Annotated in this window: 56 protein-coding genes and 1 pseudogene (1 of these 57 cut by a window edge); 26 read left to right on the top strand and 31 right to left on the bottom strand. The window is 54.4% G+C overall.

What is annotated here, in order from left to right; all coding sequences use genetic code 11:
* The 3 genes in view from ACLCGK_RS00285 to ACLCGK_RS00275 are tightly spaced (at most 57 nt apart) and all read right to left on the bottom strand, a layout consistent with a single transcriptional unit that may run on beyond the window.
* Positions 1–664, bottom strand: partial view of a hypothetical protein gene (locus ACLCGK_RS00285; protein WP_410950789.1) — the 5' portion only. The gene continues 407 nt to the left of window position 1, outside the view; 664 of the gene's 1071 nt are visible here — the first part of the coding sequence; it begins with the start codon at positions 662–664; its stop codon lies off the left edge, out of view.
* A 57-nt stretch (positions 665–721) separates the two neighbouring features.
* Positions 722–1417, bottom strand: coding sequence for a hypothetical protein (locus ACLCGK_RS00280; RefSeq protein ID WP_410950788.1), 696 nt, complete (start codon positions 1415–1417; stop codon positions 722–724).
* On the bottom strand, positions 1417–2478 hold the full coding sequence (locus tag ACLCGK_RS00275; RefSeq protein ID WP_410950787.1) for a hypothetical protein: 1062 nt from the start codon (positions 2476–2478) through the stop codon (positions 1417–1419). Before ACLCGK_RS00275 ends, ACLCGK_RS00280 begins: the two co-directional genes overlap by 1 nt.
* 286 nt (positions 2479–2764) lie before the next feature.
* Here ACLCGK_RS00275 and ACLCGK_RS00270 point away from each other — a divergent pair, with 286 nt between their 5' ends.
* From ACLCGK_RS00270 to ACLCGK_RS00255, 4 genes are all read left to right on the top strand, one after another.
* The gene (locus ACLCGK_RS00270; RefSeq protein WP_156675912.1) at positions 2765–3310 is read left to right on the top strand and encodes a hypothetical protein; all 546 of its coding nucleotides are present in this window, start codon (positions 2765–2767) and stop codon (positions 3308–3310) included.
* A 92-nt stretch (positions 3311–3402) separates the two neighbouring features.
* Positions 3403–3807, top strand: a complete 405-nt coding sequence (locus ACLCGK_RS00265; protein ID WP_056798547.1) for a hypothetical protein — start codon at positions 3403–3405, stop codon at positions 3805–3807.
* A 67-nt stretch (positions 3808–3874) separates the two neighbouring features.
* Positions 3875–4588, top strand: coding sequence for a hypothetical protein (locus ACLCGK_RS00260; RefSeq protein WP_410950786.1), 714 nt, complete (start codon positions 3875–3877; stop codon positions 4586–4588).
* Between the two features lie 327 nt (positions 4589–4915).
* The gene (locus ACLCGK_RS00255) at positions 4916–5266 is read left to right on the top strand and encodes a hypothetical protein (RefSeq protein ID WP_410950785.1); all 351 of its coding nucleotides are present in this window, start codon (positions 4916–4918) and stop codon (positions 5264–5266) included.
* Positions 5267–5314: 48 nt separating this feature from the next.
* Here the strand turns inward: ACLCGK_RS00255 and ACLCGK_RS00250 are convergent, their stop codons facing one another.
* Positions 5315–6505 (bottom strand): hypothetical protein, encoded by a 1191-nt coding sequence (locus ACLCGK_RS00250; protein ID WP_410950784.1) that lies wholly within the window; start codon positions 6503–6505, stop codon positions 5315–5317.
* Between the two features lie 127 nt (positions 6506–6632).
* On the opposite strand from ACLCGK_RS00250, the gene ACLCGK_RS00245 reads away from it, so the two are divergent.
* Entirely contained in the window at positions 6633–8768 is a 2136-nt protein-coding gene (locus ACLCGK_RS00245) for a LysM peptidoglycan-binding domain-containing protein (RefSeq protein WP_410950783.1), read from the top strand.
* Positions 8769–8792: 24 nt separating this feature from the next.
* Here the strand turns inward: ACLCGK_RS00245 and ACLCGK_RS00240 are convergent, their stop codons facing one another.
* From ACLCGK_RS00240 to ACLCGK_RS00225, 4 genes are all read right to left on the bottom strand, one after another.
* Positions 8793–9575, bottom strand: coding sequence for a hypothetical protein (locus ACLCGK_RS00240; protein ID WP_410950782.1), 783 nt, complete (start codon positions 9573–9575; stop codon positions 8793–8795).
* 410 nt (positions 9576–9985) lie between these two features.
* Positions 9986–11608, bottom strand: coding sequence for a hypothetical protein (locus tag ACLCGK_RS00235; RefSeq protein ID WP_410950781.1), 1623 nt, complete (start codon positions 11606–11608; stop codon positions 9986–9988).
* Between the two features lie 60 nt (positions 11609–11668).
* Positions 11669–13315 carry a hypothetical protein gene (locus ACLCGK_RS00230; RefSeq protein ID WP_410950780.1) on the bottom strand — a complete coding sequence of 549 codons (1647 nt, stop codon included), beginning with the start codon at positions 13313–13315 and terminating at the stop codon, positions 11669–11671.
* A gap of 23 nt (positions 13316–13338) precedes the next feature.
* On the bottom strand, positions 13339–14865 hold the full coding sequence (locus ACLCGK_RS00225) for a hypothetical protein (protein WP_410950779.1): 1527 nt from the start codon (positions 14863–14865) through the stop codon (positions 13339–13341).
* A gap of 119 nt (positions 14866–14984) precedes the next feature.
* On the opposite strand from ACLCGK_RS00225, the gene ACLCGK_RS00220 reads away from it, so the two are divergent.
* Positions 14985–16337 (top strand): HD domain-containing protein, encoded by a 1353-nt coding sequence (locus ACLCGK_RS00220; protein ID WP_410950778.1) that lies wholly within the window; start codon positions 14985–14987, stop codon positions 16335–16337.
* Between the two features lie 58 nt (positions 16338–16395).
* Positions 16396–16761: a hypothetical protein gene (locus ACLCGK_RS00215; protein WP_410950777.1), complete on the top strand. Its 366-nt coding sequence runs from the start codon at positions 16396–16398 to the stop codon at positions 16759–16761.
* A gap of 11 nt (positions 16762–16772) precedes the next feature.
* On the opposite strand, the gene ACLCGK_RS00210 is transcribed toward ACLCGK_RS00215, so the two are convergent.
* From ACLCGK_RS00210 to yidD, 6 genes are all read right to left on the bottom strand, one after another.
* Complete coding sequence (locus ACLCGK_RS00210) at positions 16773–17132, bottom strand: hypothetical protein (RefSeq protein ID WP_410950776.1); 360 nt, start codon at positions 17130–17132, stop codon at positions 16773–16775.
* A gap of 34 nt (positions 17133–17166) precedes the next feature.
* A complete protein-coding gene (gene mutM / locus ACLCGK_RS00205) occupies positions 17167–17970 on the bottom strand; it encodes a bifunctional DNA-formamidopyrimidine glycosylase/DNA-(apurinic or apyrimidinic site) lyase (RefSeq protein WP_410950775.1) in 804 nt (267 codons plus the stop codon).
* A 63-nt stretch (positions 17971–18033) separates the two neighbouring features.
* Positions 18034–18732, bottom strand: coding sequence for a glyoxalase superfamily protein (locus ACLCGK_RS00200; protein WP_410950774.1), 699 nt, complete (start codon positions 18730–18732; stop codon positions 18034–18036).
* Positions 18733–19020: 288 nt separating this feature from the next.
* Positions 19021–19518 (bottom strand): hypothetical protein, encoded by a 498-nt coding sequence (locus ACLCGK_RS00195; protein ID WP_056798507.1) that lies wholly within the window; start codon positions 19516–19518, stop codon positions 19021–19023.
* A gap of 16 nt (positions 19519–19534) precedes the next feature.
* Positions 19535–20023 carry a hypothetical protein gene (locus ACLCGK_RS00190; protein WP_410950773.1) on the bottom strand — a complete coding sequence of 163 codons (489 nt, stop codon included), beginning with the start codon at positions 20021–20023 and terminating at the stop codon, positions 19535–19537.
* Positions 20020–20451: a membrane protein insertion efficiency factor YidD gene (yidD, locus tag ACLCGK_RS00185; RefSeq protein WP_410950772.1), complete on the bottom strand. Its 432-nt coding sequence runs from the start codon at positions 20449–20451 to the stop codon at positions 20020–20022. Before yidD ends, ACLCGK_RS00190 begins: the two co-directional genes overlap by 4 nt.
* Positions 20452–20581: 130 nt before the next feature.
* On the opposite strand from yidD, the gene ACLCGK_RS00180 reads away from it, so the two are divergent.
* Positions 20582–20857, top strand: a complete 276-nt coding sequence (locus tag ACLCGK_RS00180) for a type II toxin-antitoxin system RelB/DinJ family antitoxin (RefSeq protein ID WP_410950771.1) — start codon at positions 20582–20584, stop codon at positions 20855–20857.
* A 25-nt stretch (positions 20858–20882) separates the two neighbouring features.
* Here ACLCGK_RS00180 and ACLCGK_RS00175 read toward each other — a convergent pair whose 3' ends face one another.
* Positions 20883–21500, bottom strand: a complete 618-nt coding sequence (locus ACLCGK_RS00175) for a hypothetical protein (protein ID WP_410950770.1) — start codon at positions 21498–21500, stop codon at positions 20883–20885.
* A gap of 119 nt (positions 21501–21619) precedes the next feature.
* On the opposite strand from ACLCGK_RS00175, the gene ACLCGK_RS00170 reads away from it, so the two are divergent.
* Positions 21620–22273: an Arc family DNA-binding protein gene (locus tag ACLCGK_RS00170; protein ID WP_410950769.1), complete on the top strand. Its 654-nt coding sequence runs from the start codon at positions 21620–21622 to the stop codon at positions 22271–22273.
* A 102-nt stretch (positions 22274–22375) separates the two neighbouring features.
* Here ACLCGK_RS00170 and tuf read toward each other — a convergent pair whose 3' ends face one another.
* From tuf to recA, 4 genes and pseudogenes are all read right to left on the bottom strand, one after another.
* The gene (tuf, locus tag ACLCGK_RS00165; RefSeq protein ID WP_056798492.1) at positions 22376–23566 is read right to left on the bottom strand and encodes an elongation factor Tu; all 1191 of its coding nucleotides are present in this window, start codon (positions 23564–23566) and stop codon (positions 22376–22378) included.
* A gap of 179 nt (positions 23567–23745) precedes the next feature.
* Positions 23746–24291, bottom strand: a complete 546-nt coding sequence (locus ACLCGK_RS00160) for a CbrC family protein (protein ID WP_410950768.1) — start codon at positions 24289–24291, stop codon at positions 23746–23748.
* A gap of 146 nt (positions 24292–24437) precedes the next feature.
* Positions 24438–25901, bottom strand: a complete 1464-nt coding sequence (locus ACLCGK_RS00155; RefSeq protein ID WP_410950767.1) for a hypothetical protein — start codon at positions 25899–25901, stop codon at positions 24438–24440.
* Positions 25902–26448: 547 nt separating this feature from the next.
* Positions 26449–27456, bottom strand: a pseudogene (gene recA / locus ACLCGK_RS00150) (recombinase RecA); the annotation flags it as partial.
* Positions 27457–27669: 213 nt separating this feature from the next.
* On the opposite strand from recA, the gene ACLCGK_RS00145 reads away from it, so the two are divergent.
* Positions 27670–28470, top strand: a complete 801-nt coding sequence (locus ACLCGK_RS00145; RefSeq protein WP_410950766.1) for a sigma-70 family RNA polymerase sigma factor — start codon at positions 27670–27672, stop codon at positions 28468–28470.
* A gap of 288 nt (positions 28471–28758) precedes the next feature.
* Here ACLCGK_RS00145 and ACLCGK_RS00140 read toward each other — a convergent pair whose 3' ends face one another.
* Positions 28759–29043, bottom strand: coding sequence for a hypothetical protein (locus ACLCGK_RS00140; protein WP_410950765.1), 285 nt, complete (start codon positions 29041–29043; stop codon positions 28759–28761).
* A gap of 183 nt (positions 29044–29226) precedes the next feature.
* Between ACLCGK_RS00140 and ACLCGK_RS00135 the strand changes: the two genes are divergently transcribed.
* The 4 genes from ACLCGK_RS00135 (at position 29227) to ACLCGK_RS00120 (ending at position 31316) form a co-directional block, all read left to right on the top strand.
* Positions 29227–29700, top strand: a complete 474-nt coding sequence (locus ACLCGK_RS00135; RefSeq protein ID WP_410950764.1) for a hypothetical protein — start codon at positions 29227–29229, stop codon at positions 29698–29700.
* Positions 29701–29834: 134 nt separating this feature from the next.
* The gene (locus ACLCGK_RS00130; RefSeq protein ID WP_410950763.1) at positions 29835–30248 is read left to right on the top strand and encodes a hypothetical protein; all 414 of its coding nucleotides are present in this window, start codon (positions 29835–29837) and stop codon (positions 30246–30248) included.
* 53 nt (positions 30249–30301) lie between these two features.
* Positions 30302–30742 carry a hypothetical protein gene (locus ACLCGK_RS00125; protein WP_410950762.1) on the top strand — a complete coding sequence of 147 codons (441 nt, stop codon included), beginning with the start codon at positions 30302–30304 and terminating at the stop codon, positions 30740–30742.
* Positions 30743–30749: 7 nt separating this feature from the next.
* Positions 30750–31316: a hypothetical protein gene (locus ACLCGK_RS00120; protein WP_410950761.1), complete on the top strand. Its 567-nt coding sequence runs from the start codon at positions 30750–30752 to the stop codon at positions 31314–31316.
* Positions 31317–31375: 59 nt separating this feature from the next.
* Here ACLCGK_RS00120 and ACLCGK_RS00115 read toward each other — a convergent pair whose 3' ends face one another.
* On the bottom strand, positions 31376–31885 hold the full coding sequence (locus tag ACLCGK_RS00115) for a hypothetical protein (protein ID WP_410950760.1): 510 nt from the start codon (positions 31883–31885) through the stop codon (positions 31376–31378).
* A 210-nt stretch (positions 31886–32095) separates the two neighbouring features.
* Between ACLCGK_RS00115 and ACLCGK_RS00110 the strand changes: the two genes are divergently transcribed.
* Both ACLCGK_RS00110 and ACLCGK_RS00105 read left to right on the top strand, forming a co-directional pair.
* Positions 32096–32482, top strand: a complete 387-nt coding sequence (locus tag ACLCGK_RS00110) for a hypothetical protein (RefSeq protein ID WP_410950759.1) — start codon at positions 32096–32098, stop codon at positions 32480–32482.
* Positions 32483–32577: 95 nt separating this feature from the next.
* The gene (locus ACLCGK_RS00105; protein WP_410950758.1) at positions 32578–33396 is read left to right on the top strand and encodes a hypothetical protein; all 819 of its coding nucleotides are present in this window, start codon (positions 32578–32580) and stop codon (positions 33394–33396) included.
* Between the two features lie 122 nt (positions 33397–33518).
* Here ACLCGK_RS00105 and ACLCGK_RS00100 read toward each other — a convergent pair whose 3' ends face one another.
* The 4 genes from ACLCGK_RS00100 to ACLCGK_RS00085 form a co-directional block, all read right to left on the bottom strand.
* Entirely contained in the window at positions 33519–34643 is a 1125-nt protein-coding gene (locus tag ACLCGK_RS00100) for a hypothetical protein (protein WP_410950757.1), read from the bottom strand.
* A gap of 49 nt (positions 34644–34692) precedes the next feature.
* Positions 34693–35829 carry a hypothetical protein gene (locus ACLCGK_RS00095; RefSeq protein ID WP_410950756.1) on the bottom strand — a complete coding sequence of 379 codons (1137 nt, stop codon included), beginning with the start codon at positions 35827–35829 and terminating at the stop codon, positions 34693–34695.
* A gap of 120 nt (positions 35830–35949) precedes the next feature.
* Positions 35950–36441 carry a DUF2269 family protein gene (locus tag ACLCGK_RS00090; protein WP_410950755.1) on the bottom strand — a complete coding sequence of 164 codons (492 nt, stop codon included), beginning with the start codon at positions 36439–36441 and terminating at the stop codon, positions 35950–35952.
* 1 nt (position 36442) lies between these two features.
* A complete protein-coding gene (locus ACLCGK_RS00085) occupies positions 36443–37543 on the bottom strand; it encodes a saccharopine dehydrogenase (protein ID WP_410951274.1) in 1101 nt (366 codons plus the stop codon).
* Between the two features lie 531 nt (positions 37544–38074).
* Here ACLCGK_RS00085 and ACLCGK_RS00080 point away from each other — a divergent pair.
* Positions 38075–39286 carry a hypothetical protein gene (locus ACLCGK_RS00080; protein ID WP_410950754.1) on the top strand — a complete coding sequence of 404 codons (1212 nt, stop codon included), beginning with the start codon at positions 38075–38077 and terminating at the stop codon, positions 39284–39286.
* Positions 39287–39360: 74 nt separating this feature from the next.
* On the opposite strand, the gene ACLCGK_RS00075 is transcribed toward ACLCGK_RS00080, so the two are convergent.
* Positions 39361–41700: a TOTE conflict system archaeo-eukaryotic primase domain-containing protein gene (locus ACLCGK_RS00075; RefSeq protein WP_410950753.1), complete on the bottom strand. Its 2340-nt coding sequence runs from the start codon at positions 41698–41700 to the stop codon at positions 39361–39363.
* Between the two features lie 97 nt (positions 41701–41797).
* Positions 41798–42337, bottom strand: a complete 540-nt coding sequence (locus tag ACLCGK_RS00070) for a hypothetical protein (protein ID WP_410950752.1) — start codon at positions 42335–42337, stop codon at positions 41798–41800.
* Between the two features lie 362 nt (positions 42338–42699).
* Here ACLCGK_RS00070 and ACLCGK_RS00065 point away from each other — a divergent pair, with 362 nt between their 5' ends.
* On the top strand, positions 42700–42960 hold the full coding sequence (locus tag ACLCGK_RS00065) for a hypothetical protein (protein WP_410950751.1): 261 nt from the start codon (positions 42700–42702) through the stop codon (positions 42958–42960).
* 186 nt (positions 42961–43146) lie between these two features.
* On the opposite strand, the gene ACLCGK_RS00060 is transcribed toward ACLCGK_RS00065, so the two are convergent.
* Together ACLCGK_RS00060 and ACLCGK_RS00055 are read right to left on the bottom strand one after the other, a co-directional pair.
* Complete coding sequence (locus ACLCGK_RS00060; protein ID WP_410950750.1) at positions 43147–44118, bottom strand: hypothetical protein; 972 nt, start codon at positions 44116–44118, stop codon at positions 43147–43149.
* A 172-nt stretch (positions 44119–44290) separates the two neighbouring features.
* Positions 44291–45184, bottom strand: a complete 894-nt coding sequence (locus tag ACLCGK_RS00055) for a hypothetical protein (RefSeq protein ID WP_410950749.1) — start codon at positions 45182–45184, stop codon at positions 44291–44293.
* 612 nt (positions 45185–45796) lie between these two features.
* Between ACLCGK_RS00055 and ACLCGK_RS00050 the strand changes: the two genes are divergently transcribed.
* Positions 45797–46285 (top strand): hypothetical protein, encoded by a 489-nt coding sequence (locus ACLCGK_RS00050; protein WP_410950748.1) that lies wholly within the window; start codon positions 45797–45799, stop codon positions 46283–46285.
* A gap of 882 nt (positions 46286–47167) precedes the next feature.
* On the opposite strand, the gene ACLCGK_RS00045 is transcribed toward ACLCGK_RS00050, so the two are convergent.
* On the bottom strand, positions 47168–48004 hold the full coding sequence (locus ACLCGK_RS00045) for a hypothetical protein (RefSeq protein WP_410950747.1): 837 nt from the start codon (positions 48002–48004) through the stop codon (positions 47168–47170).
* 292 nt (positions 48005–48296) lie between these two features.
* Between ACLCGK_RS00045 and ACLCGK_RS00040 the strand changes: the two genes are divergently transcribed.
* The 3 genes from ACLCGK_RS00040 to ACLCGK_RS00030 all read left to right on the top strand — a co-directional run bounded on the left by ACLCGK_RS00040 (position 48297) and on the right by ACLCGK_RS00030 (position 49697).
* Positions 48297–48722 (top strand): hypothetical protein, encoded by a 426-nt coding sequence (locus tag ACLCGK_RS00040; RefSeq protein ID WP_410950746.1) that lies wholly within the window; start codon positions 48297–48299, stop codon positions 48720–48722.
* 98 nt (positions 48723–48820) lie between these two features.
* Positions 48821–49006: a hypothetical protein gene (locus ACLCGK_RS00035; RefSeq protein ID WP_156675906.1), complete on the top strand. Its 186-nt coding sequence runs from the start codon at positions 48821–48823 to the stop codon at positions 49004–49006.
* Positions 48981–49697: a zeta toxin family protein gene (locus ACLCGK_RS00030; protein ID WP_410950745.1), complete on the top strand. Its 717-nt coding sequence runs from the start codon at positions 48981–48983 to the stop codon at positions 49695–49697. The genes ACLCGK_RS00035 and ACLCGK_RS00030 overlap by 26 nt, the downstream gene beginning before the upstream one ends.
* Positions 49698–49805: 108 nt before the next feature.
* Here the strand turns inward: ACLCGK_RS00030 and ACLCGK_RS00025 are convergent, their stop codons facing one another.
* Positions 49806–50249, bottom strand: a complete 444-nt coding sequence (locus ACLCGK_RS00025; RefSeq protein WP_410950744.1) for a hypothetical protein — start codon at positions 50247–50249, stop codon at positions 49806–49808.
* 751 nt (positions 50250–51000) lie between these two features.
* On the opposite strand from ACLCGK_RS00025, the gene ACLCGK_RS00020 reads away from it, so the two are divergent.
* The 4 genes from ACLCGK_RS00020 (at position 51001) to gmtX (ending at position 56304) form a co-directional block, all read left to right on the top strand.
* A complete protein-coding gene (locus tag ACLCGK_RS00020; RefSeq protein ID WP_410950743.1) occupies positions 51001–51450 on the top strand; it encodes a hypothetical protein in 450 nt (149 codons plus the stop codon).
* Between the two features lie 180 nt (positions 51451–51630).
* Positions 51631–53082: a gamma-mobile-trio recombinase GmtY gene (gmtY, locus tag ACLCGK_RS00015; protein ID WP_410950742.1), complete on the top strand. Its 1452-nt coding sequence runs from the start codon at positions 51631–51633 to the stop codon at positions 53080–53082.
* Positions 53079–55670, top strand: a complete 2592-nt coding sequence (locus ACLCGK_RS00010; protein ID WP_410950741.1) for a VPA1269 family protein — start codon at positions 53079–53081, stop codon at positions 55668–55670. The genes gmtY and ACLCGK_RS00010 overlap by 4 nt, the downstream gene beginning before the upstream one ends.
* Positions 55645–56304, top strand: a complete 660-nt coding sequence (gene gmtX, locus ACLCGK_RS00005; protein ID WP_410950740.1) for a gamma-mobile-trio protein GmtX — start codon at positions 55645–55647, stop codon at positions 56302–56304. The genes ACLCGK_RS00010 and gmtX overlap by 26 nt, the downstream gene beginning before the upstream one ends.
* Positions 56305–56434: the final 130 nt, after the last annotated feature.

Here is a 56434-nt window from a genome sequence, read left to right as displayed (position 1 = left end):
TGCGTGTTTCCGCGCAACTCGACGCGCCAAGCCTGCCAGCAGACAGATTGTGCGGGGCAAAAAGTTCACGAGGCAGGGTCTGGATCTTGAGTTGGCGGTTATCAACATCGCTCAGAAAACCTTTCAACGCCAATTCCAAGCGTGCATTCAATTCAGGCAGGTAAGTGCGCAGCGCCATTACCAGATCAACAAAGACCTTGGCCCGGTAGGCCTGCTTGAGAACAATGCGCAAGCTGACAGCAGAAATGCCTGCTTTCGATTCAATCTGATTCAGCGCCATCACCAGAGACGCCGGCTGCCAGCGGTAGGCTGCGATGGAAGCAAACAGCTTGATATAACTCACGCGCCAAGATGAAGGGGCGGGGCTGGCTGGTTTCATGGCCATCAGCAGGGCCATGACCTTTTCCAGTGGCATTCCCCAACTGCAGAAACACAGAAACGCCATTTCGTGAGCGACTTCAAGGGAGGAGAGTGCGAACCAGCTGTAGCGATTGCCTGCCAGCAAGGACTGCTTGAAAGCTGGCAACTTGGTGAGCCTGAGCAATTCGACTTCAAGCGCGGGCAAAGCTTCGTTCTGCGCCACTGTGCGCGGATCGATACCGCGCAATAACTCACGAATTCGTGACTCTATGTCCCCAGGGTTGGCAGCAGGCTCGGCAGGCATGACAGTGATCTTGTAAACTTTTCACCAATATACCATGAAATCAAATCTAAACCATCGTCATAGGTCGAGTGAATCATCATCCTCGGTTCGCCGCTGCGATTCGACAAAGGCTTTTCCGTCAACAGTCAAGCTAGACGAGTGTTCGAGGCGCCCCATAAAGGCCTCGGCACGGGCCACGATCTCAGTCGCCAGCCCTTCGCGACGTCGAGCACGACTGACGTAAATGTCCTGGATCTGGTTGCCCAGCACATGCATGCCAGCCACCGGATGACCGTCTTCCAGGATTTGAAAACGAATACCTGTCCCCCTGATGACGGTAAAGTCTTCCTCGATCTCCACTGCATCACATTCAAAACCATAGGCATTCTGCAGCAGCGGGTGGTTGCTGTGAAAAAGCAGCCGCGCCAACGCCGAATGGCCGTATTCATCATGGCTTTCCATGATGGCATGTGGGTCATAGGCTGGCACTAAACCATCGGGTGTGAAGAAGAACTCAAAGCCAGCGGTTTGCAACATGTACACCTGACCCTGGGCCGTGTCACAGCGATAACAGGCCCAGTCAGGGTCGCTGGCCACGTAATCTTCCAAGGTCTCCTCTTCATCAAGAAGCCCATCCAGGTCGCAGGCCGCGACGAACTCGGCAGGTTGAATGCGTGTGGCGCTTGCGATCAGGCTGTTCCAGATTTCCCGGCCATGTTCAACTTTCATCTGCAGGCGGTCACACTGGATCGCGTATTGATTCCGTTTATTCATCACAACCCCAGCTCTCGGATAAGGACGTCTTCTGATAATTTAGGATAGCAATTGAGCCAGCGATCTCGCATCACGGATTTCTCGATCAGCTTTGTAGCTTGATCGCGACTCAATTTGCCCAGGGCAGCAGCAAAATCTGGACGGGCTTCGTACTCAGGCAACACCTTGTCGAAGTGGGTGTAATGAAGCAGGGTGTCCAGGGTGTCGGCCAGCTTAGCCCCTTCAACAGCGGTCAGGCGCCTGAAGCTATCCTCGATGGCCTGCACAAGGGAGGGTTGCCGCAACAACTGCTCGGAGGCGAGGAACCACGTGTAGTTCTGCGTCGTCGGCTTTGGCTCAAGGAAACCACGAAGCACCCCCTCGGTGTACAACCGGATGAAACGCTTACATTTTGCTGGCTCATCCGTATTGGCTTGAAGGTTGACTGAGTAGCGATTCGCAAAGTCGGTGAAGCTCTGCATCCCCAGCTTTTCAAGCACCAGCGAGCTGTCCATGACTGCATTGAAAAATTTCACATCATGAGCCGGCAGCCAGGCTTTGATTTGGCGCCAGTATCCAGCCTCAGCCGCATCGAGTTCTTCTTGCTCAAAGCCATGGCGCAACAAGAAGCGCTGACGCTTGGCGTGGGCAGGGTCATTGGTAAGCGCTTGAATCATCCATGCATGCCGCACGCCGTGAAATGCCGGACAAGTCGCCGTGCCAAAACGGATGGGCTCAAGCTTTGCCATCAAACCACCCCAGAAGAGCAGACGGTTGTTGGTACTGGTGGTCTGCTCCTTGATCTCCCTGGCGGCCTTATAGTCCCTGATGTTCCGGTCGTAGAGGGCTACGATCGCCGTGGCCGCCTTTGACTGCTCCAAAAGGTCTGACATGCGCACAAACATCGTAGGTTCCGGCAGGGTGTCGCACAGCTGACCCAGGCGTTTGGCCAGATAGAGCGCATAGTCGGTGTTGTGATTGAGGAATGAGCGATCGGCGAGCTTGGACAACGCAACCGTATCACCTGTTGTCATGTATTCAATGCAATCGAAGATCCATTCAAATCCAGCGTAAGCGTCCAAGATAATGCTCCCAGTATAGGTGCCTGACGAGCTACCCCTGGCCCCGCTCGTGCGCCAGCAGTACTCTGTTATCCCATGATACCCAAGGAGCCGGCCATTGAGCAGTCATGAGGGGTAAATCGTCCAGACCTCGTATGCCGGTACACTCCACCAGGATTTTTTCCACAGAAAACCGATCAGGAGTGCACCAAATGTCCTGATCGCAACTAAAATGACGTTTCTCATGAACTGTTTTTCTGTATATTGGTCAGCCTCAACCGTTCGTGCTCACTTTTTGGAGGCAGATGTGAAATTTTTCGTCGCTGGCGTCACGCCTGCCTGGTCTACAAGCTTCATTGTCACCCCCGCGAACCCGAAAATGGGGGTCAAATGGCTGGTGATGGCCTCCCTGAGTGGCAACAACCTGGATATCGCGATCACTGGCGAGGCCGGCATGCGCCACCTGCAGTTCTGTAATGTCGACAGCGACAACCTCGCTGGGCTACGCAAGCTAAGAGCGGAATACCTTGCCCAGCACGCCAGGAGTACCTGCTACCCCCCGCTGCTCGATTTCGACTTCTTTTTCGAGAAAGCGGCTGCGAACATCAAGCAATTGGCTGCAGCCGGATTGGTGTCCCAAGACATAACGCAGGATCTCCAAGATCACCTTGATAACTGCCAGGAAATTCTCAGTCCGACAACGTTCGCCAACCATGTGCGTGAACAAGGCCATGCTGACATTCTTGACAATGCCTACCGCTACACTACCCACCCTGGTGAAATTTCATTCTGGGCTGATTATTGGTCGATAATCATGGGAAAAATTATCAACAAAACGCTAAAGATGCCCTAAAGAAAATTGATTTCGTGCCGGTGGTGTGTGCAACATTGACAGTTTGGCAATGGCTAGGTACTCTCCGCCTAAGACCCGAAGGTAAACAGAATATGGCGATCACCCTGGATAACCCGAATTCGATGGATGGACTGCAAAGTCGCCTTGAGTCCTGCATCGGAAAGATAAAGGGGCATATTGAGCTGAGCAACACCCCGGAACTGTTCGGCTTGGTCGGCAAGGGGGAGGTTGACCAGATCTCGATCAGCATGGACATGGCCAATGGCATTGTTTCCCTGCTGGCCGACTGCATGCTCGGGTTTTCCGCGTTGGAGCTCGATGCCGCCCAAGGAAGTTATGCTGCCGAAGAATCCCATCTGCTGAGAGAAAGGGTTCGTGCGCTGACCAAATCCCAGCAGGGGTTGATAAAACTGTTGCAAGCAGTCAAACATCCAGAGCATGCACGGGCCATTCGTGAGGCCGAAACGCTCCTGAATGAAACGGGCGGCCAGCTGTAAAACTGACCCATCCCTTGAACACCCAACTTCCAGAAGCTTATGATCAAGAAACTCTGGAGGCTTGGCCATGCGTGTTCCCATCATCAAGGTTGACCAGCTTTGGCACATCGGCGACCTGGATATCACCCGAAAATTTGCCTGTGGTAGGAGCCAGGAGGGCAACCTCTTTTCGGTTTCACGCTGCCCGGCTGCCTGGCGAGAGATTGTAAAGCTCGGTGGGTTTGACCTGTATGAAGGGAATGCTGGCTACACACTGATGGATATGCTCTCTATCACGCACCCAGCCACCCAAGCAGGGCGCCAACTGCACGCTCAAGTCAAGCGGTGGTCTTACCAGCAGGGCCTGCTTGAGTCTCGCAGCATTCTCCAGGGGCAGTATTACGATGACGAGCTGGAGCAAACGTGCCTGGTTCGACTGACTGAGCAAGACGTCGACGACGCGGAACCTGACCAGTACGAGCGAATTGATCAGGTAACAATCCATGCTCCGACTGAAAAATTGTGCGAAATTCATAAGTTGCGCTCATCAGAAGACGCCGATGCGTTTGACTTTGCCCTGATTGAATGGGCTCGGATTCATCACCGCGCCACGCTGGACGGTGTCTACTGGAATGAACGCTACAATCCCAGCGCATACGGCGCACCCAGGGCTGGCTTATTCGAGGCCAACATCGAGCATCTGATCAAATGCGACACTTACCCGGACAATGAGCATGAATTGATCCAGGTGGGCCGGGTTACCTGGGCTCAATTGCAACCAGAAACTCAATATATTCAATAGGCGAAAATCCATTTTCCACCTTTACACTCCATTTACCTTATATTGACTGACACCGGAACAGATCATCCTTACCATGCAAATAGAGAATAACAACAAGGAATCTTATCCATGAACATGAAAAAAGCCACCTTTGCCCTCGCTGCTGCCTTGGCGCTCGCCAGCACTTCGGTTTTTGCCGCCCCGGCCTCGCCAGCTGAGCCAATCGGTGCCCATCCTGTCGCTGGAGAAGTAACACCGGCAGAACCAACCCACAAGCATGACAATCCACGCCCAGACCACCCCGCCAAGCACCAGCCTGGCCCGCGTGCAGAAGGCTTCACTCAAGAATTGAACCTGAACAAGGATCAGCGCAGGGTGCTGCATCAGACCATGCGCGAGGATATGGGGCAGCAGAGGCTGATTGTCAGCCGCTACCTGGAGAAGCTCCCTCAAGCTGAACGTGAGGCCCTGGCTGCCGACCTCAAGGCCAGTCATGATCAACAGTTCGCGAAATTTCTGGCAGTACTGACCCCAGAGCAGAAGGTGAAGGCCCTGGAAGGTTTCAAGAAGTTCTCGCACGGCCCAGCGCATGATCGCGGGGTGCCACCGGCCAGAGCCGATGTGCCAGTAGCTGTGCAATTGCCAGCGAACTTGCCAGCCCCCGCACAGCTTCCGCCAAACATGCCCGTCACACAGTAAGCAAACGAGGCCCTCGCAATTCGGGCCCCTCTCGTGTTGCCGCGTCGGCTACAGCCCTAGATCGTCTTCGAGGATCTTGACCAGGCCGACTTGCGGCACCGCCTCCAAATCAATCCACGCACGATCGACATAGCCCTGGGCCACACAGGCCAGGCGCTGATTGTGAGTGAGCAGATCAAACGCCTGGGTAAACTGCTCCGGATCTACCTTGGCAATGGCCTGCACTATCCGTTTGTGGTGGTCATACTCGGACGTTTTGCTGCTATCCCAAAACTGAGGCGAATCGGGGGTGAAGGACAAGGCAGGGGTAACTTGCTCAGTCATGTACTGGGCCAGGCTACCTACAGCGCCCGCCTCAGATGGGTAGTGGGTCAAATTGGGGAGTAACGTCCAGTCGTAACCCTCCAGAATGAAGCTCCCGATGTGTTCCTCTTTCCTGAAGGCGGTCGGTGTGCGGTCAGGATCTACATGGAACTTAACCCCCATCTCGTGCGCTAGCGCAAGGATCCCCTGATTCACCGTGCAGGCCTCAACCTCGGGCATCCTCGGGTGTTTGAGAATAGTGCGGATCAGCGCGTTGTCAATTATGACCCGGATGAAGCCGCCATTCCCGTTGAGCATTTGATGCACAATCGCTTCGATCAGGATCTGCTGCTCGGCCTCGTGCCCGAGCAACCTCATCTCCCACCGACCTTGGTTGTTCATCAGGTCTTGCGCCTTTGCACCCCGGAACAATGCCTCGCCAAGCGCCGGGCACAGAGGGGCCAGTTCGTCCTTCAAGGCAGGGTAGAACAACCAGGCCGCCTCCAGCGACTCAAAGAAATGCTCGGGATTGGCCGCATTGATCGCATGGTTCAAGGCGGCTCGCTGACCTCGAATCACCATGTCCAACGCCACCACGGCCTGATTGCTGCTCGATCCGGTAGGATACTGCCTCAACGCGCCAGCACTGACTTCACGGCGAATCTTCTCTATGCCGTGAATTGCGACAAAGGCCTCGGGCTTCAGGAGCCTGGCACCTATGTCCCGCTTAACCCGCGCAACCGCAGCATCGGGCGCGTCCAGGACATGCAACTCGACAAGCGCGGCGGAGGTGTTCGCACAGCTGAAGGCTTCGATTCGTCCGTCAATGACCTCGGCCAGGATGACCTGGGGAAATGGACTGCGCGGTGGGGACTGAACCTTGGCGACACTGCCGTCTGGGTTGAGGGTAATCTGGGTGAAGAAGGCAGTGATCATTAAAGGGCTCCATGGCTTTCCTCGATTATGGCTGACCCGGAAAAATGGGGCAACAAAGTGTTGTTACCGCTATATTGGGAGTGATAGCCTATAAGCATAATTCGAACAATAATACGCAGGTGCTGCCATGTCGGAATTGAAACAGCCTCTCGACCTCAACCAGGTGAACGACTACCTCACGTCCCTGATGGTCTTGCAGAAGGCCGAAGCCAACAACGAGCTTGATCCGTACTTCAGGGGCATCGCTGATCAACTTGGCAAGAATACCGCCGCTAACGCACCCTTCGAGTTGATCTCCAAGTCGTTCTCGCCGGCGAACTCGCTCGACATCAAACTGCAGTATGGCGATTATTGGGAGCAGATCCATGGCCAGGTGAAAGCCGTGGACATGAAATCCAAGCTTGTCATCGCCGGCTACAGCGCAGAAGAAATTGACTCGCTGCCACCTGAAGTCGTCCAGCATTTTGCCACCGTTGATGTCTTCCAGGAGCATTTCCCAACCGCTGACAAGAACGACAGCCTCCTGACGCGTTTGACCAACGGCAAAGATGCGCTGTTCGACGCCCTGAACTCCGAAGGCGGCAAGAAAACCCTCACTGCGATCAGCCTGGGTATCTCGATTGGTACCGGCGCCATTGTCACCCGCATGGCCCTGCGTGGCGGTGCGTTCGTGGCCAGCCAGATCATCGGAAACGAGTCGGTGCAGGCGTTTGCCTCCAAGATGCAAAGCCGGGTGGGCAACTACCTGGAGCGCATGGGTGTCCCGACTGGCTCGATTGCTCAGAAGTTCCAGGACTTCAAGGATAACGCCCGTGCGGTCATGGCCTCCGATACCTTCCAGCGCTATGGCCGACCAAGCCTGGCCCTGGCCGGCATTGCCATGGGCGCCCTGATGCTTGGCGACTTCAACCACGAGAAGGCCCTCGACCTCGCCACCAACGGCTTCAACAAAACTGTTGACCTGGCTTCTGCCGGCGTTGAGCTCGGTGCGCAAGGCGCGCATGCCGCCAACGAGGGGATCAAGGTGGCTGGCGAAGCCGTCCTGGAAGCCAGCTCCAAGGCCGCCGACCTGGTCGCTGACGCATCTGTCGCGGCTTATGACTCGGTCGCCCAATTCGGCTCCGACGCTGCCCATGCGCTTTCTGGTGGCGTAGGCACCACCATGGACTTCGTGGCTGACACTGCCGTAGATGCCTTCCGGGCCGCTGAGACTGGCGTGATTGTCGCCGGCAAGGCCCTGATTCACGGCGTGGAAGCAGGTGCCGAACTGGTGGCCGATGGCGCCAGCGCCGCTTACGACGCCGCGAGCTATGTGGCCGCCACCGCCGTCCAAGGCTCCACTGAAGCCGCAGGCGCGGCATCAGAGTACGTGGCGTCCGCGTACGATGCCACGGCCAACGGCCTGGCGAGTGCGGTCGACAGCGGTCGCCAATTCGTCGGAGACGGCTTGCATGCTGTTGGTGACCACATCACTGGCGCTGGCGACCTGGTGGCCGGCACTGACGCGCCAGCGACTGTGAACGATGCTCTTGCATCACCAGCAGATGCCGCATCTGCTTATGATGAAACCCAGGTGACAGCCAACCGCGCTCCAGATTCCATCATCCCTTCGGCTGGGCATTCGCCAGACTACATTGAGCCGACACCAGGATCTGATACGCAGGTAGCAAGTGCTGCACCTCAGGCTCACACCATTCACACCATTGAAAAAGGTGATTCGCTCTGGAAAATTGCCAAAGAGCAGTTTGAAGCAAACGGAGTTCAGGCATCAAACGGGCAGATTCTTGAGGCCACAAAGGCCCTGTATGAAGCGAACAAGGAAATGATTGGGGCTAACCCAGACCTGATTTTTCCGGGTAAAGAGCTGCATATCAATCCGGAGCTGTTTGCCACTCACCCCGTAGCGGAGATTCCGGCAGCAGTCGCCCCAGAGGCCGTAGCACCTGTGGTAGCAGCACCAACAAGCGAGCTCGATGCCTTGAACAAACTGCTTGGCAACAACGGCAGCTTCCCATCGAGCATGGTGTTCGCTGATGATCAAGCTGCAGACATCGTGGCGAAGGCTGGGATTGGAAACACCGTGGATCACAGCGCTATCCCCGATGTGAGCGCAACACCACCTGTTGATCCAGATATCAAGTCAAAGCTCGAAACCTTGCTTCAGGAAAGTCCAACCTCGTCGACCCCTGAGACAGGGGCTTTCAAAGACGCGGTCGAGAGGTATGCGAACAAAAACACCAGCTTTACCCCTCCGACCCTGTGAAAATGACCCCCGGCTTGCCGGGGGTTAGAAACCCATTTTCTTATCATAAGCTGCGCCTTGAACCATGTCCTGTTTGAGGGCAGCTACAAACGCTTTGTCATCCAACAGGGTTTTGGCAAGATCTGCAGGATCAACCGAGCATGCCCCCTTGTTAATGCACATTTCTACCGCACGACGCACGCTGAGCGGGCCTGGATTGGAAGGGTATGGGCTGGACAGTCTGTTTCGGAAGAACTCGCCATCTTCTTTGATGTTCTGGTTGACCAGGAAAGAAAAAGACATCGCTCTTGCAAGAACCTCCTCAAACATCCTCAGTTGCTTACCTTTTGTGAGCGATGGCTCCAATGCGATGACGCGTCTTACCTGGTCGGTGTACCCAGCAGTGATCTCTGCAGCCTGAATCCGGCAATGCATCAGTTCGTGCATTAATGTGGAGCCCACTGCGGCTTCACCCTTGCGGAGGAAAACTACAGTACATAGCTTGCGATCCTTTCGCTCCGGCAGCGCTTTATCGTATGCAGCCAGGGCTGTCACGTCTGAAGTGGTTTCCACGTTGATGCGAGGGGCAGAAGCTTGGCTGGATTTTGAGATACCGATCTTATCCATGGCATCAGGCAGAAGCTCTTCATAAAATTTTGCCCGATTTTTTGCGTCAACAAAATATGGGCTTACAGCCGATGGCAGCACCTTTTCTGCATAGGCCGCCAGCTCATGCCCCTGGGTGCCTGGACGGTACAGGTTCGCGGCTGCCGCATTCAGGGCTAGGAGGGAGAGGGCGCTTGCCAGCAGGAATTGGGTGATTTTCATGGTGCACCTCGACTTCAGATACACTCAGTATACCTAGCGTTGCCATATTGTCAATATACGGAAAACAAGCTTGATTGCTAAATGTCGGATTTCTCTGGCCTGTGATTTTTTATTCGCCGCAGGCGGCTGAATGCCATGCTCTACTGGGCTGATGGAGCGGGTCTTGCGCGGAGCATTTACCAATTCGACGCGAAAGCGTGGCTCCGCTTTTTGCTTGTGAGGTGCACGTGCCTGGCGGACGAATTACGGCCCCCATCCTGCGCGCCTGCATCAGTCAACGACCAGGCGCAACAGACAATTCACCGCTGGCCTGGCGATTCGGCGCGAAGCGCGGCTCAGCCTTGCGCTTGAAAAGCTTGCGTAGAAGCTGGTGCCCACACCTCGATTCGGCGCAAAGCGCGGCTGCTCTTTTACAGCCCCATGTCCAGGGTCAGCGACCGCGCCAGCTGATCTTCCGATGCATCGGCAAGCTCCTGCCCGGTTAACCCGACACCACAGCAGAGCCGAACATCCGGGGTCACAAGCTCAGCCGGCAGGGCGCACAGCGCCCTTTCGAAAAGATGTCGATCGTAGTGATGTCTCCCCATCCGACTGCTTACCGATGCGGTCATTCCCGATTCCCGAAGAAACTGCGCAAGGACAAGCTCTTTGAGGTCAAAAACACCCAGCGTTTGCCCTCGCTTGAGGGTCATGGCCACCAATTTGGCCAATGCATAGTGGTACAGGTGTTCGGTTGACTCTGCGTCTTTGGCCGGGCTGTGGAGCCGATCCAGATAGGCCAGCAAGCGTTCGCCCATTACCGGCGAGTTGGCAGCGACGGAGCTGTAACGGCTGATGTAGCTGCCGGTGATGATGTCGTGGTAATGATCCAGGTAGGTGTCGACCTGCTCACGGCCATAGGCGCCGTCACTGTGGGAGAAATTATGCAGAAGCGATGGCTCGGGGCGGATGAATGCCTGCTCAAAGAACTCCCGGTTATCGATCATGTGCTGGGCAATCATGGAATTGCTCAGGCCGCCCAGATCGCCATAGGCAATGAACTTTGAAAATACTTTACACATCTGCAGGGCGTCAGCCCTGTTCAGCCGGTGATTTCCAGGAAAGACCGTGCCGACTACGGTGAAATCATCGAATTCGGCAGTCAGTGCCGGGTAATGACAGTTCCAATCGGTCGTGAAAACGTCCTCAAAGCTCACGGTACCCTGTGTATCACGATCGATTTCATTGCGAAATTCTGCTGAATTCGTCTCGGGCTTGAGAAATTCCTTCAGCCATCTGTAGGCCAGTTCATGACAAAGCTCCGTGGGAAGTGCGAAGCGCTTGATGGCGACGCGGGTCGAAGCTGAAATGGCCTCCAGGCTATGCCCATGAAACGCAATGTGGTGCAATACCGAGCGCGGCAAGGTGTTGATTGGTGAAGCGTTGAGAATGACGGTTGAGCGTCCTGGCTGACCTGACTCGGCGTTGAACATGGTCGGGTTGAAATGATTGAGCTCGAAGTTGACCGGCAGCGAATCGATTGCCTGGCATCTGGGTTGCGACACGTACTCACACAGGTACCGCAACGCGCCATCCAGGTGTTGACCAAACCGCAGGCGCATGAGATCGGATTCGCCAAAGGAAGATACCGCGCACAGCAGCGCACACTTGTGTACTGTCGACATGCTCAACACGAGGTCGACCAGGTTCTGGTCATTCCCCGCCAGCCACCGATCGCTCAATTCGGCATGCATGATCCAGTTAAGCGCATGCTCATCCTGTTCAAGTCGCTCCATGAATAAGGCCACATCCAACTCGTCCTCGGCGGCTTTTCTGGTAGCGTACCGTCCTGACAACCCATACATGCACAAGACCACTTTATTTTCAGGCCCTGGAGAGTCGGCGCCACAGAGGATTTGCAGCTCGCTGATATGCGCGAACGGATAGGGGGACGACAACGGCTTCCTGAGTATTAGGACAGCCCTGAGTTGCTCGCTGGTATATTTGCCATCGGTTTGGTTCCACAGGTCTTGCAGGTTGTTGAACTGGCTCATTGGGCTACTCAAAAGGGTACGGTTGATCTGATGGCATCAGCTTGGGAAGATGTCATGGCTCTACATGCCCAAATCCAGCATGAGAGAGCGCTCACGCTGACTTTCCGTGGCGTTCTCCAGCGCGGCTGGGGAAAGGCCCAGGCCGCAGCAGAGCAATACATCAGTGGTCAGTAAAGGGGCTGGCAGTGCAGCTACGGCTGCAGTGAATTTCCGCGTGTCATGGCGCAGATCTTCATTGAATCGAGCTTCATCTGACCTGTTCAACCCGGACTTTTTCAGGAACTCGCGAAGGCTCAGCTGTTTGAGATCAAAGACACCCAGCTCCTGCCCCCGGTGCAAGGTCAACACCACCAGCTTGGCCATTGCATAGGCGTGCAGTTGTCCGTTGGCGTCTTCAGGAGGCACGTCAGTGGCCGTGGCATGCAGGGATCCCAAATAGCTCAGCAATCGCTCTCCAAGCTCACCAGGATGCGCCCGGACGCTGCAGAAGCGGCTCAGGTACCCACCTGTGATTTCATCCTCATACTGGGCGATGTAGCGATCGACTTGCGCTTTGCCAAAAGGGCCGTGCAAGTGCATGAAATTGTGGAACAACGACGGCTCGGGGGCGACGAAAGCCTGTTCGAAAAAGACCTTGAGGTCTTCAAGACGCTTGGCGATAGTCTCCAGGTTATAGGTGCTCAGCGAGGCATGGGCCAGGTGCTTGGACAAGGCTGCGCTCATCACACGTGTATCTTGCGGGTGCAATCTACTTTGGCCTGGTGTCAGTACCTTGAGGTAGTCCGCCACATCGAAGGAGAATTCGCTTACCGGATAGAAGGTGTTCCAGGAAGTGGTGAAAAGGTCTTCGAAAGCCAGAATCCCTCCGGACTGGTGGCGGATGTTTTTCCTGAACTCCATGGAGTTGCTGTCAGAGCCGATGTAGTACCTCACGAAATTTTCAGCTTCTTGGATAGCCAACTCAGTGGGAATGGTGAAGCGCATGATGCGCTTGAGGGTTGAATCTTCAATGGGCAGCGAGGCTTCGCGGTTTCTCGAAGCTATTTCGTGCAGCAAAGCACGTGGCAGTGTATTGACCGGCGACGCGTTCAGCACCACGGTGGAATAGCCTGGCCGTCCATTCTCGGAGTTCATCTTATTGTAATCTGTCAATGTGAAATTCACAGGCATTGGGTCAATCGACTGACAGCGCTGTTGCTCCGCATACCCACAGATATGCCTGAACGCTGAATCCAGATGTCCACTGTAGGCGGACGCCAACGCGGGGAGACTTGGCAGCGTGCTCGACCAGAGCAGCACCGCCTGCTTTTGCTCCAACGATAGGCTCAGCACCAGATCCACCAGGTTCTGATCGTTTCCCGCCATCCACAGCTCACAGAACGTGTTGTGCACCATCCAGTTCAGAGTGTCCTCATCTCCCCTGAAATGCTCGAACAATGAAATGACCTCTTCGGCTGCATCATGTTCTTGCGTGTCATTTCTGAAGTGATAGCGCGTCACAAGGTTGTTGAATAACTGCATCGCTTTTCTACCCGGAGGCGTAACCCCGAAATTGGTAACGCCCTGCACATCGCCAAGGTTGTCGAAAGGGTAGGTTGTCGACAAGCGATACGTTCCCGAATGCAAAATCTCCAACAGGTGGCGGTAATCATATTGCCCAGATTTCTGGTTTTGCAGGTGCTCTATGTCAAACACCGGCCTTTTCATGTCGTACTCACTTGATCTCATGTTTACAGCCCCATGTCTTGAGCAAGGGCGCGTTCCCACACCCTTTCAGGGGTGCTATCCAGCTCACCGGGGGATAAGGTGCCACCCAAGAAGAGCTTGTTTTCCGCCGTTTTGAAGCGCTCCGGCAGCAGCTCAAAAGCTTCCAGCTTCCGTGATATCTGGTACTGGTTGTCAAAGTTGACCTCATAGACACCTAGCTTTTGGCAAAAATGGTCAAAACTGTCGTCAATCTGCACGAGACCCAGGTTCTTGGCCAGGAACTCCTTGCAACCCAGCGCCAGTCGGACGAGGCCGTATTCGTGGAACAGACCATCAGTGCTGTCAGCAGTAGTGAGTCTCAGCTGAAAGTTGCGCGAAGGCGTCGAATTCCAATCAGGCATGAGATAACGATAGACATTGACGCTAACGGTCGAATCCGCACCAGAGTCGAGATAGTCATCAATCAGTGCTGTGGTCAAACGGGTAGGGGTCGCATCCAGGAAATTATTGATCAGCGGAAGGCCAGGAATCTTGTACAGTTCCTGGGCAAGGGTTGCCCCCATTGATGTCAGGATAGTCGGCCCAGACCGATCAGCCATGGCGTAGGTATGGGCGAGTAGGCGTATGAACTTATCAGCGCAGGCACCTTCCTCGCCGCCGAGTTCATATAATATTGGCCAAAATCGCTCATAACCAACTCGTTTGGCGCGCAGAAAACCTCCCACCACCGGGCTTGGCGTCAAGGTGAAATCTTCGAATGAGACTGTGTCACCGAAGTTTTTTTGCAGATGGCTATTGATGGCGGTGATCACCTGAACGCCTCTGCCGGGCGTGTTCATCTCCTCCAGAATCTCCAGCTGATGGGCCGCTGCCATGGGGAACTGCCTCGCCAGTTCTCGGGTTCCAGCCTGCAGGGATGACCACCTGGGGCCCAGGCTGGCCTTGATCAGCAAAGTTTTGGGCAGTGTGTGCAGGGCTGATGCATTGTGACTGATGGCGCTGGTGCGTGGATCGCCCGTGGTGGAGTTGGCCATGGCCAACAAACTCGTGTCCGTGGGCAAAATCTGGAAGCTCTGCGCTTGAGGGTCGGCGCACAGGTCGCAAATCTGGTTGATCGCCGAGTCCAAGTTAGCCTGGTAGGTGTGTTGGAGAGCAGGGGAGGGTCTCAAGCCACCCAGAAGCAGCACCAAAGCCAACTTCGAGGCCGGAGGCAACGATTTGACGAGGTTGATTACATTGAGGTCATTGCCGGCCAGGTAGCAGCCTTGCGTCAGTTCGAAGTGCAACGCCCAGTTCAGCGCCGTTTCATCACGCTCCAGCCGATGGAACATACTGTGAATCAAGGTCAATGCCGTGGCCGGATCGGCACTGCCTGCCCGCATGTAGGCCGTTTTTATTCCGCGAATACGTGCCGAGTTGCCGTTGAGATGCTGCACCTCGCTGAGGGTGTCAAAGGGATAGGCGCCCCCTAGCTCGACGGCATCATTATCCAAACACTCAATGAGCTTTTCCTGGGACAGCACCCAAGCGTCCTTGATCCTGAATTCCATGGCCTGTCGCTCCGGAGCAGTCGTTTCCCCATTATCCCTTAGCTTGGTTGTTCAAAACTACATTTTTTTAGTATATTGAGTAGGTATGACCTGCAAAACGGCAATGGAGGAGGGTGCACATGAGAGCATTACTGGTAGGCGGTTTCGTCCGGGACACCCTGTTGGGCCTGAACCCGCATGATCGTGACTATGTCGTCATCGGTCAAAGTCCGGACTCCATGCGCGCCCAGGGCTACGTTCTCAGCGGCGAACACTTTCCGGTGTTTCGTCACCCGGTCTCCCAGGAAGAGTATGCCCTGGCCCGCTCCGAGAAAAGCACTGGCCATGGGCATGGTGCCTTCGAGTGCGCTTGGGAAGGGGTAACCCTGGAAGACGACCTGTTCCGGCGCGACTTGACCATCAATGCCATGGCCTTGGCCGAGGACGGCACCCTGATTGACCCGTACGGGGGCAAGGCCGACCTGGACGCCGGGGTGCTGCGCCAGGTGTCCCGTCATTTCCAGGAAGATCCGCTGCGCATCCTCCGGGTGGCGCGCTTTGCTGCGCGGTACCAGTTCACCGTGCACCCTGGGACGATGGCGTTGATGCGGCGCATGGTCAAGCAGGACATGCTGGAGACGCTCTCTTCAGAGCGCCTGTGGCAAGAAACCCAGAAGGCCATGCTGACCGATCATCCCGGCATCTACTTCGACGTCCTGGACGCCTGTGGGGCCTTGAAGCGGATTTTCCCCGAGTTGCACTGCCTGAAGGATATCCCGCAGCGCCCCGATTACCACGCCGAGGGTGACACTTGGGTGCACACCCGCATGGTACTGGAGCAAGCCTGCGCCTTCAGCGCAGAATTGGGCGATGCCCGCAAGCTGCGCGTGCGCATGGCTGCCTTGCTGCACGACCTGGGCAAAGCCAATACGCCGTTCGAGGAACTGTGGGCCGACAACGGTGAACTGATCGGCAGTCACCATGGCCACGAAGACGTTGAGCGCTTCGGGCCTCCCCTGGAGGCGCTGTCGGAACGGATCAAGATGCCGGGCGATGTTCGCCAGTTTGTGGCCGGCGTTGCACTGGTTCACCAGAAGGTGCATGGCATCTTCAAAGCAGGCGGCCATGGCCTGGTCTCGCTGTACCAGACCCTCGATCTGAGCCGCAAGCTGCGCCATGACGCACACATCCTCGACGATGTGGCGCTGGCCTGTGCCGCTGATAACTACGGGCGCCTGACCTTGCTCAAGGACGGCTCCAAGGTGGTGCCGACCAGCTATCACCAGGCCGACTACTTCAAGAAGGCCATGCTGACCATCCACGCTGTGGATCAGGGTACCGTCATAAAAGAAGTCCTGGCCAAGGGGCATGGACTGAAAACGGCCAAGGAGCAGCTGCTGGCCCGGCAACGCGCATCAGTGAAGCCCATGATTGCCGAACATCGGGCGCTCGGTGAGGATGCGATTGCCGAAATGCTCGGCACGCGAGCCTGACTCATTAATTGAATCGGCGCGCCGCTCGGTTTGCCGATCTATACAAAAGGTAAATTCGATGAAAATGCTGTACTGCCTGGTCTGCCGAGACGTTTTCAGTGTTCGCGAAGACCGCGAGAGAACCTGTATTTGTGGCCAAAGCAAATGCCGGTATGAAGACGATTCGGTAACCGTGACGTACACCGGGCCTGCGGTCATGCTTGGTTTTGCCAACAGTCTGATGGCCGGCGCCATTCGCGATCAGATCACGCATCAGGATCACGGCCTGAACTATCTGCCATTTCCGATGGAAGATCAGCTCCAGGGCCGGCAATTCCAGGGGTGGGTCATTCCGTACGGTGCACACGCCTTGAACAAGCTGGATGACCACCCCGACTGGGACAGCCTCAAGGTGGCCCGCGAAGGCTATGTGGACACCGAGTAAGGGCAGCCGCCCTACTTGGCAATGGCCTCTTTGGCTGCCGCCGTCAGATCCACCCCAGTGCGCTGCTTGTAGGTACTGAAAGTGTCCTGCAGGGTCAGCTCGAAGCACCGCTCAAAGCTATCACCCGACACGTCGGCCCATCCCTGGCAATAGCCTGCGACCCAGACAGTCAGCAGCTCGTTGAGTCGCTGTGGCGTAGCCTCGGCGTGCGAGCTTTGCGCAGGCTTGATCGATGGCAGGGTGCTGATGGTGGGCTTCACCGCCTGCTCGGGTGTGGTGGGCGCCGGTTGCAGAGATGCCGTGGCGCACCCGGCAAGCGCCAGGCATAACAGGGCAGGATTCAGTGCTGCTTTGAGGTGATGGACGATCATGCTTTTTCTCTCTTGTTGTTGATCAATCTGTGTTTCAGGCAACCGTACTCAGCTGTAACGCCGGGACGTAGTAGGTGCTGCGTCCACCCTTTTTCGAAACGGCCACCGCATTGCCGAGCGGATCCACTTTGCGCCCGTAGACCTGGAAGGTGGCTTGGAAACCACCCTTCTTGTTGTCTGCATCCACATAATCGGAAATCGAGGAGCCACCCAACTCAATGGAGCGCAGCAGCATCTGCTTGATCGCCGGCACCATGGCCTGGGCCTGGCCAAGACTCAGCCTGCAAGTGGGCATCTGAGGGTCGATTCGTAGCTGGTACAACAGTTCGCACGCATAGATGTTGCCAATCCCTGTCACAAATTTTTGGTCGAGCAGGAAGCTTTTGATCGGGCGCCTGGATTTGCGTGTCAAGGCAAACAGGTGATCTGCGGTAAAAGCGGCGCTCAAAGGCTCCATCCCAACGTTGGCGAGGTATTTGTTTTCCGACAAATCCTGCTCGTATAAGAGGAACCCGAATTTTCGGGCATCGTTGTAGACCAGCTCGCTGCCGTCCGAGAAACCCAAACGAACGTGGTCGTGCTTGGCCGGTGCTGGGTCAATCAGCAGCTTGCCCGTCATACCAAGGTGAACCACGAGATAACCGCGATCGAGGACAAAGACCAGGTATTTGCCACGTCGCTGCACATCGACCACCGTACGGCCAACCAGGTGCTGCTCCAGATCATCCTGAACCCGCTCGCGCAAACGCGAGGTGAGGGTGGTCACCCTGGTGAACTCACGCCCCTTGAGGCGGGCGAGGCTATTTTTGACGCATTCTACTTCCGGCAATTCTGGCATGACGCCCTCGATCATGGTTTGGGCTGAAACAGCGAGAGCCCCCGCAGGGGCTCTGCGCTCTTGTTAGGCGCAAGGGCCCTGATGAATGAAGTAGAGCGCCTCATGTTCAATCAACTGTTGCACCTCGCGCCGATACGCTTCATTTCCACGCATGAGCGCCATGAGCTGCTGATGAGCTTTGTAGGCATCATCTGCCGTGAGGTTGATGATCACATGTCGCCCCTGGGCCACGCATTTCATCACCTCGGTCAGGACGATCTGGCTTTGCACATGGCCGAAGTACACGTGATCCGGATCGGCGCGCATGGCACATCTGAGTGCTTCACGCCAGGCATCGATTCCCGTGTTCGTCGTGGGGGCGGGCGGCGCGTCAGTCCCCACCTGATGCTTGAGCAGCTGCTCGAAGACGAGGCGCGTGGTCGCCGATGCGCTGCAGCTCGGGGCACTGGAAATGACTATCAAGCTGGGTTTAGCGCCCGATTGGAGACGCTGGCCGAGGTGGGCGATGATTTGCTCATGCCCCCTGAAGCGCACTTCAGCCTCGGGCTGATCCAATGGCGCAGTCTCCACCTGGACGCTGGCTTTCAGCGGATAGCTGGGTGGGCAGCGACCCTGGCTACCGCACAGGGCATCCCAGGAGGGGAAGTTGTGCTCCCTGGCAACAATTTCCAGGGCCTGCGAGTGGGTGACAGCCACTCCCAGTACTGCCTGAATCGATGTGCGGCGAAGTTTGGCCATCGCTTTGTATTGCGAAATGTTCATGTCTGGCGCTCCAGCATTCCAGGCACCGCAGAGCGGGTTCGGAGTCCTCATTCTCGAAGCCTGGCAAGAGTCTACCAAGGGCATCATACCGCTCTCACTTTCACCGTACCGCGAATGCGGCGAGGACGACAGGCTGTGAGCGCCCTTGATGCATACCTCTGCAGACTGATGAAATCTGCAGAGGTATGCAGCATGGTCGAAGATCCCAACGCTGTACCAAAATCCTGTATTGTGCGTCCAGGCAGGCGAGGCTTGCTGTTCAAGCGCCTCACCGTGCCTGGACAGCAGTCAGTGCGCCCAAGTCGCGGTGATCAGCAGGGTGCGAGGCTCTTTCGCCGGCTTGCTGCCATCCTGGGCGCCCGTGGTGCCCAACGAATAGCTAACCCCCATAGGTTGTCCGTTGGTGAGCTTTAGAGGTGTATTGAGCCTGCTGGTGGCGACATTCGGCATGTTGACCAAGGGTGGCTGTTTATCGAGCTTGGCGTCGATGAATTTCTCTTGATCGACCAACAGAAGGTTCGAGGTGAGAATACCCTTAGCGTCGACCAGGTTGCCGGTCAGCTCGATGGAGACCTGGTCGTTGAGGTAGTCCAGGGCCATATCCTGATCCTGGCGATCGATTTGTGCAGACGCCAGGTGAACCCCTTTGCCCATCGGTGCGCTGGTGGTAAAGCTATACACCAGATGGCCATCTTCGACGATCTTGACATCGTAGGTGACGGGCTTGGCAGCCAAGGCTACCGAGGAGAGGAGCAGGGCGGGAAGCATGAGGGCAAGGCGTTTCATTCAATTTTCCTTCAAATCATTCGACCGTGATGTTCAAGGCACCCTTGCACCAGGGCTTGGCGGCATCCAGACAGAGGTTGTACTCATGCTTGAACGGTTTCCCACGCTCCAGGACAAACACGCTAGCAGTCTCGTACTCCCCCTTGGTCACATCGTTGGGAGCATACCCATGAACAGCAGTGCTATCGGAGAAATAGACGGCCAAAGTCACGGTGCTGCGGGTGGTGTCCGCGACATCAAGGTTAAGCCTCACATCAGAGTAAGTATCGAGGAGTTGCTTGCGTTTTTCAGTGTTTACAGAACGGCTTCCCGGTTGCAACAGCTTGAACTTGGCCGAATGCTGAATGACACCTTTCATTTCCAGCAGTGAGACACCAGCCTGGGCAACCTCCACCTGAATGGGCACAGGGGAGTTCTCAGGGGTTGCAGCCGCCAGGGCTTGCCCGCAAGCAAGCAGGGTTGCAAGCGAAACTGCGTAGAAGCCGATTTTCTTCTGAATGCTCATGGGTGTCCACGTCCTAACAGGAATTTCAAAGAGGTGCAGCTGGCATCAGGGCCACAGGATCCGCAGTCCGGGAGATCCGGAATCCGGCATTTGGACGCGTCTGGCAGGCAGTCCACAGCATCTCCCGCCACTTCCGTCAAACAGCAGCTACTGTTGGGAGAACCGCCTCCCGAGCTATCGTTGCGCCGCTTGCGGTCTTCCGCTTCGCGCTTTTTGCGCTCCCGGCGCGTTTCGGCTGCTTCCTGACAGGACAGGAAGCGTGATCTGATCGAACTCAGGCCGCGAATCAGGCCTTGGGTTTCAAGGATCTCCAGGACAGCGCCTGAGCAACCTGGCCCCCCGTACTCAAGGGAATGGGCGCAGCGGTAACCTTTGCGCGGCGACAGATGTTTTTGATAAAGGCTGATGCCGAAGCGATAGATGCCCATCACTCATATCCTGAAACCAATTCACATCAATATACGCCTTAATCGCAATATTGCCAACCGCATAATCGTTGTCAAGGGCATTCAGGCCCGAGATAATGTAGGCACAATGTAGCCACAAAAGGAAAATCCCATGAGCAAGGACACCACTGTTCGCTCGCGTGTAGACAGCAGGCTGAAAGCCGACGCTGAAACCATCCTCAATGGCCAGGGCATCACCATGTCTCAGGCCATCAATCTGATGCTCCGCCAGGTCGTCATTCAGAACAAACTCCCCTTCGACATGGAAGGGGCACCCAAGCTCAATGCGCGGGCGCAGGCGCTCTGCGATGCGTACGATGCCGGGGAAATTCCCACCACAGAGTACCCGGACACGAAGGCGTTCTTCGCCTCCCTGGGCATCAATTGACCGCCCATGAAAGCAAGGGGATGCCTTACAGGCGAGAAGCTCTCAGGTCACGCAGGTTGACCAGGTGTTGCCGCTTGACCCAGCCAAGGTGCGAATCACCGGCCTTGTTGGTGTATTCGACCTGACACCATGAATCTGTGCAGACGAGGATGCCCACCACATCGTCCCGAACGATGTACCGATCATGGGTCGCATGCACCTGTGGGGTCTGATACAGGTAGGCCCTTGGGTCTTTCACCCTGGCCATCCCGATCCACTGCTTGGGCTCGACCATGCTCAACGCCAGTCCCGTGTTGATCTCAGGTGGGAGCAACATGCCGCACCCAGGCATCTCAGTGGCCGATTCAATCGAGAACGCTACGCCATCTCCCTCTGGTCGCAAGCTTCCGGCGAAGCCCATCGGCGCCTTGGTCACCAAAGTGGCCTGGCCCGTTGCGTCAACCTGGCCGCTCATGGAGAACGAGCAGGTGATCCGCGTCGCGCCCGGCATTTCATCGTAGTAATGCCCTTCAACGTAGCCATCGGGCGTCACCGCCAGCAGTAGCTGCTCATACTGTCCAGATTGCAGTGCCTGGGCCGAAAGGGCTGTGGAAACCAGTTGCAGGCTTGCGACAAGCAGCAGTGCGGGGAATTGTGGTATCACCTTGCACACTCCGTTAGATGATCCCATTACGGGATGTTTCGAAGCCAATCGAATCGATAATAGGCCGACAACCAAAGCTTCGGTCGCAAAAGAGCCCGAGTGGTCTAGATCGGCACACTGTGGCCGAAGCAACATTGTCAGCTTACAAGAAGTCGAGCGAACTAGGGGGACAACGTATAAAATGCGTCCCCGCCATTCATCAGCTGATCGTAACGCTACCGGAGAAAATGTTGAAGCTTTCGAACCCTGTCGCCCTTCGAGCCTTCGAAAAAGCACTCACCAAGGTCAGGGCGGGCCCGCGACCACGCCCGAGATTCAGTAGCCGCACCGCCGACAAATTTGTTATCAGAGGCTATGTGGAGCTGTTCGAGGAGCTCAAAGGGATTGGCTTGCACCAGGGTCGTAGCATGAACTCTGAAGCCGTTGCAGCCATTCTAGATAGCCTGGAAGGCAATCTACGGTCTACGGCGAGGGTCAGGGTTTTGCAAGCTCACCTCGGCAGGCGATTGAGCGCTGAGGTCATGGCCGAAGTGGGGGAATTCGACCTCACCGTTTGTGCAAAGCCCCAGAAGTTTGTGGTTCGTCTTCCGCCCAGCGTTAGGGATATCATTCGTGATGGCGTCAAGAAGGTAACTTCTCGTGAGGGTGGAAAAATTTCGATGCGTGATTGGGTGCTAGAGGCGCTGGTAAAGTGGGTTAACTCTCAGCGCCAGGAATTCGCGCTGCTGACTACAATTATTGAGGTCGACAAAAGCTTGCTCGAACAGTTTTGATTGAGGAACAGGGCGACGTACAGCCGTCCAAGCTAATGGACGCTTGCAATCAAACAAAAACGCCCGGCAAGCCGGGCGTTTCAGCAGTGTGTGACGCGGGTATCACAGGATCTTCGAGACCACGCCGGCACCCACGGTGCGACCGCCTTCACGGATCGCGAAGCGCAGGCCTTCTTCCATCGCCACCGGCTGGATCAGCTCGACAGAGAAGGTCAGGGAGTCACCCGGCATGACCATTTCCACGCCTTCCGGCAGCTGGACGTTGCCGGTAACGTCGGTGGTGCGGAAGTAGAACTGCGGACGGTAGCCCTTGAAGAACGGGGTGTGACGACCGCCTTCTTCCTTGCTCAGCACGTACATTTCCGCTTCGAACTTGGTGAAGGCCTTGGCAGTGCCTGGCTTGACCAGCACTTGGCCACGCAGCACGTCTTCACGCTTGATACCGCGCAGCAGGATGCCGCAGTTTTCGCCGGCACGCCCCTCATCCAGGAGCTTGCGGAACATCTCGACACCCGTGCAGGTCGACTTGATGGTGGGCTTGAGGCCAACCACTTCGACTTCTTCCTGCACGCGCACGACCCCGCGTTCGATGCGCCCGGTAACCACGGTGCCGCGACCGGAGATCGAGAACACGTCCTCGATCGGCATCAGGAACGGTTTGTCGATTGCACGCTCAGGCTGCGGGATGTAGCTGTCGAGGGTCTCGACCAGTTTCTTCACCGCGCTGGTGCCCAGGCCTTTCTCGTCATTACCGTTCAGCGCCATCAGCGCCGAACCGATGACGATCGGGGTGTCATCGCCAGGGAATTCGTACGCGTTGAGCAGGTCGCGCACTTCCATCTCCACCAGCTCCAGGAGCTCATCGTCATCCACCATGTCCGCCTTGTTCAGGAAGACAACGATGTACGGTACGCCCACCTGGCGGGAAAGCAGGATGTGCTCGCGGGTCTGCGGCATCGGGCCGTCAGCGGCGGAGCAGACCAGGATCGCACCGTCCATCTGGGCAGCGCCGGTGATCATGTTCTTCACGTAGTCCGCGTGGCCGGGGCAGTCAACGTGTGCGTAGTGGCGAGTGGCCGAGTCGTACTCCACGTGCGACGTGTTGATGGTGATGCCACGCTGCTTCTCTTCGGGCGCGCTGTCGATCTTGTCGAAGTCAACCTTGGCCGAACCGAACACTTCCGAGCAGACGCGAGTCAGGGCGGCGGTGAGGGTGGTTTTGCCATGGTCAACGTGGCCGATGGTGCCGACGTTGACGTGGGGTTTGGTGCGCTCGAACTTTTCCTTAGCCATGCAGAATTCTCCCGTCAGGCTTGCAAGCCGTTATTGGCCGAATTCCCATCATATCCTTTATACGAATATTGTCAACAGGCCCGATTTTGAATGCATAAAAATTGGCTTAGCAATTTATCTAGAAACCGTTATTTCGAGCCGTATTTGCAATGAGGTGTAAAGGCCTAGCCACTACTTTGTCAGTCCGCTTCGATGTGCACCAGTTTTTGGCTACAGTGCCGGCACTGAAAAATCCTGGCGACAAGCCAGCCAGCTTCCGCTTCCAGCTCATCAACATATTCATCGAGAGTCTCGTGTTCGCCGCAATAATTCTCCTGAATTTGCGGGAGCACCTCGGCGTGCTCCTGCCGGATCGTCTTACCATCACAAGCCCCCAGGAACACGGCTGCATCAGCACAATGGGACAGCCAAATTTGATCCTGCCAGGTGTTGAAGCCCGGTGTACGCTGGCAGATTTCATCTTTCACCGCCCGGCTCACCTCCTGGTCATTCTGATCGTTCAGGATCAAGTTAGGGTCAGAGAACTCCAGCTCAAGCGTTGAATACGCCTCTCCACTGGCAATGCACCAGGGGCAGATCGGGATCAGGTTGCCTAAATTAGGGTAGACAGGGCCCATGTACTGAAAGCCCCGGCATTGATTACACACCCTGCAGGCCTGATCGGAAGGGATGAAGGTGTCCGTTTCGAAGGGATCCGGATGATAGCTAAACACAGGCAGATTCATCGAACATTCCCCAGGTTGGGCGAAGGAGTACAAATGTACTCCTGGCATAACCCTGTAGATTGAGAGGCTGTGAGCGTAATGCACCCTCAGTGTGCTACTAGCCCAGGTAAGGCTGGCCGCTCAGATAAGCCTTGATGCTGGTGGTTTCAGCGCTCAAGTGTGATGGATGCCTGATCCTTGATGAGATCCTGCTTCTTCAGCGCTTCCTTGAAGCTGGCTCGCACCAGGTTGGTGGCATCACTCAGCCCATAATCACTGCCACTTTGAATCGCCCTGCGCATGACCACGCCGCCGCTGGTTTGCTGGTAGATGGCATCTTTTTCCGCCGTGCGTTCGGCAGTGGTGCCAGCGAAGAGATCGCGAAGGCCTTTGCTGCCCTCAATATGCTGCTGAACCTGGACTTGCGTCATGCCCAGCGTCACGAGGGCAGCCTCATGGTTCATGGCTTGTTTTTCCACCACCTCAATCGCCTGGGTCAGATGTTCTGCATCGACGGTGCCAGCGCTGAGCGCCTGTTGCTGATTGGCAACTGACTGCTGACTGAGGGCCATGAACTCCATGGTCGCTCGGTGCAACGCGCCGTCATCGAGCAGCGCGTCGAAACGCTCCATCATGGCCCTTTTGCCAGGCTCCACCCCGATAGTCAGTTGCCCGCGAATATGCACCTCTTCGACGATCGACTTGAAGCCAGGGGAATTGACCGAGAGCTTGCCGTTTTCGTAGAAATGGTCTTGGAACAGTTGATTGACGTAGTCCGTGACCTGCTCATGCGACTTGCCAATGAAGTCCGCAGGATTGACGCCCTTGGCCTGTTCATCGGCCAGGACGCGATAGACCGCCAAGGCATCGGCGTGGTCGAAATCCCATTTCACGGCCTGTCGGTAGTTGTTGATGACGCCCGTGAAACCGTCGTACGAGCCGGTGAGTGCTGCCGTTTGGTACACCGCGTGCAGATCCGCATAGGCTTCTTTCACCGCCGTTGTGTACAGACCCGCATCGAACGCCGCCATGCGATTTTCCAGGACATAGTCGGCACCCTTGGCAGCAACTCCGACCAGGTCGACCGCGCCATCACCTTCCAGTGCTTGCACCAGGGCGATATTGATCACCGAGTTGATGTTGGCACCGGTTCCTGCCAGGTCTGCCTTGAGCCCTGGCATGACGGAGAAGTCGATGCAATGGCCCATCTCGTGGTTGGTATTGCTCACCCGCGCCAGCTCGGAATTGACCAGGAGCAGGTCGCCACGGGCACCGTGGAAGGACAGGTTATCACCCGCCTTGACCCAACCATTATCCTGGAAGTTGACCACACAACCAGGGTCTTTCATGTCCATCACCACGGGTGTCGCCCTGGGCACATCAGGCAAGCCCTCGTAGGTAACGTCACGGCCCTCAACAAGAAAACGAACCTTCTGGCCGTCCATGCTTTTGGACGCAAAGTAGCGGTTGCTGGCGAAGTCTGAGGACTTCAGCATGGCATTGTCCTGCACAACCTCCTGTTCAGGCTGCACCTGGAAGTCAGCGGCATTGGCAAAATTCTGAACTGCCATGAAACCACAGGTTACCAAAAGTGCAGAAGCAAGGAATCGAGACGGTTTTTTCAGGATCATGGCAGACTCTCGTTTATGGCTACTATTGATGTATTGTCAGCTTAGACAGCGCGCTCAATCAAGGTTAAAGCGTGCATAAGCTCATGCATTTTCCTGGCTGCCCGGAATCCAGATACAAAAAGGCCAGGCATTCATGACGAATCCTGGCCTTTGCCTACAGCGATGATCAGTCAATGAACCCTTGAACCAACACCCGGACGCTCTGATCGTCATCCAGGGTCTTCTGGGCGTCAAGGCGGCTGGCACCGATGTTGCGATCTTGGAAGTAGAAGCCATCCGCTCGCTGCTCGATGACGTCGCACTCCACGGCCACATCAATTAGCAGGATCTCATCCGGATCGGGCTGCTCGTTGACCGGAGGAAGCTCTCCTGTAGCCGACTTAATCAGCGCTGCCGACACCGAGGTCACCTTCGCAACAGGTTCATTGGCTGCCGCGCTGTGCGGCGTGGACGCTGCAGGGGCGCTTGCTGTGGACTTCTGTGGGCTGGCCACTGACTTGGCGGCAGAAGCCAGGCTGGTTACCGTAGCTTGGGGGGCATCGTTTCGTTCAGCCGGGATGGCCTTGGCCAAATGCTTTTCCCGGATGGCTGCTTCGATTTCGTTCGAGATGGCAGGGTTATCCAGCAGGTACTTGGCGGTGTTGGCTTTGCCCTGGCCGATCTTGTTCCCCTTGCAGGAGTACCAGGCCCCCGCTTTTTCGATCAGACCGTCAGCAACACCGATGTCCACAAGTTCCAGCGGCTTGGCGATGCCCTGGCCATAGAGGATGGCGAACTCTGCCTGGCGGAAGGGTGGGGAGACCTTGTTCTTGACCACCTTGACACGGGTTTCGCTGCCCACCACTTCGTCGCCTTCCTTCACGCTGCCGGTACGGCGAATGTCCAGACGTACCGAGGCATAGAACTTCAGCGCATTGCCACCGGTCGTGGTTTCCGGACTACCGAACATGACACCGATCTTCATCCGGATCTGGTTGATGAAGATGACCAGGCAGTTGGCATTCTTGATGTTACCGGTGATCTTGCGCAGCGCCTGGGACATCAACCGGGCCTGCAGACCCACGTGCATATCCCCCATCTCGCCTTCGATCTCGGCCTTAGGTACCAGGGCAGCCACGGAGTCGACGATGATCACGTCGACGGCATTGGAGCGCACCAGCATGTCGGTGATTTCCAGAGCTTGCTCGCCTGTGTCTGGTTGTGAGACCAGCAGGTCATCCACGTTGACGCCCAGCTTGCCTGCGTATTCAGGGTCGAGCGCATGTTCAGCATCAACGAACGCGCAGGTGTGACCCAGCTTCTGCGCCTGGGCAATCACCGAAAGGGTCAGCGTGGTCTTGCCGGAGGATTCAGGGCCATAGATCTCAACAATGCGGCCTTTCGGCAAACCGCCGATCCCCAGCGCGATGTCCAGTCCCAAAGATCCTGTCGAAATGGCTGGGATCGGCTGACGATCGTGATCGCCCATGCGCATGACCGCGCCTTTCCCGAACTGGCGTTCGATTTGTGACAACGCGGCAGAAAGCGCTTGCTGCTTCTGGGGGGATTGAGACATAGGTACTCCGGAAAATGGGGGTAGGTAGTGATCCATATTAGGGGTGCCAGGAATTTTGTCAATAATCGCTCAAGCCCGCCAACGTGCCTGCTCTAAAATCCCTAAGTGGAAGGGGCTTGCCCAGCAATGGCGGCGCTTTTCTGGCGAAATCGTTGACAAATTGCCAATAAATAGTAAACTCGAATTCATGGAAAAACACAGGACATCACGACGATGTTTGCACACACCCCTTTGAACGCCTCAACCGCCACGCACGTCAGTCGGATCAAGCCCTTGTCGCACGAGCGATGCAATGAGTTGCTTGTCAATGTCAGGCAGGATAATTGCCGCAAATCCTTTGATGCGGTGGTGACCAGCTTCATGCCATTGGCTCTGAGCGTGGCCATGAAGTTTCGCCACCGGGGTGATGTCAACGACCTGTTTCAAATCGCCTGCATGAACCTGATGGATGCGACACGCACGTTCAATGACGGTTTCGCCACTCATTTTCCGAGCCATGCGCGTACCTGGATCACTTTGGGCCTTCGCCGTCACCTGCTGTTCGAATCGCGGCTGATCAAGGTGCCAGAGAACCGGGCAATTTTGAAATGTTATCGCCGTATGCATCAGTTCAGTGCCGACAAGCCACCCACTGAGTCGCAGATCAGGGCCTTTACCAAAACCCATGCTGTGACCAAAGATGAGTTCCAGGCGGCTTATGAGCTGTATTTTGCCACCTATGAATCAACCAGTCAGGGCATCGACGATGAGGCAGACCCCCTGGAATCGCGTTTGTCCAATGGACTGACGCTGGAGGACGAGGTGATCGCTGCTGACGAGCAAGCGGATACGGTGAAAATCGTAAACCGCCTGATGAACGTACTCACCGATCGAGAGCAGACCGTGATCCGCGCCAGGGTGCTGCAGGACGAGCCTGTTCAGCTGCGCCTGGTGGGGGAAGAAATGGGGGTTTCCTGCGAGCGCGTACGCCAGATCGAGAAGCAGGCCCTCAACAAAATCCGGATGGCGGCTTGATCAGCTCTCGCTGAGACCTTTGCTTGCAAACGCCAGGCGTGTAGCAGGTGCGCGCTACCTGCAGCCTGGTGGGGCGGGTTCATCACCCATGGCTTCTTAACGCCCTGACCGCGCTAAAGGGCGCCTGTCGGCCTTTTCAGTGCTGGATCGTCTCTCACAAGGCTGGGCGCAGGACTGTCATCATCGATCAGCTCACGCTGGGTGCTGACCCTATGCCTGCAATCCAGGCAGCATTTCTTGATATCGCTGGCGACCAGGGCTTTCAAGGCGCCGCCCGCTCATTTGAAATCAAGGCTCGACAGGGCTCAGCTGCACATCCACGTGGCGAATCTTGCCATCGCTTCCCATTTCAAGTCCCCTGGCATAGCTTTGGGCTTGCCGAAGCTGCCAAGCAAGACGATCACCTTTGACATGAACACACAGTCCTATCGTTCGCAAGTGGCCGACCGCAAGCAGCGGATCGCCATTGGCAGCGCGCAAGACTTTCTGGCAGTTCGTAATGGATTCGCCAGTGAACTCGCGCATTGCCTTGAGGACTGCGACGATGACTGTGGGGTCTTGTGAAGTGGGCATAGGGCCTTGCTCCAGGGCAATCGGTTCTTCCCTCGGGGCTTCATCCCGAGGGCTGCGGCAATGATTGCATTGAGCTTGATTCGCTACGCAGTCGAAGGGCTGCAGTGTAGAATCAAAGTCAATCACGGTTTAAGCCATTATTGGCTATAGATGCTTAAATAACAACTTGAAAAGGGCTTCACCATGCGCGATCGGTTCGTTTTCCTCGATACAGAGTTCACACAGCTTTCTGAATCAGCCTGTCTGATTTCCCTGGCCTTGGTCGCAGACACTGGTGAGCAGTATTACGTAGAGATCACCAACGGGTGGTCGGTAGACAGCTGCTCGGATTTTGTGAAGAGTATAGTTCTGCCGCAGCTGACCCCTCTGGAATATGGACGCAGCGCACTTCAGGCAGGCATTGAAATCCAGGAATTTGTGGAATCGCTCGGCAGGCCGGTCAAAATTGTGACCGACTGCGCCGATTTCGACTGGTGTTTTCTGTGTCAACTCACCTTCGACGTCGGCCTATGGCCCCAAAACGCGAGCATCCATTGGGTTCATGTCAGTTCTCTGCTGAGTAAAGAGGAAATTGCCACATACCGAGCTGCAGCGCCGCATCACGCGCTTAAAGACGCACGCATTTATGCAGACCTATTCAATAAATCAAAGAAATGAAATTCCCGCTCATTTGTTAATATTGTGTAAAGAATAGTAGCCATTTGATATTGGCAGTCGTCATGATATGCACTACTATAATGGCAAGGCTTTGAGGCGCATTGCCCGAACTACTATTGCGAGGTTTTTGCGTTATGAAGCTACTGATGGGCGTCCACCGCAAAGAATTCCGCGCCTGGTCGGGTGGGCGACTCGATATCGTCAAGTCGAGCGCAGATTGTTTCCAGTTATTCATCCATTCCGAGGGTGCCACCTTGGGAGTCGAGGTCGGCCAGGATGAAGCCTCGCAAATTGCCCAGCAGATGCTGGACATCTGCGCCTTCAGTGGCCAGCGCAGCGCTCTGGATCAGCTGCGCAGCTCATTGCACCTGGAAAATTCGCTGGGCGAAACACTGGTTGTCCAATATGTCAATGACGGTGAGCCATTCCGTGAAGGCGTGCGTCTTGCCCTGGCAGTGAAGGGTCGTTGGGATCTGGGGGAAAGTCTGGATTTTGAACACCATGAAGCGAAGGGTATTGCCAGTTTTTTGCAGCATGTGGAGCAGTAGCGCTTCTCTGAGATTTAACTCATAGATCAAACTGTGAAGAAAGGAGAGATACCATGAAACCCAATCCATTGCTGATTGAACTGTACGAAACCGATGAGACTGGAAAGCCAAAACCCCTGTTTGAAATCAAACATGGCCCCTCACCGAAAAAGGCTCCACTCGTTTTGCACCATGCACTGCATGCTCTACCGGCGCTCGAAGCGATCGACAAGCGCATTGACGAGATCCTCTCGTCGCTTGGAAAGCGTGGGCAGAATGTTGTCGAGCTGATGGATGAGGTCGAGGCCCTGCAGATTCATGGCTGCAAGCTATTTGCCCAAACCATTTATCTGGATACCAGTGACCGCAATTCCTGGCTATCCATCAACCAATGCATGACCCATCAGCCTCGCTCGAATTCGGTCTATGGCTCCCACGCCAAAAATCTGAAGGCATTCTGGAAAGGGAGTTTGCATCCCGCGTCCCCAAGCGTCGAGCCCGCTGTCAGCCTGTGAGAAACACATGAATCGCGCAAGAGAGTTCAAAGCCAAGCTCCACAAACGCTTCGGTAGCCTCCAGGCCATCGGGGCGTATCTTGCGGATCTGAATACCAATGAAACCGAGGAGGCGTTCACTGCCAACCCGGAAAACTGTGGCGTGATGTTTCGAGCGACCCATCGCCTGGCCAATGGCAAGCCGATGTACGATGCCTGCAACTGCGCTGAATACATTCTGGATTCGGTAGAGGAGGAGGGTGGCCGTTATGGATTCAAAATTATCAATAACCAAACTGCTGCCGGCGACTGCTATCCACGCGGGCATCACACCTTTGTGGTGCTCAACTCTCGCTTTGTCGTCGACATCTGGATCAGCCTCTATGCCGAACGAACCGCTCAGGTTGTGTTCGACTTGCTCGACAAAAACGATCATGAGCTGATTCAGCATCTGTACGGTGATCCGGAGCAATGGTGCGTCTGGGACAAAGAGCAGCAGGTGTACCAGCCCTGCATCCAGCTTCCAGACAATCAGCGGCCACGGCTGGGGCATTATTTGAAGTTGGTGGCAGCCTTGGAGCCGGGGAGCCTGTAGCGCGTGAAGCTCGAATCTACAGGCCTTGTTAGCTGTCTGTGGATGTACGAACAACTTGATCAATTGAATGACGGCTCGCTGTAGCCTTGTTGATACTGCCTGCAGCTCTCTTCATGGGAGGTAGTGGAGGGCGTCGCCATCTTTGATCCGCCAGTGCTGGCAGCAGCGTGATCAAGAATGGCGACCATATCCTGATAGGTGAAATGTGCGTCAATGTCGCGCAATGCAATTGCAACCTCCCGATTCCACTGCTCTTGAGTGAAGGATCGGTAGCTGCCAACCAGGGTGAGCTCCTTAAGCTTCGCTTCGGTAAGCTCTTCGTAATAGGGTTGTCCATGCCCCCTGATCCAACCGTTCTGGGTCATTGGGGTCAGTCCGTCGATATCGAGAAAAAACTCGCCTCCAGGGGGAATTACCCAGGCATGCTCAACGTAGCCTGGCTGAATGTCATCGCAGATGACGGCCTGGATTGTCCACCCGAGTTTGCGATGGAGCGCTGCCGCCAGGTGCATGCACCAACCAGATGAATAACGGTCATATATTTCAGTTGGAACGTTGAGATAAATCACATCAGGCACCCTTTTCTTTAGAATTTACCATGGGTAGTGCAGCCCCCTGCAATCACCGGGGATTACCGGGGTCTCAGAGGGCAATGCAGAAGATCGCAATCACAGCTTAGGGGCGGTTATGAGGATTTGGCTTTCGGTTGTAATCGACTAGCCTGCATTGCCTGTGTCAAACTAGGAGTATAAATCAAGTTAAGGGTAAGGATGGACGACATGTCAGAACCTGGGAAATCAGCAACCATTCAGCATTACGACAGACTGGCACCGGGGCAAAAGCTCCTGGTGGATGCCATTTCGGATTGGTGGAAGGATGCGCAGTTTCTGACCACCGGAGACCGAGGTGAGTGGAACGTTTTTGACAATGACCCCATGTTTATCAGGCAGATTGAAATCATCCGTAATCCTGAAAAAGCAGACTGGTATTGGCAGAAGTATGGCGTCACCTTTGCCGAGATGGCAGCGGAAGTTGTGAAATGGTGGGACAATTTCGATGTCATCGATGGCGACAGAAATATCTTCGATGAGGAGCCCGAGTTTGTTGGCAAAGCCCGGAATTTTTTGGAAAAAAAGGCCAGCCATGACGCTGAGCCAAGGCTGTAACAGCCTATTTATAAGCCTGTCGTTCTTGAGTGTAAAATGGCAGGCGCGTAAACTGGTTGAATAAGCCCCCAATATAAATACATAGGATTGACACCATGTCGTTCAGGTACGGTATCGCAAAGTTCAGGGATGGCACTGAAGCGTATCTGGTTTACGCTGACAGCCCTGGCTGGGCCCTGAAGCCACTCTTTCCATCGCTGGAAGAGGCGATGGATTGGCGCAACCGTGATTTTCCCGAGATGCCCAATACGGGAATTGCGCTTCAGATGCACGCCAAATCTGCCGAAGAGCCCGTGCTGATCTTGGCCGATATTTCCAGCCCTGAATGTGCAGGGTTGTGGTTCTATACGACTGCCTCGAAAAACGACATGGTCATTACCGGGCCGACCTCTCAGCTGGAAGTTGAAGAAGCAGTGCTGCTGGGTAACGAGATCTGCACCAAGGAATTCTACGAAGCCTGGGACACCGCCAAGAGCGTTCTCCCTCCCCTGATAAAGCCCAGGGAGACCAGCAATGCTGGCGTTGTCCGGACAAGATCAGATGGCTTGCCCACGACCTCCAATGCTGAAATCTGCGCGAAGTGGGTTGCCGACCAGGAATCTGGGCCTTTCGGCATACACCCACTGATCAAGGGCTTTCTACTCGGGCACCCTGAGTACTGCCGGCGCTTCCCCGCCCTGGGCATGCGCGGCTCGCCCTCTCAAGCCAAATGGGAGAATATCTCAAGGCTGATGGTGCTAGCGAATCAATCCCGCCGTGGGGCTGATCCCGTGCTGTACCCCAAGGGCGTATTTGACGCAGAGCTGTCCCCGAGGATTGGCGAGGAATTTGTTGCCTTTGCCAAAGAGCAAGGTAAATCACTTAAAGCTATAGCGTCACGGGATTATTCTCAGAAAGATGATCTCACTCGCTAGACTGGTCTTCACCCTTGTCCGAAAGTTCAGTGAGCCCCCAACCTTCCTCACGAGGAGGTTAATGCTCATCGGTAGAAAGGCACGGCTGTCGACCCGTCATCTGCGAATGTTATTGAACACTATCAAGCTTCGTAAATTCGTCCAGGGGGCTCGCCGAGGCCAGCGTTGACGACTACTGGTGGTATGAACACAATCTTGCGCATGGCGCGCTCTGGCCCATACGGTTGGTTGCGAAAGTGGCCACGTCGATAGTGTGTGACCATGGTACGCCCTGTCTCATGATGATCACCGTAATCCACGCTTGCCGCAAATTTGTGCCCCACCAGACGAACTTTCAGATAGTCCCGGTTGGACAGCGTGCGTTCGGCGGTCTTCCGGGCACCTGGTTTGTCTGCATGCTCAGCCTGATGTACCAGGTCGCTCGGGGCACGGTCATCCCAGCGCTCGACAACGTCATGCTCAGCGATGGACAGAAAGAGCAAGCAGTTTACCGCCAGTGCGACTCCCTTGTTAAGTTGGGCGCTATCCATCATGAGAGTAGAGCCTAGATTTAGTGAAGTGGCCGGCAGACCAAAGCGCAAAGCAATGTCAGCTTCTTGTTGGCGAATCCGCTCCAGCATCACGGCGTTGGATGCGACGATCGCTTCTGATGAGGCTTGTATGGCTGCAGCAATACCTTGGCTGGGATCGGACACGTCAATGGGCACTCCCATCATAGGCTCACCCTTTTCGCTAGCCCAGAAGAAAGGATTTGAAAATTGATTATGAGTGGTAAAGCGCACGTTAAGCCTAGGCGTTTCACCAGGAAAAATCTTCCAGCTAACGAAAGCACCTTCAAAGCCAAGCGCTTCCACAACTTGATGCCCAAAATGCAGGTACAGCGACGAGCTGATTTTGGGGATAGCGGAAATCGGCAGAGAGTCCACATCCGTATGCATCAATGCGACTGTCAGCCCTTTATGGAAATCATAGATGATACGGCCTCCGTCCAGGAAGCCAGAAAAAACCTGGACGTTTGTGATCTCCGCCTCTGCTGGGCCAGGGCCTGGCTGAGGCCCCATCCGATCAAGTGCCTTATGGATGGCTGGAGCTAGCTCTTCCGTTAGAAAATGCCGCCTCTGCTGACTCGTGCCTTTGGAGCGTGCGATATATTGCGTCCCCAGTCTAACGGCGAAGGGACGTGTCGCCTCATACCTGAGGGGGGCGTACATTGAGTGCTTGGTGGGAGAGACACGCTGGCTGGCCATGAATGCACCCTTGAGTCTTGGGGTAGTGAGATGTCTGCAGAAATCTGGTTTATGAGACTATCATCTTTGAGAGCCTAGTCAGTTCAACATCAGTAGTTTTTTGGCCGCTGATGATCAGCGCAATGGGTATCTGGCTCAGGACGGCTTCCAGCCACAAATCCTGGTTCGAGCGATCCTCCGTCATGGCCTCTTCGTTGATGAGCTTGAGCAGCTCGGACACCTCTTTCCCCTGGTGCTTTTTCTCGAAGAGATTCAGGGCAGAAGTCACCACCTCCAATAACTCAGGCTCGTGAGCATAGGCCCAGCTGGCAAAGACTTTGCGGGTCGCCAGGCCTTCATCATTGCACGGCCATGGACTTGGCGCCCTGGCATACGATTCCCCGGTCAGATGATCGCGAACCGCATTCGAGAATGCCGCGCCATAGCCGTCACGGTCAGTGTTGGGAAAGCGAGCCCGTTCAGACATGAAGCTGTCGAAATATGCCCTGGTGCGCTCGACGTGCGATGCCCCCTGATAGTCATGAACGACCGCTTCGATGATCCGGCAGAAATGGTCGGGGTAAACGTAAGGCAGAATTTCCGGCCAGGCATAGAAATCTTTCGGTACCTGCAGCGCAAACAAGGTGTCGGCAATGACGCTGCGCACGGCGTGTGCACCGCAGAGCAGTTCGCTAAAGATGTGCATGCCACCATCTGAATCTCCTTTGCCAGGCACGACATTTTCTGCAAGAAACGGCGCCAGGTTGTCCATGTTGTGCAGGACGATCTCGCGAACCTGCTCCCGAAAGGCTGCCGGGAAGAGTCGCATGTAGTAATTGGGTGCACAAAATGGCTTGAAGCTATCCAACCAAAGCTTTGGGATCTGGAGATTTTCATAACCTACGGCACCGAACAGACTGGAAAAGTCATGGCCAGCTTCAAAACATTGGTGCGACGTCGAAATCCGGAATGCGAAGTCACCATAGTCTGGGTGGGGTACGGACGCAGCATGCACGAAGGCGCTTTTCAGCCCGCTGCGCGCCTCCAAGCTTTCCATGTAACAGTAGGCACTGTCGATATCATCAAAGGCTCGCAGCACCTCGCCACAGATGGCAATCGCGCCCTCCACCAAGAGCCCGGTGTGACCCTTGGTTGACAGCCTCTGTAACTCGAAAGAGGCGCATTGTGCCTGAACCGAATCTTTCATTCTCTGGGTTCTTCGTGCTCTCACATGGCCTCCTGGATTGGCAATACGCCCGGCAACATAGGGCATCTTGCCACATTAAGAAAAGCAGTGTGAGGGATTAATCGTCGCGAGCGCGATCCTTCATGCCAAAAGTCGGAGGAGCTCCACGGGTGTCATTTTCGTGACCATGGCCAGCGCGATCAAGAACATCCCTGCAAACCCCGCCACCCCCATCCACAACCACCAGCGATAAAGCTGCCTGTGATTCACGGGGAGTGGGGCACCTGTCGCAACTGAGGCCAGGGCCATGTCTCTGAGCTGTTTTTGGAGCCAAAGGACAGGCAGCCAGAGCAGCCCCACCAGGACAAACACGCAGACCGAGTACAAGACCCAGGGGGCATGCAGGGTTAGGTCGGCAAGGCTGGCCAGTGCGTAGCCCGTGACTACCTGGACAACTCCGGCAGTGGTGGTGATCCAGGCATCAAACCACACCACCATTCTCCCCACGGCGCTGATCACGACAGGGTTTCTTGTCCGGTTGGCTGCAACAAAATAGAGGTAGGAGCCCATGCCGAAACCAAACAGAAACACCGCAGCTACAATATGCATGTACTTGAGCAGCAGATACGCCATGTCAGCTTCCTGAGTGATCTCGGGTAGTGATCAAGGGTTCTCCGATCGCCTCAAGATAGGTTTCCATTGGAATGACGCCCACACAGGCGCGGGCCCCTGCTTCGATCGCCACACCCGCCATCTGCATTGTGGTCAAGGCCACAGCTCCTGAGGCGGGTATGGTCGGGCCCTTGTCATCCCAGGCCTCGATCTCCCAGCGATGGGAGTAGGGCAGGCCGTCGATGCCGATGCCGGCAATCGTGATGAACATGAGGCTTTTCTTGTCCCCCAGCCATTCAAACCGCTTGCCAATTTGATGAAGCCAATCGGCACACACACTGGCGCATCGGACAACACCCAGGCGTGCAAGAGAGGCGGCGCAGAAATTTGCGAGCGTGCCAAGCTTCAGACCCGCGCCCGCCTGGAACCGTACGGTATGTGCCCCGTATCGACCTGGGAAAATGTCCATGTCCGGAACATCCACGTTCGCCAACAGGCGACTGCCCAGACCAGGAAAACGGTGCAGGGTCAGGTCTTGCCAACCAAACACACGCTTGACCATTCCATTCTCAAATTGCTCGATGTGCTTGCCGGCATACTCAAGCACACCCCGCACCGTAGATACACCCGGCATTTTGGAAGATGAGGTGATGCCGAAGTCGATCGTGTGGATCTTCCTGAACAGCGGTTCGAAGTAGTCGATCACTCCAGAGGAGAGGGTCGGTACCGAACTGCAGCCACTCAGAACGAAAACGCCTGCTTGTTGCGCCAGGTCGTCCAGGATCGAGATGCCACGAACGAAATGGCGGCAGTCGGACAGGTCGCAGTAGTTGGCACCTGCGGTGATTGCCGATCGGGCGACCGCATAGTCCTGGCCCTGGAACGGGCCCGCCGTGTGGATCACCAGGTTGATCTGATGCTTGCGCAGCACCTCCACGAACGCTGCAGAATGAGCATCTCCCGCCCAATAGGCGCCCCTGCCCGCCGTGCAGAGGGTGTTGAGCTTCTGCTCGTCACGTCCAACTGCGAGGATGAAGGGGGCATTGGCCTTACCCTTGAGTTTGTTGTAGATGATGCGTCCGAAATTTCCGTATGCCCCGACGATTGCGACTCTATGCATGATGACTCACCGCTATTTTTCGTCGATTTTGGCATATATTGTTACGTTCGTCACCCGCTAGATTCTTCACCTTGCGAATTACCGGCCTGATCTGGGTTTCGATCGCATAGCGGCCTAGGGCATTCGAAATCAGAGATCATCTGGGAGTAATATTTTGTAAACTTGGGCTCTAAAATTACCTGCGGGCCTTAGCGCGGGTTCGCATACGGAAACTTTTAAAAAATTCGACCATTTGTCTGATTATCAATTTTTCATGAAGAACCATCGAAAATACCCATGTCGTTCCGGGTCGGAGTGTCGCCAGGTCGCCTGCATTCATTCATGTTGTCGCTGCAAACTGCATTAAAAACAATGACATAGTGACTTGCTATCATAATCTTGAGTTCCACTCAATGTTGTACAGTCAAATGAATGGAACAATGAAAAAATAGCGTTTTTATTTGACAGCACATTGCATGCAGTTACACTTAAGGATTGCCAGCAACCAGCTAGTTGGCGATATGGGTAATAAAACTGGATTGCAAGGAGAATAGAATGATAAAGAAAAGCTTTTACGACGTTGTGAAAAAAATGCGCCCAGACTTTTTTAAAGCCATAGAAGCTGACGCCAACTCATTGCTTGCTGCTGGGGCAAGCCAACAGCCAATCATGTCGACTGAATTTAGTGGGAGTAATTACGCTCAACTGGAGGATAATGAGCTTAAAAAATTTTATGATTGGATGGAAATAAACTACGGATTATCAAAGATTGATATTATTAACAATTGGCGCTCCTTGCAAGATTCGCCCAATATTCAAGGATGGGTGAATATGACCACTCAATTAACCCTTGAATACTGCAGCCTTGTTAATTTTAATCTGTTTGGCAGAAAACTTTTCCAATTTGAAGAAAATTTGTGCGAACACCTATCTCACACAGAAGCCAACATGATATCTGACTTCATCAGATTGCCATTTCAATCGTGTTTGTTCACCTACCATTCGAAACCGATTATTGATGCCTTTCATGGATCGTTTGGCACGAGCGGGATCATGAATATTAATAGTGACCTGATGGATTACGAGGCCCCGCTATCCGTGTTTGTTTCGATGCATGATAATTACAAGAACAGCAATAATAGAATGCTGTCCATCATATCTTTTCATGGGAAAGATCACGATCATATTTATGGAACGTCAAAGCGTCAGCTATTACTCATCCCTGGCTCAAGTATAGATAGTTGCATACGCACAGACTGGGAAGAAATAAATCCCAATGACATCGGATTCGGATACAAAGGTTCTTATGAATCACTTGAACCTGCCTCAGATGAAGATTTTTATCAGGGGGGATACGCCTATTATCGCTGCATACTGAATTCAATTCTATATGTCAACTCTAGCGGTGCCGACTTAGTGCCAGCAACCTCTAGGCATGATGAGATTCGTGAGAAAGCCAAAAAGGCTTCTACTTCAAAGCAGAAAGAAAAAATAATGAGGGGAATCAATAAATATTCAAGTGTTGGCGGTGTCATAGTCGGGGATAACATCGGGGCTATTGTTATCAAGAATCGAGAGGATGGCGAGGCTGCCAAGTCTGATGGGGTAAACCATCTGAGGTTGACGCGAAGATTTATTGTCCGGGGGCATTGGCGGGATCAACCTTATGGAGAAGCGAGGGCCTTAATAAAGCCTATTTTCATAAAGCCTTATTACAAGGGGCCTGAAATGGCAGATATAATAAACAGGCCATACCTAGTCAAGTGAGCTTCTCAGAGAGTTGTTTTTGTTGCAATACAGATCAACTCTCTAATGCAACCTTTGAGATGTGCTTTCTAAAATTAATCGAAAAAATCCGGCCTGTTTTCATCCACTAATCGATACCCCAGCTTCTTGTACATTGCACGGCGCTTGTTCCACATATTGATCAGACTGGGGTGACCTACGTCGACATAGTCATGCACGGTTACGTCAAGCTTGAATTCGGTAGGCCGATCTAGCCTCCCAGTGTTTTGGCGCACCATGCCTTTCCACGCGCAGGGCATTGCTAAAAACAGCGTGTTCAGCGGTAGGTGATCAAACGCCTCACCGATCATCTTGGTGGTCGAGATCAACACATGCGGCTCATCGTGGGGCATCTGTGCAAGCGCTTCGATGATGGCCGTTTTCGATTGCGGGCCTTTACCAGCGCTGAGCAAGGCAAACAATTTGACCTTGCCTTCAAGCGCCTCCGCCATGGCCCTTACATGTTCAATTCGCTGGGTTAACACCAGGCACACCCGCCCCCTTGCATAGTTCTCCAGCACGTCCGCAACGATGTCCTGGGTGCGCTCATGGTCTTCCAGTAGCCATTGATACAACTTGTAGGCTTCAACACCCTTTTTCAGATCGATCGCACGACTGCGGTAGTTGACGATCAGCTTGAGGTTCGTCGGGGCATTGCTGGCTTTCTCAGCCCTATGCCGAATGGGCCCACACCGCATGAACACCAGGGGTTGATGGCCATCACTGCGCTCATCTTCAGCGGTAGCGCCCAGGATGTAGCGAGGCTGGGCGTGTTCCAGGCATTTCCTGCCTGTTTCAGACGCACTGTGGTGACATTCATCAATGATGATCTGACCATACTGCACTAGCAGCTCAGGGAGGTCATCACGGCCAGCCAGAGAGGCATCACAGGCAACATCGAGGCGGCCACGCAAAACCCCCTTGCCACCCACCAGCCTACCAATGTCTTCCTTGGCGATATCCAGGAAATCCACCAAGCGTTTCACCCACTGCTCGACGATGATGGTTGAATTTACAATGATCAGGGTGCTCACACCTCGATAAGCGATGAGCGCAGCGCAAATCACCGTTTTACCGAAGCCAGGGGGTGCGCACAGGACGCCATCGTGGTCATTCACCATGTCAGCAAAGGCTCGCTGCTGATCCTCCCGCAAGACGCCCTTAAAGGCGATGGACAGAGCACTGCCGGCAGCACGGTTGTCAGTGAGACTCGTAGCAACGCCATGTGAGGCGAGTAGCGCCTGAACAGTGTCCAGCAGCCCCCTGGGCAACCTCAGCACGTCACCCGTCAGGCTATGCTCCTGAATCACCCTGGGCGTATTACCAACATAAAAACCCTGCATCATGTCGACGTAGTATTTTTTGTTCTTGAAGCACGCCAGGCGCAACAGCGCGTGTTCCAGTGCCAAAGGGATATCGGCCCGCTTGATCGAGATGGCGCTGTCGATTGTTAGATTCAAGGCTTGAGGCAGCGGGCCCATGAGCTTGGCAGTATGTTGGGGAGATTTGATGAGTCCCTGACTCTTTTCCTGGTTGAGAAAAGCCACCTCTAGCGGATCATTGTTGACAACAATTCGTTCAAGGCAGGACTTCATGTCTACCTCTGACACCCTGTGAATGCCTTCCAAGAGGGCCCATTGGTCTTGATAGGGCACAAGGTCATTGTCTACAAAGACACTGCCCCCGGATTCGGTTTTTCGACCCTGCAGGGGGAGGGCGATCAGGTTACCCAGATGACCAGATGGCATCACATCCTGGCTGGGAAACAGGCGGTCGTAGGAGCTTAACTTCAGCTGCCTCTGGCTTTTGCAGGTCAGGGTAACCAGGGCGGTACCTAACTCCCTGGCGGCCGCAGCAGTCACCTTCGTCTCAAAAAAAATCCAGGTGTGCGCACCCTCGCCAGAGCGAGACACCTCTATGTAAACCGGCATCCCTACTGAACAGGCAGCCCGGACATACGCTTGGACGTCATCACGCCAAGTCTCCTCGTCAAAATCGGCAGCTAGGAACCGGCACGTGTTGTCGAACAATAGGGCATAGGTGCCGATCGTAATCAATCCGCGCAGGTGTCTGGCAATGACCTCATCGGTCAAGGCCTTGAAGCGACTGTTCGGGCATTCTGAGCATTTGACCTGGCCACCCTTCTTGCCACACACATCGGGCACCCATTCGTTGTGACACGCGGGAGCGTAGCCGCTCTTGTCTGGGTTTTCCCAGCGCTGGGCATAGACATCGTCCCGCCCAACGAAGAGCGAACGAAAGAGGTGAATGTGATCAAGGTGCTGAAGGCAATAATCGGAGGGCCTCTCCGCTTCAACTGGCAGGCGTATCGGCATTGCGGGGGCAATGTCGTCAAAGAGGCTGGGCTGGTTGGGGTCTTGGGGTTTCTTCGCCATGAGAAACCTGCTTGGCTGGGCGTGCTGGACTAATTATAGTCCAACGCTCAAACGGGTTGCTGATGGCGAGCCCTTTGGGTGGGTAGTCGCTGCTATTTCAGGTTGCTGCGTAGTGCAAGCCCATTCGACGACACGCGGGGGCTTCATTGGTTTTTTCTCCACGCGCCCTCTGAATCCCTTCAATTACGTTCTTGAAGACGTACCCTAAGGTTTCTTGGGCAGCGGGCTCACTGAACCAATGTGCGCTGTTGGCAACCAGGAAATCGTGGGCCACGTTGGTCAAGCGAACTTTCGATGTCAGCTCATGAAAAGGGGCCCCATAATCTGGTTTAACCAGGTCTGCGATCGACCATTCGGTCAGAATAAAGATGGAAGACTGGTCTGGAAGCTGAACACCGCCGATGACCCTGCTATCCAGCGCGGCGACCAAGGGCTTGTTCCAATCCAGTGGCTTACCACCCCCAATGTCAATAACTGCAACCACAGGGGATTGATCGTGATCGTTGAAAAAAGCTTCCATTTGTTCCGACAGTGGGCTGTTCAGGTTCAATGTCACGATGCTGCTGATCGGCTGGAGCTCATCGACCAGAATATCAATAAAGTCTGTGGTTTTATCGGTTAGAAAAATTCGATCCATAGCACTGAAACTCCAAGCGTGGTGAACATTGATGTGATGCGCTCCGGGAAGAGCAGGGGTCGCTACGATCCACGAGGCGCAAAATGGTCATTATTACTATTTGACCTGACATTTCATGATTATTGCATGTGTGCCAAGGGTCTGTCCAAGGCATACTCCAGTACGAATGAACCTGCCAATCGGGTAGGCTGGAATCCTGTGATAGCTGACGCGGGGTTTTATGCAAGGGCGCGAAAGCGTCTGGGAGCACCAATCGAACACGGGCGAACACAGGTAGGGCGCACATCCTCTGCCCGTTATGAAGCCTACCTAAGCAGGTGCCGATTTGTTATTATGAGAGCAAATGCTGACGGAGATCTATCATGCTCGTTACTTGCTTGGGTAAACGGAGTCCGGCGCAGGTTCGTAAAGACAAGCTATTCATGGAAGCCCTGAGTAAGATAAAAACACTGGAAGCCAGGAATGGTTGTGTTTCGATGCAAGCCTCCGACCTTCAGGAGCAAGTGGAAAAACTGCATGAAATTGGCAAACGCCTTGTCAATCAATTGCACGCCTCAGCAGAGTTGAGGGATAGTAAAAAAGTGATGACTACCCCGCGAACGTCACAGATGGGGCGGTCATGAAGGGTGATTTAAACCGACTGGTCAGGCTTGGCCCACGACTCAATCCTGGCGGTCGCCTGGTGGCGCTAAAGATCAAGTCCCTGGCTATTTACTGTGCCAACAAAGCCTCTTGATCAACAGAAGTTTGTTTTATTCATCGGACTGGGTGGGTCATATGGGGTCAACACCACCCTGATCCTGCCGGTATCAACGCGCCTTCAAATACAGTCTTTTCTCGTTTGTCGAATCAGCATGCTGAGCGTAGGTAGTCCCCAATACCGGGCACATGCGATTGGTGCCTGGAGTGTTTGCGCCACCACACGCACCACTGCGATTCGGTGTCGTCCAAAGCCCAAACGGTGCAGTCATGGTCTGTGCAGAGGCCCATCCTGCTCCAGGGTGATAGAAAAGATAGCTACCCGAGGGGCTAACAGCAGGAATGCCACTATAGTTCAGGTTTGTGTCTGCAGGAAGGGTTTCAAAGCGTTGCCAAGCACCGTAAGCCTGAATCCAGCTTGAGTTCCCATTTGCAATAAGAACTTTATCTGAACTGTTGATGATGCCGGCTGGAATGATCGGATAGTTGGCGCTGTCATTCGTCACGCCCTTGATTGGCTGCCCCTTGACCACCACGTTGTTGAAGGTTGCGTTAGCCAGACTCGTCCAGCGCGCCACCAGTACCCACTTGCCACCATCGGTGGTCATGTCTACGTAGGCGCTAAAAGTGGTTGAGCCATTTGTCACCTGGTAGATACCATTACGTCCTGCGACCGCATTGAGTACGGTAAAGCCTGAGGTGGAGGTTTGCGTACCGATGGCTTGCTGAGTTTTGTGCTCTTCCCTGGAGGAGGTTTTTACAGTCGTAGGGCCCACGTTGCGGTACACACCTGTGGTGGAATACAGCTCGCGTTGTTGAACACTCTGACTGCTGGTGGTCGTGCAGGTTGTGGACTGTTCGAACTCCAAGCCCTCCATCATGCTGTCGGTACTAGGGGCCCAATCGTCACAGGTCTCATTGACGTCGTAGGGCTCTCCCAGCAAAGGATCGGCGGGCAGCCACTCTCCTGCTGTCACATAGCGGACAGGGGCCTCCATACGAATTTCATTGCCGGCTATGGCTGAATGACAGAGCGGCAAGCAGAGCAGGGCACCCCAGAGCAGTCGTTTTATCATTTTCATGACGCACCTCAATTCAAGATGCTCATATTCTAAGGAATATCCGCTTCAGCGTGCAAAATACTTCGCTTATTTCGTAAATTGTGCCTATCTATCAATGCTATCAAGCATTTTCTCAGATGAGCGCACCAGCACCTGCCTTGAGCGACATCCCAAGGCAGGTACATCTGTTAGCTCAAGACTGAGTATTTGGCGCCGCGTCTACACCCACCAAAGCGCTTTCTACAAAGATGTACCGGGTGCCCGGTGCGTGATGGGCGTATTCGCCTCGGTAATAGCGCTCATCCCGAAGCTGCCTGAAATGCCAGGCGCGGTAATGTGCTGTGCGGCCTGCATCATGCCGGGCTGACTCACTGTTTGCCAGCGGCGGCGTACTGTTGACCAGCGTCACTGGGGCAACCTTCTGTTCAGAGCGGCGGCCCTCCATGCGCGGTGCTTGAGGCGTCGGGAAGCCTTGCTTGAGCTTATTTCCCTGGGTGGCCACGTGATAAACGCCAAGGGCGGCAATCAACTTCAAGCTGTAGAACTGTATGTCGCTGTCTGCTTCTGACAGATCCTCTTGCGCGAGGATAAGGCCTTGGCTGACCATGGCCTCGCGGTATGCCTGTGGGTTTTTTGCACCCAAAAGCACGGGAATGTTTTGGCCATAGATAACGGTTCTTGAGCATTCACCCGTTTTATCTCGATAAACCAAACTCAATATGCCGTCCTGGGGAAGCTCTGAGAATGACACCCGGTCAGCAGGAACCTTGATGTAGTCGAGGAAAGGGCGTAGCACCTCGTCCTTGAAGCCATCCCCAGTGACCCAGCAGACCAGGAGGCTTGGGATCTCAATGCCTTTAAAAGCGTAACCACGAGGTGGAGCAAGAATGAAGGATGGGAACGGCATGTCTAGGCCTTCGCTTGAGGACAGCGAGTACCGAGCCTTGAGCAGGTTATCTAGGACGAGGGGTGACTCAGGGAAGATGACCTGGCTGTTATGCGATTGCAGAAAGAGCTCTTCGGCCATAATGTAGAACGCATGATCGTTTTGAATGTCAGGCTGGCGCCGAATGAAGTCGCTTAGCACCGTAGCATCTGAAAAAGATCTGCGCTCCTTTCCAGGTAGGTGCTGTCGAAGGCCGCTAACGATCTTATTGGTCAGGAGGGGGTACAAGGTATACGATAACTTTTTAGTCTGAGTCACAGCACTGGATCTCTCGTCGACGTTGAGTGGAAACTACTAGCATTTAGGTGTGTAGTGCAATAAGCATTAGCGTCAATATTCTGACTCCGCCCGAAAGCCATGATGAAAACGTCAGTCTTTGGTTGTTGAATTTGACGACGATCACGCGTCGTGAGGTGCAGGTTGCCTGAAGCCTCGTTTGGGCTGTACAGCGCCGGACTTGCTGGAATTCGCTTGACCTGGCGACCACCTGAGTCTTCAGTTGTGACAGGATTGATCAACGGCCTCGATTTAGCGTAGTATTGACATATGAGCACCAGTGTCTCTGTCGTCCAAAACGACCTTAGGATACGGAGATGTTCATGCGCACATCAATGCCAAGGCCTTTCACACGCCTTTGCAACCCAGGCTTTGAAAATGACAGATGCATGAATTTTAGAGCCCTTTAGCTTAGTGTTGATTTTAGGCTTGAAAAGCCCGTAAACAACGAATACGTGTATCATTATGGAGAAACAAATGAGTCGAGCGGTGATTGCAAAAATGGCGTTGTGCGCCCTAATGATGAGTTCTCCACTCACCTATGCTGAGAATATAATCAGAGTGAGTGCTCCAATTACCATGAAAAAAACCCCGGAGCCAGAGTTTGACCTTGTTGATGTTGTAGGTTTTTTTGACAAACACTCAATTACCAGTAGTCGCGGACTTGTACCTGCGAGCTATAAATATAGCGAGACTGGGAATGTGGTCACAGCAACATTTACTTCAGTTTTGCCGATTGACTTCAATTCTGTCGATGCGTTCGACGAAAGTGGATCGAGGGCAATATTATTGACAGAGATAAAAGGTCAATCTTGCACTGGAGCCTTGAAGTCTTATGATTGCTCAATCACGATTGAGGTGGATGCGTCGCAATCAGGTGCAGGATGCAGCACTTTGGCTCAATGCAGTGCGGCTGGCATGTATATTGTTTACTCGTTCAGAGGCAAAGGCAAAATTTTTTACTAAGGGTTACTTGAAAGGGCAATGGCATTGGCCACCAAGACGTTTGGACAGATGCTTCCCATCTCTCCCGCTTGCACAGACGACTACGTCGATTGCAAGGCAGCCAGCACGAAATCATAGGGAATCAGTGCTGCATGGAGGGGTGGTCGGCTCTTTTTCTTTGGCGGCTATCCAAAGTGTTTTGCTCTTATTTATATGTCTGAAAGCTGGAGCAATGCCAGCTATGCAAAACCAATAAAACATTTAAGCACGAAACAAAAAGCCAGGCACAGGGGCGGGATCACTCAGGGTAAGTTCAGTCTTAGCCTCACCGCTCACCAACAAGGCGCTTGTAGAAGGACTCTTCGCCCCTTCAGGGCGAGGAGCAAGTCACTGAGGTTTTAGCCCTTGATGTGTTACAAATGCTTACGCAGCCAAGCGGAAGAAATAGTGACCTCGCTTGAAGCCGTAGTGCCCGGATGCTCGAAGAGCTCGGTTATTGCCTCCTCCAGCAGCCATGGCGACCTACCTGGACTGACGTTGGGATCAGGGTGTGTAATCCCAGGTACTTGGCCAACCCGAGAACCTCGGGGGCTTTGAGGTCAATCGGCTCAACGTCATTGTTCACAAGGATACCCAGCGGCTTGCCCGCAGAACACCAAAATGGGGTTGCAGGCTCCTCATGCCACGCATCAGAAACCTGGCCAGTTCAAGCGCCTGGTGCCTGGCCGTTAACGCAATCAACATTTGCCTGCAAACGCGTTTGTGTGAGCAGGTTCTATGGGGTGGCAAGCGCATCTGGGTATAAAGGTCATCCATTTGGAGTAACCTCTCAGCCATTCAGGTAATACCTGCAGATCCGAGGTCGCTTAAAGCCATTGGCAGCGTCGCCTGCAGGTATCGTGCTTAGGGAGTCGGGGTATTGTCAGCTACCTGGAGTTGATGCCTTGCCCACCTGTCAGCCACATCCTGCATGCTTTGGGCGATATCAGGCACCAGTATCAATTTGCTGGGGTCAGTGATCAATGTGGTCATTACCACTTCCGCCCCAAAAGCCTTCGGGTCGTGCTTCAGCACCATTGAGAGACACTCAAAGTGCATAGCATGCTTGGTGTTGAGCAGCGCCAGATCCTTGCTGTCGGGTTTCACATGGGCTTCGAGAGCCACCACGATGGCATAGCCACCCTGAAGGCTCGCCTTGTCAACGCTGAGCCCACCATGGTCGTACAGGACACCTTCTTGCCAGAGCTGTTCGCAAGCCTCTACGAACGCACTAGAGATATGCTCTGAGTGAATGAGGTGATGACCGTAGGTGTCACTGAAGTTGTCATAGCGGTTCGCCCATAGCTCTAGCCCATGAACGCCCCTGTCCCCTGGCTGTATGGGGTAGCTGAAGACCAGTCGATCGGGATCAACAACGGGCAACATTTCCCGGATTTCATCCGGCCCATGGCCTTCAACAACCAACGCAACAAGCTTGTCCTGCACTTCCTCGGGAGTAAGGCTGCACAGCTTGGCTTGCTCGAAAAGCAGCACCAATCTGGCTTTCAGGATATCCCCTGGCTTTGCTGGGAATCCAAAAATTTCACCAGATGGGTCAACCGTGCTCATGGCAGCCTGCGCAGCAACCTGACCATGCTCTTGCTGCCAAGCAGCCACGGTGTTGCTGATCTCCACCCTGGAAAGGTTGTAGAACATGGCTCTTTCGTGAAAATCTTTGACATCTTGCAATAGGGTGGACATGACGGGATTTCCAATTTGTAGGCTTCAATCAGTATGGCCACTGCTGATGCCTCCGATCAATTGGTAAAAGCCTGATCTTGAATCAATTCACAACAAGGCTCTTGGATGCGTCCCCCAGGCTTAAGGATTTATTCCGGTGCTTTGCAAGAGGGTAGGCTGAGGGTCGTCTCGAATGTGCTGAAATCTTACAAATGAGCTCCCAAGCGCACAGCACTGGGCCAGGTAATTGAAGGTGACTTCCAGGATTTGCCATGCCTACAATACCTGTATTGAGCGCAGCTTCGGAGTTACCATGAACAGAAGAATTGATCTGAAATCTCTGGATTTGCTCCAGACTGATAGCACCTGGCTAGACCAGGCCCGTCCGGAACCCATCTTCATGATCGACAAGTTTCATGAATTTATGACCGACATGATGAGCACCAACCTGGACGGATACTATCGATTGTCCCGCAACCATGTGGATGCCTACAAAAAACTGTGGGGCGAGCCGGCTTTCCTGTTCAACGGCAAGAAGACCTATCAAACGTGGATCTTCAATCTGGCTGAAGGTGAGCACCTGGTGCTTTACAGCGCCAATGAGGGCGGTACGTCGTTCGAGTACGCGGGGTTGCCAGTACCTTCGGACGAAGCTTTCGAAAAGGCGGCCAGTATTTTGGTTGCCATCCGAGACACCGTGCACAAACCGAGAAAGCCTGAGGTTGGGCTTGGGTTGTAGCGTAATTGCTCAAAAGGCCTTTGCATGGTATTGACATTGAACGAACAGCGTGCCCATGATATAATAGCTGATACCTTAAAAAAGGGTGGTTCACGAACATGAAAACCTTCATAGACCGAAATCCAAAGGAAAAAGCAGTTGAAGAATCCTTTGCAGTTTTGGCGCGAAACAGCTACGTCCATCAGACCGAAGACCCAGCGGATAAAGCCTTTGTAATAGCTGACAGATTGAAGCGTCAAAGCAGAAGGAAAAAACTGCATGCAGAATCAACGCCCTCCATCTGAGGGGAGGCCCATCGCAGTCTTTTATGCGGGGACGAATGGCTCAGGAAAAAGTACGCTGCGTGGCCTCTACTCTGACCCTGGCATACACATGCATATCGATCCCGATAGCATTGCTAGGCATTTGAATCCAAATCACCCCAGATCTATGGATGTGGCTGCTGGGAAGAAGGCTGTGGAATTCTTCAATCTTTCCATTGAAAATTTAGAGCCTTTCACAATGGAAACAACGCTTACTGGAAAGAGCATTATTGGGAGAATGCAGAAAGCCAAGGATGCGGGATTTACCATTGAACTCCGTTATATTGGACTAGAGTCTGCCGATCTTAATGTAGAGCGAGTCGCGAATCGTGTTGCAAAAGGTGGCCACTACATTGATGAAAAAGTCATAAGGCGGAGATATGATGAGAGCAGGGATAACTTCACTGCGGCCAGCAAAATTGCAAATCGCGTAGCCATCTGGGACAACTCAAGCAAAGTTGCCAAGCTATGCGCTACACTTGAAAAAGGCGTGCTGGAAATTGACGATTCACAACCTTTGCCAAACTGGGTCAAAGTCGTTGTTGAATCTCTTTGCGTTAATACTTTGAAAATTCAGATCAGAAACTTAAAAGGCCTTCCATTGGCACTTGGTAGTTTCACTGATAGTTTAGCTCGTGCTGAAATCAAAAGTGATAACAGCTACGAGCCTTGATTATTAGCTTTAAGATGAAGCGGGGCAGATGTAATCCACATGGAGCCTTCCAATGCGCTCCAGGCGCCTGGAGCGCGGCATGATCACGGGTACACAGCAGCACACTGTCTAGCGCCAGGTAGGCGATCTGAATGCCGCAGCCTTTGCAAAAATGGCCTGCAGTACGTCTACGGCGGGTTCGGAAACGAGCAGTTGGCGAACCGTAGGCCCGCCAGGCGCCAGCGTCTCAGCGACGAAGAAATGGGCCATTTCCAGCTCGCTGCAGGACGGCGCTAGAACATCCCAGAGGTCATGGAAATGCGGGATATGGTACTGGCCCTGGAATTGAAACAAGGGCACGTACAGATCGCGCAGGACGAAAATACCCATAATCGATCGGTCGATCATCCTCAGTGTCCGCTCGGCAGTGTCCATGCCGAGGAACTCAGCAGCCTTATCCAGCGTTAACACGCCGCCTGTAGGGCTCAACAAGTTGTGGAGCGTGATGACTTCACGCAGCTCGCGATCTTGCTCGCCAGCCCTGGTGATCATGTATCCCATCATTGCAGCCATGATGTTTTCCTCATACGGTTCTGTGGGCACGCAACCAATATACAGTAATCTCGGCTGCCTACAAAAAATCAGGATCGTCCTGAGGAGGAAGCGGGTGCACCACGAGGGGGAATGACATCGGAACGAAGCGGGGCTGGCATATGATCAAACAGGTCTTTGCCTGTACATACATGTGCATACAACCAATTTAACATAAGATAGATTATGCGCACTAAGTGGTTGATTACTAAGGGATTATGGACTGCGCTTTTTACACAAGGATTGGTCGCCAAGGCACGAATCTGGCGGGTTTGTCCAACCCGTAAAAATGACGGATAGCCTCCTTTAAAAATGGTCGAATCCTCAAGCCCTTGCAGTCCGGGGCTTCTAGCGAAGCTGACTTTTAAAATTGGTTGAAACCCCTGGGTGTGGCAGACCCGCTGAATGGCGCGCTAGGTGGTGGCTACAGTTCCAGCCTGAAAGCCTTGCAGGCCAGGGCTTTGCGAGCAATCAGCACCTCATGGATATGAGCTGCGGCGAGCACTTTTAAAAATGGTCAATCCCTACGCTATGGCGGGGTTTCACATTTTTAGAATTGGTCATTTTTAAAAGACGTCGAAATGGCTTTACATTTTCGTCGTGTCAAGCGAAGCTTCGGAAGAAGCTTCGGTTTTCACCCTGGATTGAACCAGATTTTGAAGGTGACTTCCCTTGCGCATGCGGTATGTGTGACGCTGCGGTAATAGCCCTGAAAATTAGCCACGGATCGAACATGAGCAATAAACACCTAACCCCAGAGGAAACCCCACAGCACATGGTTTGGCCGGAATACCTGGTCAGTGCTGAAGCGATCGCCGCATACGTTGCCGTGCTGTCGCCGTATGAGGTTTCCCTTGAGCAGATCGAGGAACAATACTTTGGCTGCCGGGCCAAGCTGACCTGGATTGAGCTCGACACCCTGTTGCTTTATGACTCAGACCATCACGAGCCTAGCCAGGGCCGGCAGGAAGCCGTGGACAGCCTCCCCATTGGGACGATGCCGCCCTTGCTCGTAGAAGACTTCCACCTGGAAGATGGCTACCATCGTCTGCGCAAGCTCCGTCAGGACAACATGACCCATCACTGGGCCTATGTCATTGAAGAGGCCCCTGAGCCTTCCGCAGCGCCTGCAGCACGCAAACCATCCCGATGGGATGAGCTGTACGACCCTTCCCCTAAATGACTGAATGGTCTATTAGTGACCTAACTCTACTAAATAGTCAGTATTGGTATCACCTAAAACTATACTAAGTACACTAGATTAGGGTGAAACCTAGCTCCACCCTCCCCTTAAAAATCAAGGTGTTGACATCTATAGGTGTACTATCTGTACCATCCGCACCTTTTTGGGTGGGTGCATTGGATGGCAGTGGTTCAGGTGGTAGCGAAGGTGGTGGTTGACGGCACGGGAATCCAGAGCGAGATTCCTGTCTTGATCACAGAGCACGGTGTGGTCTCCTCGCTGATTGACTACCTCCTGGCCAACCATCATCTGAGCCCTAGTTGGCAGCGTGCGGTAACCCAGGCCACAAAGCTGCTGCTGGAGTACATGGAGGCCAACCAGCACCATTTCTCCGACCCCCGCTCTCTCTTCCAGGCCTTTGCCTCACGTCTCTATACGGGAACAATCGGAGATGATGGGCTAGATCCATCTGGCTTAGGGTGGGTGCCAGCCAGTCGTAACTCATCAGACCGTCATATCTCAGTCCTCAAGGGCTTCACAGACTATCTGGCTGATCTGTACGACGCTCCGGCCATGAACCCCCTGATGACCGCCAGTACCTATGATCAGCGGCTTAATTACGCTGCCTGGCACCGCCGCAACAGCAATGATTTCCTAGGGCACATCAAAAGCAAAGCGCTCTCGAAGAACGTCGATCAGGCGCGGAATATTCGAGGCCGGCGCGCACTCAGCAAGGCTGATGATGACGCCATCGCGTTCCCTGAGAAGCTTTTCCAAGCGATGTACATGGAGGGCTTCGGTGGCGCTCCTGATCCTAGGTGCGCAGTGCGAGATCAACTGATACTGATCATGATGCACGGCGCGGGCTTACGAGAGAGCGACGCACAGCACCTCTGGGTAGTGGATGTCGAAGATCACCCTCTGATCGAGGGTGGCGCCATGGTTCGTGTCTATCATCCCGAGGAAGGCAAGGCCCCAGACAACTGGAGAGGCCGCAAGGGCACCACGACTCGCGCAGCGTACTTGAGGGAGAAGTATGCCCTAACGGCCAGGAACCTTCGCCAAGGCACGAAGCGTGTTGGGTGGAAAACGAGACTGGTCGACCACGCGGACAACTACATCCAACTGTACTGGTTCCCTACACGCTTCAGCGTGCTATTCATGATGCTTTGGAAGGTTCATATCCGATACTTGGCGACTGTAGAGCGGCACCATCCTTACGCCTTCGTTTCCTACGAAGAATCCGTCGCAGGCCAGCCATACACCCTTCAAGCACTGAACGGCAATTACAAGCGAGCCTTGGCGCGTATTGGGCAAACCGTATCGAAGCCTGAGGGTCGATCCACCCATGGCCATCGGCACGCTTTTGGTCGGCGCCTGAGGAAGGCTGAGGTTCCCCCGCAGATCATCCGCAAGGCTATGCACCACACCTCCCTGGACTCGCAGAAAAGATATACCGCACCAGGTATCGCGGACGTTTCCTCTGCGCTTACCGCCGCAGGGGAAAGGCTCGACGAGCTGACCGACAGCGGCCAGATCATTTCGCCCTTCAACGATTGGGACGAAGCGCTACCAGCGACTCTGGAAGCATTCGAATCGCCACAAACAAGGTACAGAGTTAAGAAATTTTGACTAAGACAACACGACGCGGATCACGAGACGGTCGCTCTTCGGACACGAACTTCACTTGGATTGTGCAGGAGCGAGGCGAAGCCTGGGAGCGCTGGCGTCAACTCCTATCCGGCTGGATTGCAACGCAGACCGGCTCAATTGGTGTGAAGATCAACGCGATGAATTGGTTCATGGCCAATTACCTGCCGACGGTGCCAGGCGGATCTAGTCCTGACGTGTTCTTTCAGGTCGCGGAGAAGGGTTTGCTGCCAGAGTTGAGGCCGCTCATGGAGTCATCCATGAACGCTGCGACTGCCGTGAAAAACCAGAACTGGATCGTGGATCTGCTCGACTGGATCATCATCCACAGCTACAGCGAGCCAAATGACCATGGCGTCCCTATGGCTCTGGTCAAGAATCCGTTCGCCAAGGGCAAGGAAAAGACGGTAATCACCGAGACCGTGCACAATCCGTTGCCCTACGCATATCTTCGTGAACTTCGCGAAATTCTGTGCCCGCAGCCCAGGGGTACATTCCGCGATTGGGAGTGGGCTCAGCGACAGTCCGGTCAACTGCGCTCTGATTTTGGAGATTGGTTCCCGGTCGAGCAGTCGGTTATCGACGAGGATGACCCGGATTGCGTATGGCGCTACAAAAATGATCGCTACGAAATCTGGTCGCCTGTTCGGTCGATGGCGCTTCACGTAAAGCTTCATTTGCCGCTTCGTACCTATCAGGTACGTTTCCTGGACTCTGGCGAGGCTGATACGTGGCGGTATGAGGGTGGCGACTGGGTTCTGAACAATCGCCATGGGTTCTCTCTAGGTCGCGAGGGAAACCCCTGGAAACGGGGAATCTTCTGCCGTATCCACGACCAGGACATCGGTGAAATCATGACCGGTCTCTACGTCAGCACAAACAAAACGGCAGACCAGAACAAGGAGTCTCGTGAGCGAGGCTACACGATTCCATGGCAGAACGAAGATGTCCTGTACTGGCTGGAGCGCCTGAGGAATTGGCAAGAGAAGTACAACCCCATTAACGGCCCAACCTCCTGTGCTGATCTGGCAGAGAAGCACTTCGGTAGTGTCAAAACTGCCGAGCAGAAGAAAGACATGGGCTCGATCTGCTTCCTCTTCCGCGACCCCACGGCGCCTCCAGGAGAGCGTGACAAGCCCATGGGAGGCTACACACTGCCTAACCTGTGGTATCGATTGCTCTCGACGTTAGAAGATCGGGTTGCCGCACGTGGCCAGACCCTTTCTGACGGCTCTAGGTTGCGTTTCGTACAGCCTCCCGACCCCAAATTGAATGTGCTGCCGATCAAAACGGATTTCCCACTCCACAGCCTCCGTGTTTCGCTTCTGACGTGTTATGCCATGGAGGGGCGCGTCCCGATTCAAGTGCTATCCAAGCTGATTGCAGGTCACTCTCGGATCATCATGACGCTGCACTACACGAAGCCGACCCCGGCTATGGTGTCCCAGGTAATGGACGTTGCAAGCGGACGCATCAGCGCTACGCAGGATGAAAATCTGAAGATCTTCCTTCGGGACGCTGACATGCGTCAGATCCACTCTAAAACGGCCTTCATTGATGGCAGCGCAATCGAGATTGCGTTGGCGAATCGCAATGCAATCGGCTGGGAGCAGCGTCACATCGGGCTGTGCCTTGTCGGTGGAAACAGCGCTCGATCTGACGAAATGAGCAACATAGGCGGATGCTGGAACGGTGGGGAGGTCATAACTCGGGGCAATAAAGGGCCTGTCTATGGCCCAGTCCCACATGGCCTAGAGAACTGCCCACGTTGCCGCTGGTTCATCACCGATGCACGTTATTTACCAGCGCTTGTGGCCCACCTCAACATGCTGAGTTATCGAGCCTCCCAGGTTTCGTCGCTTGCCGTTGAGATCGAGCAGCAGCGCGATGATCTGCTAGACGAGATGTACTTTGCTGAGCAGGAAAACCGCCCATTCCTGCTACAAGCAGAGCTGCAACAGGCTCAAAGACGCTATGAGAAGCAAATCAAAGAGGCTGACGAGTACGCGAAAGACCTGATCTCCTGCTTCCAGATCATCAGCAAGATTGTCTCAATCGAAGAGGGTCGGGACACAGGTGATTCGGCCACGAAGTTGGTAGCCGTGGGATCTTTGGAGGACATTCATCAGCCCATCTCATTCATCGAGACCAGTAGTGAGCTGTGGCAGATCTCCCAGCTGTGCGAAAACGCTGAAATCTATGCTGATTTGACGGATGAGCTGAGGGCCACACCTGCCATCGAGAAGCGCTCTCGCGCTTTGAATCACCTTCTGATGCGGGGCGGCTACGCACCTATTTTGATGGGAATGGATGATCGCCTCCAGCTTATTGCCGGGAATGCGATGATGAGGTCTATGGCTTTGACGCTGTCTCCCAATGACCGAATGGAGGGATTCCGTGAGGTTTCCAGCCTGCTTGAGGCAGGAGAAGGCCTACAGCTTCTACCAGCCGCTATGGAGCCGCTGGAGCGCCTCACGAAGCAACCGGTGGCGAAGCTATCCGATCTGATCACAACCACCTCAAAACACGTCCGGGAGGCCATCCGTGATCGATCCCCAGCTCATCTTTGAAGAATTGGTAAGCCAGGCCACCAAACAGCAAGCCAAGTCCCTGACGGTGCTGCATGGCGTCCTGGAGGCACATCAGAAAACGAAGAGTCGCAACTTCTCGATTGCCACGATTGCCAAGCTATCCGTTGCGGCTGGCGGGCCATCTGCCTCAACGATCCGCAACAGCGGAGGGTTTCGTTTCCGTCAGCTGATTGAGGCCTGGGCTGCAAGTGTGGGCACGGATAGGAGACTGCCTACGAAGTCCAAGGAACAGGGCATACCAAGCGACAACGAGCTGCTTCAACGTATTGACGATCCAGCTCTGCGTGCGGTGTTTACACAGGTTATGGCCGAGCGCCGTCGCTACTTGGCTGAACTCAACCTTCTGAAATCCCAGAAGGACATCGTTGTCGACCGCCGCCCAAATGTGGTCGAGATACCTCAAGAGAGGGAGTCAGTTCAGCTTTTGCCCTCATTGACAGGGGTTCTTAGTGACATGGAGATCACAGCCCTCAGAGCGGCGGTATCGGACGATTTCTTCGATAGGCAAGGCTGGATGGTGACCAGGGCGGGCCAGGTGAAAGGCGATTCAGGTGAGATCTATAAGCATGGGTACGTGCCTGCAATTCGGAAAATTCTGAAAGAAATCGAATGATCTGACACAGCTGCGTGGAGATGGCTTGTAGTACATAGACATAGTACATATACTAACCATCCCTCGCGGCTGTAGCCCCCATGGTTAATGGCCCACGATCATCTTAGTACAGTAGGTGATCTTATCTGTA

It is taken from the genome of Pseudomonas sp. S1(2024) (genome assembly GCF_046557535.1).
The sequence above is the reverse complement of the archived record's forward strand: the minus strand, read 5'-3'. Positions and strand labels throughout refer to the sequence as shown.

Coding starts and splice junctions, on each gene's coding strand:
- ACLCGK_RS00220 (WP_410950778.1), top strand. CDS start 14,985: ATGAGAGCATTACTGGTAGGCGGTTTCGTCCGGGACACCCTGTTGGGC.
- ACLCGK_RS00110 (WP_410950759.1), top strand. CDS start 32,096: ATGTCAGAACCTGGGAAATCAGCAACCATTCAGCATTACGACAGACTG.
- ACLCGK_RS00180 (WP_410950771.1), top strand. CDS start 20,582: ATGAGCAAGGACACCACTGTTCGCTCGCGTGTAGACAGCAGGCTGAAA.
- ACLCGK_RS00030 (WP_410950745.1), top strand. CDS start 48,981: ATGCAGAATCAACGCCCTCCATCTGAGGGGAGGCCCATCGCAGTCTTT.
- ACLCGK_RS00120 (WP_410950761.1), top strand. CDS start 30,750: ATGAATCGCGCAAGAGAGTTCAAAGCCAAGCTCCACAAACGCTTCGGT.
- mutM (WP_410950775.1), bottom strand. CDS start 17,970: ATGCCAGAATTGCCGGAAGTAGAATGCGTCAAAAATAGCCTCGCCCGC.
- ACLCGK_RS00195 (WP_056798507.1), bottom strand. CDS start 19,518: ATGAAACGCCTTGCCCTCATGCTTCCCGCCCTGCTCCTCTCCTCGGTA.
- ACLCGK_RS00210 (WP_410950776.1), bottom strand. CDS start 17,132: ATGATCGTCCATCACCTCAAAGCAGCACTGAATCCTGCCCTGTTATGC.
- ACLCGK_RS00050 (WP_410950748.1), top strand. CDS start 45,797: ATGAGTCGAGCGGTGATTGCAAAAATGGCGTTGTGCGCCCTAATGATG.
- ACLCGK_RS00160 (WP_410950768.1), bottom strand. CDS start 24,291: ATGAATCTGCCTGTGTTTAGCTATCATCCGGATCCCTTCGAAACGGAC.
- ACLCGK_RS00020 (WP_410950743.1), top strand. CDS start 51,001: ATGAGCAATAAACACCTAACCCCAGAGGAAACCCCACAGCACATGGTT.
- ACLCGK_RS00080 (WP_410950754.1), top strand. CDS start 38,075: ATGATAAAGAAAAGCTTTTACGACGTTGTGAAAAAAATGCGCCCAGAC.
- ACLCGK_RS00140 (WP_410950765.1), bottom strand. CDS start 29,043: ATGCCCACTTCACAAGACCCCACAGTCATCGTCGCAGTCCTCAAGGCA.
- ACLCGK_RS00090 (WP_410950755.1), bottom strand. CDS start 36,441: ATGGCGTATCTGCTGCTCAAGTACATGCATATTGTAGCTGCGGTGTTT.
- ACLCGK_RS00280 (WP_410950788.1), bottom strand. CDS start 1,417: ATGAATAAACGGAATCAATACGCGATCCAGTGTGACCGCCTGCAGATG.
- ACLCGK_RS00075 (WP_410950753.1), bottom strand. CDS start 41,700: ATGGCGAAGAAACCCCAAGACCCCAACCAGCCCAGCCTCTTTGACGAC.
- ACLCGK_RS00135 (WP_410950764.1), top strand. CDS start 29,227: ATGCGCGATCGGTTCGTTTTCCTCGATACAGAGTTCACACAGCTTTCT.
- ACLCGK_RS00060 (WP_410950750.1), bottom strand. CDS start 44,118: ATGAAAATGATAAAACGACTGCTCTGGGGTGCCCTGCTCTGCTTGCCG.
- ACLCGK_RS00035 (WP_156675906.1), top strand. CDS start 48,821: ATGAAAACCTTCATAGACCGAAATCCAAAGGAAAAAGCAGTTGAAGAA.
- tuf (WP_056798492.1), bottom strand. CDS start 23,566: ATGGCTAAGGAAAAGTTCGAGCGCACCAAACCCCACGTCAACGTCGGC.
- ACLCGK_RS00260 (WP_410950786.1), top strand. CDS start 3,875: ATGCGTGTTCCCATCATCAAGGTTGACCAGCTTTGGCACATCGGCGAC.
- ACLCGK_RS00190 (WP_410950773.1), bottom strand. CDS start 20,023: ATGAGCATTCAGAAGAAAATCGGCTTCTACGCAGTTTCGCTTGCAACC.
- ACLCGK_RS00250 (WP_410950784.1), bottom strand. CDS start 6,505: ATGATCACTGCCTTCTTCACCCAGATTACCCTCAACCCAGACGGCAGT.
- ACLCGK_RS00105 (WP_410950758.1), top strand. CDS start 32,578: ATGTCGTTCAGGTACGGTATCGCAAAGTTCAGGGATGGCACTGAAGCG.
- ACLCGK_RS00225 (WP_410950779.1), bottom strand. CDS start 14,865: ATGGAATTCAGGATCAAGGACGCTTGGGTGCTGTCCCAGGAAAAGCTC.
- ACLCGK_RS00070 (WP_410950752.1), bottom strand. CDS start 42,337: ATGGATCGAATTTTTCTAACCGATAAAACCACAGACTTTATTGATATT.
- ACLCGK_RS00095 (WP_410950756.1), bottom strand. CDS start 35,829: ATGAAAGATTCGGTTCAGGCACAATGCGCCTCTTTCGAGTTACAGAGG.
- yidD (WP_410950772.1), bottom strand. CDS start 20,451: ATGGGCATCTATCGCTTCGGCATCAGCCTTTATCAAAAACATCTGTCG.
- ACLCGK_RS00155 (WP_410950767.1), bottom strand. CDS start 25,901: ATGATCCTGAAAAAACCGTCTCGATTCCTTGCTTCTGCACTTTTGGTA.
- ACLCGK_RS00235 (WP_410950781.1), bottom strand. CDS start 11,608: ATGAGCCAGTTCAACAACCTGCAAGACCTGTGGAACCAAACCGATGGC.
- ACLCGK_RS00200 (WP_410950774.1), bottom strand. CDS start 18,732: ATGAACATTTCGCAATACAAAGCGATGGCCAAACTTCGCCGCACATCG.
- ACLCGK_RS00100 (WP_410950757.1), bottom strand. CDS start 34,643: ATGGCCAGCCAGCGTGTCTCTCCCACCAAGCACTCAATGTACGCCCCC.
- ACLCGK_RS00065 (WP_410950751.1), top strand. CDS start 42,700: ATGCTCGTTACTTGCTTGGGTAAACGGAGTCCGGCGCAGGTTCGTAAA.
- ACLCGK_RS00230 (WP_410950780.1), bottom strand. CDS start 13,315: ATGAAAAGGCCGGTGTTTGACATAGAGCACCTGCAAAACCAGAAATCT.
- ACLCGK_RS00125 (WP_410950762.1), top strand. CDS start 30,302: ATGAAACCCAATCCATTGCTGATTGAACTGTACGAAACCGATGAGACT.
- ACLCGK_RS00040 (WP_410950746.1), top strand. CDS start 48,297: ATGAACAGAAGAATTGATCTGAAATCTCTGGATTTGCTCCAGACTGAT.
- ACLCGK_RS00215 (WP_410950777.1), top strand. CDS start 16,396: ATGAAAATGCTGTACTGCCTGGTCTGCCGAGACGTTTTCAGTGTTCGC.
- ACLCGK_RS00130 (WP_410950763.1), top strand. CDS start 29,835: ATGAAGCTACTGATGGGCGTCCACCGCAAAGAATTCCGCGCCTGGTCG.
- ACLCGK_RS00240 (WP_410950782.1), bottom strand. CDS start 9,575: ATGAAAATCACCCAATTCCTGCTGGCAAGCGCCCTCTCCCTCCTAGCC.
- gmtY (WP_410950742.1), top strand. CDS start 51,631: ATGGCAGTGGTTCAGGTGGTAGCGAAGGTGGTGGTTGACGGCACGGGA.
- ACLCGK_RS00145 (WP_410950766.1), top strand. CDS start 27,670: ATGTTTGCACACACCCCTTTGAACGCCTCAACCGCCACGCACGTCAGT.
- ACLCGK_RS00025 (WP_410950744.1), bottom strand. CDS start 50,249: ATGGCTGCAATGATGGGATACATGATCACCAGGGCTGGCGAGCAAGAT.
- ACLCGK_RS00045 (WP_410950747.1), bottom strand. CDS start 48,004: ATGTCCACCCTATTGCAAGATGTCAAAGATTTTCACGAAAGAGCCATG.
- ACLCGK_RS00245 (WP_410950783.1), top strand. CDS start 6,633: ATGTCGGAATTGAAACAGCCTCTCGACCTCAACCAGGTGAACGACTAC.
- ACLCGK_RS00265 (WP_056798547.1), top strand. CDS start 3,403: ATGGCGATCACCCTGGATAACCCGAATTCGATGGATGGACTGCAAAGT.